This is a genomic window from Pedococcus sp. P3_C7 (genome assembly GCF_056402615.1).
This window is the reverse complement of sequence record NZ_JBFUHC010000007.1, coordinates 111,781-168,248: the sequence shown is the minus strand read 5'-3', so window position 1 is coordinate 168,248 and position 56,468 is coordinate 111,781. Positions and strand designations below refer to the sequence as shown.

The following is a 56,468-nucleotide window of genomic DNA, read 5'->3' as shown; positions in this document are numbered from 1 at the left end:
GGTCCTTCAGCCAGCCGCAGGGACCTTCCTCGCCGCCGTCGGCGGTCAGGGCCTCCCAGTACTGGTCGATCTCGGCCTGGTCCTTGCAGTCGATCGTGATCGAGACCGCCTCGTCGAAGGTGAACTGTGGCCCGCCGTTCAGCGCCACGTAGGGCACCCCGTCGAGCTCGAAGCCCACCGTCAGCACCTCACCGGCGCGATCACCACTCCCCTCCGGATAGCGGGCGATCGTGCCGATGGTCGAGTTGGGGAACACCGACGTGTAGAACTCCGCGGCGTCCTGGGCCTGTCGGTCGAACCACAGGCAGACGTACTGGCGTGGCATGACGTGCTCCTTCCGTGTGCCGGCGCGGGTGCCCGCGTCCTGCAGGTGTTGACCGCCGCCGACGTCCGAACTCATCGGCGGGTATGCCGTAGCGTCGCCACCGTGGCCCCGTCACCTCCGTCGCTGCTCAGCGCACCGCGCGCCGACGCGGACGTCCCGGCCTACTGGCGGGCCCTCGACGTGCCGGGTCTGGCCGACATCCACGTGCACTTCCTGCCCGAGCCGATGCTCGCCAAGGTGTGGGCCTACTTCGACGAGGCCGAGCGGAACTACGGCCAACCGTGGCCGATCCACTACCGCGATGACGAGGCGACCCGCCTCGAGACCCTCCGGGCCCTCGGTGTCCGGGCCATCCCGGCGCTCGCCTACCCGCACAAGCCCGGCATGGCGGCCTGGCTCAACGACTGGTGCGCCGACTTCGCCGCGCGGGTCGACGGGGCCGTCCACTGCGCCACGTTGTTCCCCGAGCCGGGGGTCGGCGAGCAGGTGGAGCGGTCCTTGGACTCGGGAGCACGGCTGTTCAAGATGCACGTCCAGGTGGGTGGCTACAGCCCGGACGACCCCTTGCTCGACCCGGCCTGGGACGCGCTGGAGCGGGCTGGTGCTCCGGTCGTGCTGCACGCCGGGTCGGCCCCCAAGGAAGGCGCCTACACGGGACCCAAGGCGGTCGCCGCAGTCCTGGACCGGCACCCCGAGCTGACCCTGGTCATCGCACACCTCGGGATGGACGAGTACGACGCCTTCGCCGACCTGGCCGAGACCTTCCCCCGTGTGCACCTCGACACGACGATGGCCGGCACCGACTTCAGCAACCAGTTCGCGCCGCTGACCCCCGCCTACGTTGAGCGCCTCGCCGCCCTCGGTGACCGCGTGGTGCTGGGCACGGACTTCCCCAACATCCCCTATCCCTACGCCCACCAGATCGAGGCGCTGCACCGTCTCGGTCTGGGGGATGAGTGGATGCGAAAGGTGTTGTGGCACAACGGAGCACGCTTGCTCGGACTGGAGGACCAGGTTGCCTGACGAGACTCCCGTGACCGACCGGCTCGCCACCGCCATGCAGAGCCTGTATGCCGCCGCGCCCGATGAGTTCATGGCGGCCAGGTCCGCCCTCGTCGCTGCGGCGAAGGCGGACGGCGACGCCCCGGCCGCGACCGAGATCGGCAAGCTCCGCAAGCCCAGCCTCGCGGCCTGGGCAGTCAACCTCGCGGCGCGCACGGTGCCGGAAGTCGTGTCGGCGCTGACCGACCTCGGCGCGACGATGCGGGGGGCGCAGTCGCGGATGGACACGGGGTCCCTCACCGCCATGCGCGGCGACCGTGATGCCGCGGTGGACGCGTTCGTCCGCGCGGCGTCCGACGCGGTCAGTGCATCTGGCCGCAGCCTCAGCGCGGCAGCCCAACAGGACGTCCGGGCGACGGCGATCGCCGCGCTCGCCGACGAGCGCGCGTCCGCCGCCGTGACGTCCGGTCAGCTCACGCGGGCGTTGTCCTACAGCGGTTTCGGCGAGGTCGACCTGGCCGAGGCCGTGGCGCGCACCGCCGGGGGAGCGATCCTGACCATCCTCCCGGGCGGTCGTGGCCGGGGACCGGGCGGGGGACCGGGCAGGGGATCGGGCGTCCGTGACGCCGACTCCACCGACAGCGCGGGACAGGACGGGCAGGACGACGAAGGCAGTGACGGCGACGAGCCGCCGTCTGCCGAGGACCTCGAAGAGGCGCTGGCCGTGGCCGAGCGCCAGCTGGCCGAAGCCCAGGCCGCCGTCGACGCGGCACGCGAACGGGCGGAGGAGACGAGGGAGCGGCTGGCCGTCGTCGAGCGCCAGCTCACCAAGGCCAGGGAGGCCGACGAACGCGCGCTGGAAGCGGTCACCGACGCGGTCCGGGCGCGCAAGCAGGCCGAGGCCACGCGGCATACCGCGGAGCTGGCGCTGGACGACGCGCGCGGCCGCGACTGAAGCCCAGCCGGCGAGCAGGCCCCTGGCGCCGCTCGGGTCACCACCCGTGCGTGCCGGGTCCGCCCTTGAAGGGGCCGACGACGCGGTCGGTGATCCACCCGCCGTAGAAGCCTCCGGCCTGGGGGCGGACCACCTCACCGCCCACGACGCACCGGTCCACCTGCCCGGGCATCACCGCCACGGCATCCGTGAGCACCTCGAAGCCCGGCGTCGGTCGCGGGTAGGACCACCCCGCGCGTGGGGCGACCACGCCGCCCGCGACCAGGTCGAGGTAGGACGCCTGACCCTTCCACTCGCACCACGACGATCCCCCGGTGGGACGCAGGGCCCCGTCGACGAAGGCGTCGCGCGGCAGGTAGTAGGTCGGGGGGTGGCTCGTCTCCAGGACGCGCCACGACGCCGTGGTCCACGCGATGCGGAGGCCACCGAGCCACACCTCGACGGTCTCCGCGCTGGGTTCGACCCGGGGCGGCCGTGGGTAGTCCCAGACCGACTCCTGCCCGGGTGAGCCGGGCGAGGTGGGTTCAGGCGTGGGTCGTGGCATGACCTCACGCTAGGGCCCCGCGCCTGGGAGCGGCGCTCGGCGCCGGCGGGTACGTTGGGCGGACGGCGGTGGCACACGGAGGTGGCAGATGGCAGGGAAGCAGACGGGCATCGACCCCGAGGTCCCCCCGAGCGGGGACGGTTGCGTGGAATGCGTTGCAGCACAAGGGTGGTGGGTGCACCTTCGGAGGTGCGCCCAGTGCGGCCACGTCGGCTGCTGCGACACCTCGCCGAGCCAGCACGCGTCGCACCACTACGAGGAGACGGGCCACCCGGTGATCCGTTCGTTCGAGCCCGGGGAGGACTGGTTCTGGCACTTCGGTGATGAACGCGCCTTCCGGGGTCCGGACCTGGCCGCCCCACTGCACCACCCGCTGGACCAGCCCACTCCCGGCCCTGCGGGCGCCGTGCCCGCCGACTGGCAGCAGCACGTCCACTAGGTGCGCCGACCGTCGTGGTGTCGTCCCGAGGGGGTCGATCGGCTCAGGGTTGACCCTGAGATGACTAGTCACGTTCAGGGGTTCATCTAGGTATGTTGCCGGATGTGGTGGGTGCCCCGTTCGCGGGACGGTTTCAGGTATGGCCCTCCACACCGAGCTGCTCCCGCCGACGGCGCTGACCGCACCACTGCGGCCGCTGACCGCGCGGGTTCGGGTCGCSCGCCGCCCGCCGGGGGGCGGTCGCGGCGGGAGGGGGGCCGCCAAGCTGCTCGTCTCCGGCGCCCTCGCCACCGGAATCGTGGCCCTCGCCCTGCCCAAGGTGGCGGGTGCCCAGTGGGTCGACATCGCCACCGTGCTCAAGAGCCTGTCGATCGGTCAGCTGGCCGTCCTCGCACTGGTGTGGCTCGCGGGGCTGTGGGTGCACACCCCGGCCCTGACCGCCGCGATGCCCGGGTTGTCGCACCGCCGGGCCCTCATGCTCAACCTCACCGGATCCTTCGTCTCCAACCTGCTCCCCCTGGGCGGCGCCGCCGGCACGGTGGCCAACTGGCGGATGGCTCGGTCGTGGGGCTTCGAGTCACCCGCCTTCGCCCGCTGGGCCGTGCTGACCAACCTCGTCGACACCCTGCTCAAGTTCATCCTGCCCGGTCTGGCGCTGTGCTGGCTCGGGGTGGCCGGCGTCGAGGTGTCCAGCAGCGTCAGCACTGCGGCCTACCTCGGCCTGGGTCTGCTCACCGGCAGCGTCGCCGCCGTGTGGCTGGTCGCGCGTGACGACCGGGCCGTGCGCTGGCTGGGCCGCCTCGCCGACCGCGTGGTCGCGCGGGTGCGGTTCCTCCCCGTCGCCGACGAGGGGTATGCCGAGCGTGCCGCGTCGTTCCGCCGCGAGAGTGCCGGGCTGGTGGCCGCCGGCTGGGGACGGATGGTCGGTGGCAAGCTCGCGTATGCCGCGCTGCAGGCCGTGCTCCTCTGGGCCTGTCTGCGCGTGGTCGGGGCCGACGTGCCCCCCGCCGTGGTCGGGGCAGCCTTCGCCGTCGAGCGCATCCTCACGATGGTGGCGATCACGCCCGGTGCGACCGGCATCGTCGAGCTCGGCATGACCGGGGTGCTGGTGGCCTTCCACGGCGAACCGGCCGTTGCCGCGGCGGGTGTGCTTCTCTACCGGGCGTTCATCTTCGGCATGGAGATCCCGGTGGGCGGGCTGTCGATGCTGGCCTGGTCGCTGCGCCGGCGCAGCCTGGCCCTCGCCGCCTGACTCACGCTCCGACCCCGCGAGTTTGAAGGATCCGACGGGTCCTGGTGCGTCGGATCCTTCAAACACTCGGCGCCAGGCCGCGGACCCCAGCGTCCGCCCCCTCGCCGCACGGTGTGGTTCGTCAGTCAGAGCGCTCGAGGAGGAAGGCGAGTACGGCGGCCTGGGTTCGCAGCCGCCCGGCATACTCCCCGAGCCCGCCAGCCTCCGACTCCTGGGCGGCGTGGACGCGCTCCTGGCGCTCGCCCTCGACGATCTCGCGCACCTCCTCGGGCGTCAGTTCGCGGCGAGGCGCCTCCGTGGCACCCACCCCGACCGCTGCTCCGGCGATCGGGCCCTCAGTGAGCGCAGAGGCGTCGTCGACGGGCACGGCTTCGGCATTCGCGATCGCGGCGAGCGCCGAGCGGACGACGTCGACGGTGTCCTTGTCGCCGACGCGCATCGCGGGCAGCAGCGAGGACTGCAAAAGGGCTCGCAGGTCGGCGCTCACGACTCGATCCTGCCACCTGCCCTCTCAAGCAAAGGTTGGTGCAGGGGGTTGCTCCGGGGGGTTGCTGCAGGGGCTGGCTGCAGGGCGGGGCGGGATGAGCACCGAGGTATGCCGCCTGGCCGGCTCAGGGTGCGGTGGCCTTGAAGCCGCGCAGGCGCAGGCTGTTGGTCACGACGAAAACCGAGGACAGTGCCATCGCGGCACCGGCGATCATCGGACTGAGCAGGCCCAGTGCGGCGAGCGGGATGGCGGCGACGTTGTAGGCGAAGGCCCAGAAGAGGTTGCCCTTGATGATGCCGAGCGTGCGCCGGGCCAACCGGATCGCGTCCGGGGCCGACCGGAGGTCCCCGCGGACCAGCGTGAGGTCGCTCGCCTCGATGGCCACGTCGCTCCCGGTGCCCATGGCCAGGCCGAGGTCGGCCTGGGCCAGAGCTGCCGCGTCGTTGACCCCGTCGCCGACCATCGCGACCGTCTTGCCTTGCGCCTGAAGGCGTTTCACGACGTCGACCTTCTCCTGGGGCAGCACGTCGGCGATGACGTCGTGGATGCCGACCTGGCCCGCGATCTCGCGTGCGGCGGCCGCGTTGTCACCGGTGAGGAGGATCGGGTGCAAGCCCAGCGCCTTCAGCTCGGCAACCGCCTCGGCCGAGCTCTCCTTGACGGTGTCGGCGACGACCAGCACCCCGCGGGCGACGCCGTCCCAGGCGACCACCACGGCAGTGGCGCCCCGCTGCTGGGCCGTGTTCACGGCATACGCGAGCTGGTCGGGGACGGGGACGGACCAGTCGGTGAGCAGGCGAGGCCGACCCACCACCACGGCGTGGCCGTCGACGGTGCCCCGGACCCCGAGGCCCTCGGCGCTCGCGAAGCCCTCCACGGCCGGGACCCTGCCGGCCTCGCGTGCGGCGGCTCCGATGGCGCGGGCGACGGGGTGCTCCGAGGCGTCTTCCAGCGCCCCCGCCAGGCGCAGCACCTCCACAGCGTCTTCGCCGTCGGCGGGCACGACCTCGGTCAGGGTCATCCGCCCCGTGGTGACGGTGCCGGTCTTGTCGAGCACGACCGTGTCGACGCGACGGGTCGACTCCAGGACCTCGGGGCCGCGGATGAGCAACCCGAGCTGGGCGCCGCGCCCGGTGCCGACCATGAGGGCCGTCGGGGTCGCGAGGCCCAGTGCGCACGGACAGGCGATGATCAGGACCGCGACAGCCGCGGTGAAGGCTGCGGTCCAGCCGCCGCCGGTGGCTACCCAGACGAGGAGGGTGCCGGCGGACAGGACGATGACGACGGGCACGAAGATCCCGGACACGCGGTCGGCCAGTCGCTGCACGTCGGCCTTGCCGTTCTGGGCGTCCTCGACGAGCCTGGCCATCTGGGCGAGCTGGGTGTCCCCGCCGACCCGGGTGGCTCGCACGACGAGTCGGCCGCCTGCGTTGACGGTGGCTCCGATGACGGCGTCGCCGGGCCCGACCTCTGCCGGCACCGACTCGCCGGTGACCATCGAGGCATCCACGGCCGAGGTGCCCTGCTCGATGGTGCCGTCGGTCGCGATCTTGTCCCCCGGCCGCACGACGAAGCGCATACCCACGGCCAGCTGGTCGACCGGAATGAGCTCCGCGCGGCTGGTGTCGCCTTCCTCGCGGAGGACGGCGACCTCCTTGGCGCCGAGCTCCAGCAACGCTCGCAGCGCTGCGCCCGAGGCTCGCTTTGCGCGCGCCTCGGCGTAGCGACCAGCCAGCAGGAAGGCGGTCACCCCTGCGGCGGCTTCGAGGTAGATGTTGTCGGCGCCGTCACCACGCTCGAGGGCGAACCGGAAGGCGTGGGTCATGCCGGGGGTGCCGGCAGTGCCGAAGAACAACGCGTAGACGGACCAGCCGAACGCGGCCAGGGTGCCGACCGAGATCAGGGTGTCCATGGTCGACTGGCCGTGCCGGAGGTTGGTCCAGGCCGCGCGGTGGAACTGCCAGCCACCCCAGAAGACGACCGGTGCCGCCAACGTGAGCGAAGCCCACTGCCAGTAGCGGAACTGCCACGCCGGGACCATCGCCATCAGCACGACCGGCAGGGCCAGGGCGACGGAGACGAACAGCCGGTGGCGCAGGGCCGCGGTCGGGTCTGGCTCCCTGCTCGCTGCCTGCTCGGGCTCGACGACGGGAAGGGTGGCGGTGTAGCCGGTCCGCTCGACGGTCTCCAGGAGGTCGTCGGTCGTGACGTTCTCGGGGAAGGTGACCTTGGCCTTCTCGGTGGCGTAGTTGACCGTCGCGGTCACGCCGTCGATCTTGTTGAGCTTCTTCTCGATCCGGGTCGCGCACGAGGCGCACGTCATGCCCCCGATGACGAGCTCGACGCTGCTGGGGGAGCTCACGGCACGAGGCTGTAGCTGCCCGCCTCGTCGAGGGCAGCCGCCACCTCGGCAGGGGTGAGCTCGCGCGTCGCGTCGACGGTGACGGCGGAGGTGCCGCCGGCCACGAGGTCGACCCGGACGTCGGTGACGCCGTCGAGCGCCGTGAGCTCCTCCGTCACGGCGCTCGCGCAGTGGCCGCAGGTCATGCCGTCGACGGCGAAGTTCTGGGTGCCCATGTGGTGCTCCTTGCTGATGTCGCGGTGGTGTCGCGGTGGTGGGGGTGCCGCCGAGATGGTCGTGCGGCGGGCTGTCGTGCCAGCGGGCTCAGGAACGGACCAGTCGGGCGATCGCGTCGGAGGCCTCGCGGACCTTCTCCTGCGCCTCGGGCCCACCCTTGCGGGCGGCGTCGACGACACAGTGTCCGAGGTGTTCCTCGAGCAGCTCGAGCGAGAAGGACTGCAGGGCCTTGGTCGCCGCGGACACCTGGGTGAGGATGTCGATGCAGTACTTGTCCTCCTCGACCATGCGCTGCAGCCCGCGAACCTGGCCCTCGATGCGGCGCAGTCGCTTGAGGTGGCTGTCCTTCTGGTCGTGGTACCCGGGCTGCGCTTCGCTCTCACTCATGCACACACCATACCCCCCTATGGTATCCAGTCAACCCCCCGCCCCCACCGCAGTAACCTTTGCCAGCAAAGGAAAATGAATGGCGGACAGGTTGCAACCTGTCCGCCATCACTCAACCTTTGTTAGCAAAGGTTGCTGCACGCTTCGGGGGAAGGGTGTCAGCGCATCGGGTCGAACGGCTTGAGCTGCTCGACCTGCTTGCCGGTGACCATGGTCTCGGCGAGGAGTCGACCGGTGACCGGGCCGAGGGTGATGCCCCACATGCCGTGACCACCCGCGGCGAAGACGCGCGGCGACTTGGTGGCGCCGATGAGCGGCAGGCCGTCGACGGTGCACGGGCGCGAGCCGACCCACTCGTCCTGGCGGTTGTCGAGGTCGGCGCCGCGCAGGAGCGGGCGGGCGGCCTCGGCGATGGCCTGGATGCGGCGCTGGTCGAGTGCGGCCTCGGGCTTGCGGAACTCCATCATCCCGGCGACGCGCAGCCGGTCACCGATCGGCGTGCAGGCGACGCGCTGGGCCGGGAAGTAGACCGGACCGTTGGGCACGTGGTCGATGGCGACGGAGAAGGAGTACCCGCGGCCGGCCTGCACGACGTTCTTCACGCCGAACTGACGAGCCAGCTTGCCGAGCCAGGCACCGGTCGCGAGGACCGCCGCGTCGAACTCCTCGACCGAACCCTCGGCCGTGGTGACAACGACGCCGGCGCCGGTGTCGCGGATGTCGGCGACCGTCGAGGCATCCATGATCTTGCCGCCGCGCGCCTTCACCGAGTCGGCCAGCGCGTGCACGTAGGTGCCGGGGTCGATGAACCGCTGGCCCTTGAGCAGGATGGCCGCGCCGATCTCGTCGGACAGGCTCGGCTCGATGGTGCGGGCCTGGTCACCCGTCAGGGCGTCGAACTCGATGTCCTGCCCGGCGGCGTGGATGTGCTCGATCTCCTCGAGCAGGGTCACGCGCTCGGCCTCGGTGCGGTAGGACGCGAGAAACGACTTGGCCTCACGGGTGTCGGCCTGGACACCACCGTCGCGCAGCAGGTCGAAGCTCTCGAGCGACAGGTCGTTGACCGGCACGAGCGAGCCCATGGCCTTCTTCCAGGCCTTCATCGTCGAGTTCTTGGTGAACCCGGTGACGAACTTGAGGAACTTGGGGTCGGCGCTCGGCGGCACGTAGACCGGCGAGGACGGCGACAGGACGGCGCGCAGGCCGTACTTGAGCACGGCCGGCTCCGGAAGCGGCGTCGCGATGCCCGGCGTGAGCCACCCGGCGTTGCCCCACGACGAACCCGCGGCGACACCCTCGCGGTCGAGGACGGTCACCTCGACACCGTGCTCCTGGAGGAACCAGGCGGTGGACAGACCGACCATGCCGGCGCCGACGACGGCGACGCGCTGGGGAACGGGAAGACCTGCTGCGGTGATGGGAGCCATGCATCGAGAGTGACAGGACGACGGGTATGCCGCCTTGTCCCAACAGCACGAATCAGATCCATTCGCTTGTGTTGAGGACACAACCCGCGCGATGCTGGGTGGGTGCTTGCCGTCACCGACCTCGTGGCCGCCCTCGGCGGCCTCCTTGCCCTGGGCGTCGAGCGTGACGGCGCCGAGGTCGACGACCTCACCATCGCCGAACCGGCTCAGGGCATCGTGGGCCAGCCGGGCGACCTGGTCCTGGGGGTGGGGGTGGAGTCGGCGGAGGCCGCTTCCGACCTCGTGCAACGCGCCGCGTCGGCCGGCGCCGGAGGGGTGGTGCTCCGGCGGAGCATAGCCCGGCGGCGCACGGTTCGCGACCGCGCCCGGCGCAGTGGGATCGCCCTGGTGGAGCTCGCGGAACAGGCGTCCTGGGCCCACCTCGTCTGGTTGCTGCGTGGCGTCATCGACAGGGCGGCGGTCGGACCGGGGCGGCGCGACGACGCACCGGTGCAGGACGACCTGTTCGCGCTCGCCGACGCGGCGGCCGCCCTGGTCGACGCCCCCGTCACGATCGAGGACGCCCAGTCGAGGGTGCTCGCCTACTCCTCACGCCAGGACCTCGCCGACCCCGCCCGCGTGTCGACGATCGTGGGTCGGCGCGTGCCCGACGAGGTGCTCGCGACCCTGCGCGCGCAAGGCGTGTTCCGACGGCTCGCCCGGTCGGCGGAGCCCGTCTACGTCCCGGCCTCGGGAGGCACCAAACCCCGGCTGGTCATCCCCGTGCGCGCCGGCGGTGAGTGGTTGGGCTCCATCTGGGCCGTGGTGGAGGAGCGCCCGCCCGCGGCCCTCGTCACCGAGCTGGTCCAGACCTCGTCCGTGGTTGCCCTTCACCTGCTGCGGTTGCGCGCCCAGGCCGACCTCTCACGCCGCGTCGCGGCCGACCGCCTGCGCGGTGTCCTGTCCGGCAACGTCGCGGGTGCGGAGGACTGGCTGCCCCCAGGTCCGTGGCGCGTCGTCGCGCTCGGCGGGGAGGGTGACCCCGTCCGCCTGCTCGACCTCTGGGAGTCAGTGTGCCGTCGGCACGCGTGGAACCAGCCGCTGCTCGCCGACCTCGACGGCCGCGGGTATGCCGTGGTGCGCGACTCCGAGGACGACTCACCGGGCACGTGGGGCTGGCTCAGCTCGGTGGTCGGCCAAGCGCGTGACGAGGCGGTGGCACTGACCGCGCGAGCCGGCCGTACGGCATACACGCCGGGGGAGCTGGAGCGCTCGCGAGGCGAGGCGCAGGAGACGGATCGCGTGGTGGGACAGGGCGGTTCGGTGGGACAGGGAAGTTCGGCGGGACAGGGAAGTTCGGCGGGACAGGGAAGTTCGGCGGGACAGGGACCCCCCGTCGTGTCGCACGAGGAGGTGTGGGCCGAGGTCACGGTCGCGCGGGCGGCCAGCACGCTGGTCGGCGACCCGCTCGGGCCCCTCGAGGTGCTGCTGGGCCACGACGCGGAGCACCACAGCGACTACCTGCTCACCCTCGCCGCCTGGCTGGACCACCCGGGGGCGCCCACCCGCGCTGCCCGGTCGATCCACGTGCACCCCAACACGATGCGCTACCGGATGGCCCGCATTGCCGACCTCGCCGGTCTCGACCTCGAGGACGCGACCGTGCGGCTCGCGGTCCGCCTCCAGATCGCGGCGGCCCAGTCCGGGCCCTAGTCGTCAGTCCACCCAGTAGTTGTCGTGGTAGCGCATGAACTCGTCACGCTCCTGCTCGGTCATCGTCTCGCCGGCGGCGACGCGGGCCAGTCCCTCGAAGTAGGCCTCCCGGGGTGCGCCAGGAGCAAAGTGCAGCAGCATCGAGGCGGCGCCCGACTCGTTCCGGAAGCCGTGCAGGCCGCCCGGCGGGACATGGGCGTAGTCACCCGCGCGGGTGACGTTCCAGCGGTTCCCGTCGAAGATGCTCACCTCGCCGGACAGGATGTAGAACGACTCGGCGATGGTCTTGTGGAAGTGCGAGTCCGGACCGCTGGGCGGGCCAGCGAACTCCCAGCGGTACAGGCCGAAGAGCCGGCCCGTCGAGTCGCCGGTCGACAGGTAGTGGACCCGGTTTCCGTTGGGGTAGATGACATCTGGCGCCGCGTCGCTGAGGCGGATGGTCGCGCTGACCTCGCCGGTGGTGCCGTCGTAGAGGGGCGGTGGATAGCTCATGCGAGCCATCCTGCCCGGGTCAGGCGGTGGCGCGTGCCGGAAGGCGCTGCGGCGTCGTCGACGAGTCCCCCTGCCGATCAGGGGTGGACCGTCCCGAGCAGTTCGGCGTAGCGCGTCAGCACTGTTGCGCCGCGCTCGTCTTCCGGTGGGTCGAGGGTCGCCTCGATCCGGACGTCCCACGACGGCGGCTCGTCGGCCGCACTGAGGACCCACGCGGCCTGCCGGGCGGCTCCCAGCCCGACGTACTCACCCGGCGCGGGGATGGCCACGGGCACGCCGAACAGGCTCGGAGCCACCGCGCGCACGGCTGCCGAGGCGGACGCACCACCGATGAGCAGCACCCGCTGGACCGGGATGCCGAGGTCGCGCAGGTCGTCCACCCCGGCGACGAGGTTGGCGAGCATCCCCTCGACCGCGGCGCGGGCGAGGTTCTCCGGTGTCGTGTTGGCGCGGGTCATCCCGCCGAGGGTGCCGGTGGCCTCGGGCAGGTTAGGCGTCCGCTCTCCGTCGAGGTAGGGCAGCAGGGTCAGGCCGCCGGCGCCGGGCTCGGCGCGCAGGGCCAACCGGTCCAGGCCGGGCAGGTCGGTGCCCAGCAGCTGGGCTGCCGCGGTCAGCACCCGGGCGGCGTTGAGCGTGCACATCAGGGGCAGGTGCCCGCCCGAGGCACTGGCGAACCCGGCCACGTCACCACGCAGGTCCTTGACCGGGGTGGGGCAGTCCGCGAACACGGCGCCACTCGTCCCCAGCGACACGACCACGTCTCCGGGCCGCAGCCCGAGACCCAGGGCCGCGCCGGCGTTGTCCCCGGTCCCCGGCCCGACGACCACCCCGGCATCGGTGGTGCCCGCTGCCTCGGACGGCCCGAGCACGCGCGGGGTGCCGAACTCGCGGCCGAAGGCGAGGAGCTGGAGGTCGGGCAGATAGCTCCCCTCCGCCGCCGAGAAGTAACCCGTGCCGGAGGCGTCGCCGCGATCGGTCACGTGAGAGTCGAAAGCGTTCCCCTGCTTGAGGATCTGGCCGGTCAGCCAGTCGTGGGGCAGGACGACCTGGGCGACGCGCGCGGCATTCTGTGGCTCGTGCTCGGCCAGCCACCGCACCTTCGTGACGGTGAAGCTCGGCACCGGCACCGAACCGGTGCGCTCCACCCAGGTCGCCGACCCCAGCTCCTCCACGAGGTCGCGCGAGGCCTGCGCGGAGCGGGTGTCGTTCCACAGCAGTGCGTCCCGGACCACCTCGCCGGACTCGTCCAACGCGCACATGCCGTGCTGCTGGCCTCCGACCGAGATCGCGGACACGCCCTCGAGGAGGTTGTCGGTCGTCGCCGCCCCGAAGGCCTCCCACCACCGGTCGGGGTGCACCTCCGTGCCGTCGGGGTGCGGTGCCCTGCCGGTCCGCACGATCTCGCCGGTCGCGGCGTCACAGACCACGACCTTGGTCGACTGCGTGGACGAGTCGACCCCTGCGACGAGGGTGCGTGGGGCGTCGGTCATGGATTCCTCCGGGTCGATGGTGCGGCGTCCGCTCGGCTGACCAGGGTCGAGGGGTTGAAGGTCGAGGCGTGAAGGGCGTGGGGTCAGCGCTGAGGGGTGATGACGGACTTGATCGCACCCGGGCTGTCCCGCGCCGCGGTCAGGGCAGCCGCCGTCTCGGCCAACGTGAACCTGCCGGTCACGAGCCGCTCCAGGTCGACCTGGCCCGAGGCCGCCAGGGCGATGGCGGTGGGCCAGGTGCCGGCATAGCGGAACGTGCCCGTGACGACGAGCTCTCGTTCCTGGACGACGGACAGGGGCAGGGGAAGCTCGTCGCCACCCATCCCGACCAGCACCGCCCGACCGGCCGGAGCAAGCGCGCGGATGCCGTCCCCGGTGGCGCCGGGGTGCCCCGAGCACTCGAGGAGCACGTCGGGAGCCCGCCGACCGGCATACCCGGCGGTGATGGTCTGGTCACCGGAGGCGATGGTGCGCGTCGCGCCGAGCTCGGTCGCCACGGCGAGCCGTTGTTCGTGGAGGTCGGCGACGACGATCTCGCTCGCGCCGCACGCCCGGGCCACCTGGACGCACACCAGGCCGATCGGTCCGGCGCCCGTGACCAGCACCCGCGACCCGGCGCCCACCCCACCCTTGCGGCAGGCCCAGACCCCGACCGAGAGGGGCTCGAGCAGCGCCGCGGCCTCGTCGCTCACGGAGTCGGGAACCGGATGGGCAAAGGCGTGGTGGATCGTCACGAGCTCGGCCAGCGACCCGTCGACCGGGGGTGTGGCGTGGAACCGCATGTCGGGACACAGGTTGTAGCGCCCGCCCAGGCACTGCTCGCACGCGCGGCACGGGACCCCCGGCTCGATCGACACGCGCTGGCCCACGCGGGCGCGGTCCACGTCGTCGCCCACCGCCTCGACGACTCCCGACGCCTCGTGGCCGAGGACCAGCGGCGACTCCACGACGAAGCGTCCGATCCGCCCGTGGTCGAAGTAGTGCGTGTCCGAGCCGCAGACTCCGACGGCGTGCACACGGACCAGGACCTCGTCGGCGGCAGGGGTGGGTGTGGGCCGCTCGACCACCTCGACGTCGCCGGGCCGGTTCAGCACTGCGACGCGCATCGGGTCACCCTTCTCCGGCGCCTGCCGTGGCGCTCCAGGCTTCCAGCGTCGCCCGTGCCCCCAGCGTGTGCAACCGGTCCAGGGCGTGGAGGTATGCCGCGGCGAAGCGCTCGTCGTCGGCCAGGTCCCCGAACAGGTCGCGGTCGCGAAGGAAGGCGAGCGGGTCGTCCTGGCGCCTGGCCGCCGCGGCCATCACCCGGTCCTTGAGCCGGTCGACCACCTCGATGGGCTTGCCCCGCTCGTCCACGCCCTCGGCGTAGCGGGCCCACGAGGCCACCACCAGCGCGGACAGCTCGATCTCGCCGCCACTGCGCAGGTTGGCGTTGATCACGGGGACCAGCCACTTGGGGATGCGGTCGCTGGACTCGGCGCACAACCGGGCGAGGGTGTCGCGCACCTCGGGGTTCGCGAACCGTTCGACGAGCTGGTGGCGGTAGGCGTCGAGGTCGACGCCCGGCACCTCCGGCAGGGTCGGGGTCCCTTCGCGCTCCATGTAGGACAACAGGAACGACGCGAAGAGCGGGTCCTGGCAGACCTCGTGCGCGTACCGGTAGCCCGCCAGGAAGCCGAGGTAGCACAGCGCCTGGTGACTGGCGTTGAGCAGCCGGAGCTTCATCAGCTCGTAGGGCACCACGTCGTCGACCATCTGGACGCCGGCCCGCTCGAACGGCGGACGCCCCTGCCCGAAGCGGTCCTCCAGCACCCACTGGGTGAACGGCTCGCACACCACGGGCCAGCCGTCGGCGACGCCGAAGTCCTCGGCCAGCCGCTCGGTGTCGTGCGCGGTCGTCACCGGTGTGATCCGGTCGACCATGCAGTTGGGGAAGGCCACCTCGGCCTCCATCCAGTCCGCGAGCCCGGGATCCTTGAGCCGCGCGAAGGCGCAGATCATCCGCTTCGCGACGTCGCCGTTGTCCGGCAGGTTGTCGCAGCTCATCACGGTAAACGGCGCACGTCCCTCGGTGCGCCGACGGTCCAGCCCCGCCGTGACGAACCCGAAAACCGTTGCGGGAGAGCCGCCTCCGGCGAAGTCAGCCGCGAGGTCGGCCCGGATCGACGGGTCCGACGCGTCGAACTCACCGGTCGTCTGGTTGACGAGGTAGCCGCCCTCGGTGATGGTCAACGAGACGATCCGCGTCTGGTCGTCGGCGAGCCGGTCGACGACGGCCTTGGGATTGTCGGGCGCGAACATCACCTCGATCACCGAACCGATCACCCGCGGTTCGCGGTGGCCGTCAGGGTGCTTGACGACGAGCGTGTAGAGCCCGTCCTGGGCCCGCAGGGTGTCGATGATCCTGCGGTCGTGCGGCAGCGCCCCGACGCCGCACAGCCCCCACTCCAGGGCCAGGCCCTCGTTCATCAGGGCGTCGAGGTACATCGCCTCGTGCGCGCGGTGGAAGCCGCCCACGCCGAAGTGCACGATGCTCGCGGTGACCTTCGAGCGGTCGTATGCCGGCCGGCGCACCTCCTGGCCCAGCTCACCGAGGGTGTTCTGGGACAAGGCGATCGGGGAGGGGGTGGCCGGAGACGTCTCCGTCACTTCACCGCGCCCATCGACAGGCCCTGCACCAGCTTGTCCTGGGCCGCGAACCCGGCGGCGAGGACTGGCAGCGACACCACGAAGGACGCGGCGCACACCTTGGCGAGGAACAGTCCCTGACTGGTCACGAACCCAGTCAAGAACACAGGAGCAGTTCCCGCCACCGTGCTGGTCAGCACCCGGGCCAGGAGCAGCTCGTTCCAGCTGAAGATGAAGCAGATCAGCGCTGCCGAGGCGATGCCCGGCATCACGACGGGCGCGACGATGTCCCTGAGGGTCCTGGTCAGGCTCGCGCCGTCGACCGAGGCGGCCTCGAGCATCTCGACCGGCACCTCCGCCAGGAACGAGCGGAGCATCCAGACAGCGATCGGGAGGTTCATCGAGGTGTACAGCAGGATCAGCCACCAGATGTTGTCGAGCAGGCCGACCTTCTGCGCGAACAGGTAGAGCGGCAGGATGCCGGCCACGATCGGCAGCATCTTGGTCGAGAGGAAGAAGAACAGGACGTCTGTCCACTTCTTCACGGGCCGGATCGACAGGGCGTAGGCGGCGGGGAAGGCCAGCAGCAGGACGAGGATGGTCGACAGGACGCTGGCGGTCAGCGAGTTGAGCAGTGGCGGCCAGGGTCCGGCGTCGAAGAAGGACCGGTACCCGTCGAGCGAGAGGGGCGCGAAGAAGTCTGGCGGGTTCTTGGCCGCGTCGTTCTCGTTGTGCAGGGAGGTCAGGACCATCCACAGCACGGGGAGGGCGAAGAGGATGCCCACGATCCACGCAGCGGCGGAGAGGAGCACGCCGCTGCGTGGAGGCTTCGCGTGGTTGATCTCCTGCGTCGTGATGGTCATGAGTCCTCCCGGAACAAGCTGAACGCGGTCCGCAACGCTGCGGTCGCGATGATGATCGTGCCGATGACCACGACGACGCCGGCAGCCGACGCCCGGCCGTAGTCCTGCGCCGTGTAGAAGGTCTGGTAGATGAAGTACGGCAGGTTGGCCGTGCCGAGACCGCCGGACGTGATCGTGAAGACGTGGTCGAAGTTCTGCACGACGTAGATCGCTCCGAGCAGACCCGACAGCTCGATGTACTGGCGCAGGTGCGGGAGCGTCATGGTGGTGAAGATCTGCCAGCTGCTGGCCCCGTCGATCCGTGCGGCCTCGACGACGTCCAGGGGTCGGCTCTGCAGCCCTGCCAGCAGGATCAGCATCATGAACGGCGTCCACTGCCAGACCAGCGCGGCGATGATGGCGGCCAGTGGGTTGTTGGTGATCCAGTCGGGCTGCGGCGCGTTGTCGCCGAAGAGAGTCTTGAGCAGTCCGTTGAAGAGGCCGTACTCAGGGTTGTAGAGCGCGTGCTTCCACAGCAGGGCCGCAGCCACGGGAACGATGAGGAACGGCGTGATCATCATCGTGCGCACCACGCCCTGCCCGCGGAACTTGCGGTCGAGCAGCAGCGCGATGCCCAAGCCCAGCACCAGGCAGATCAGGACGACCGAGACGGTCAGCAGGATCGTGACCCAGACGGCCTTGCGGGTGTTGGTGTCGGTGAAGACCCGGGCGAAGTTGTCGACGCCGGCGAAGCCGCGCTCGTCCGGGTAGTAGGCGTTCCAGTTCATGAACGAGATGACGATCGTGGCGACGAACGGAAGCTGCGTCATCAGGATCGTGAAGATGAGCGCAGGCAGCAGCGGCGCCCGCCGTGCCCAGTCGCCGGAGCGCTGGAGTGCCTTGCTCGGAACCGATGGCTCGGCAGCCGTCGTGCTTCTGCTGGCGGTCGTGGACGACATCACTGCCCCCTTGCCTGGTAGCGCTCGGCGACGTCCTCGGCGAGCTGCTGGCCCCGCTTCAACGCGTCGTCGACCGACGTCTTGCCGGCGATCGCCGAGCTGACGTCCTGACTGACCTGGGTCCCGAGATCGGGGAACTCGGGAATGTCGACGAACTGGATCCCGATGGCGGGCCGGGGTTGCACGCCGGGGTTCACCGGATCGGCGGCCTCGATGGCCGCCCTGGTCGGGTCGGCGAAGGCCGAGGCGACCTTGAGGTACTCGGGGTTCTCGTAGGTCGAGGCACGCTTGCCCGCGGGGACGCTGGTCCAGCCGATCTTGCTGCCCACGAGGTTCTCGTACTTCTTCCCGCTGGCCCAGGAGATGAACTTCCAGGCGTTGTCCTTCTTGGTGCTGGCCTGCTGGATGGACCAGGACCAGGCGTAGAGCCACCCGGAGGAGTCGGTCTTCACCACGGGAGCCGGGGCGTAGCCGAACTTGCCCTTGGTGGGGGAGTCGTCCGCCTCGAGGGATCCAGCGGCAGACGTGGCGTCGTACCACATGGCCACGTTGCCCTGAACGAGGTTGTTGAGGCACTCGGTGAAGCCCGCTTGCGGTGCGCCCTTCTCACCGTGGGCCCGCACGAGGTCGACGTAGAAGCTGACTGCCTCCTTGAACTCGGGGGAGTCGACACCGGGGGTCCAGTCCTTGGTGAACCAAGCCCCCCCGAACGTGTTGACCACGGTGGTCAGGGGGGCGAAGAGCTGACCCCAGCCGGGCTGGCCGCGCAGGCAGATCCCCCGCATGCCCGGCTCCGCGCCGTCGACCTTGGCCGCGATGTCTGCGACCTCCTGCCACGTGGGTTTGGCCGGCATCGTGATGCCCTTCGCCGCGAGGACGTCCTTGCGGTACATGAGGAAGGAGGACTCGCCGTAGAACGGCTCGCCGTAGACCTTGCCCTCGCTCGACAGCGAGGTGGTCATCGACTTGAGGATGTCTGCCTGGTCGAACTCGGTGTCCGACGCGAGGTAGGAGTCGAGCGGCGCGATCCACTTCGCCTTGGCGTAGATCGGGATCTCGAAGTTGCTCAACGACGCCACGTCGTACTGGCCGGCCTGGCTGGAGAACTCCTGGCTGATCTTGTCCCTGACGTCGTTCTCGGGCAGCACGGTGAAGTTGACCCGGATGCCGGTCTCCTTGGTGAAGTTGTCGGCCGTGAGCTTCTGGAGGTCGACCATCTGGGGGTTGTTGACCATGAGGACGTTGATGCTGTTCGCGCCACCGCCTCCCACGCCGCCTCCGCCCCACCCGGCACAGGCCGACAGGCTGAGCGCCAGGCCGGTCGCCCCCGCGACCAGCGTGGCCCTGGAGTTTCGACTTCGCACGCGTCCTCCTCCGTCGCCATTGACGGCGTCAGTTTGACTACTGCTCATATGAGCGCCATGATGCCCAAACGAGTAAGACGAGTAAATCCTCGCGACGCCAACCTGTCAACGGCAAGGATGTGCACGTGATCGACGACGGCCCCGCCGAGCTGGTGATGCTCGCTGCCGTCGCCCGCCGCCACTACCTGCAGAACCAGTCGAAGGTCGAGATCGCCGACGAGCTCGGCATCAGCCGGTTCAAGGTCGCCCGCATGCTGGAGGCGGCACGGGAGAGGGGGCTCGTCCGCATCGAGATCGTCCGGCAGGGGTCCCTCGACGTCGACGCCTCGGCGCGGCTCCAGGAGCGCTTCGGCCTGGCTCACGCCGTCGTGGTGGACACGGCCGACGCCGACACCGGCGCGGTCCGACACCTGCTGGGCCGCGCCGCCGCAGACCTGCTCTCGGAGGTCCTGGTGGACGGCGACGTCCTCGGGCTGCCGTGGTCGCGCAACGTGCATGCCGTGGTCGCCGCGCTGACGAGCCTCCCGCGGGTGGAGGTGGTCCAGCTGACCGGGGCGATCGCCCTGCCCGACTTCGACAGCAGTGCCGTGGACATCGTCCGGCGGGCCGCGCGGTTGTCCGGTGGCAAGGCACATGTCTTCTATGCCCCGTTTGTTCTCGACACCAAATCCAGCGCCGATGCGCTGCGTCGCCAACCCGCGGTGCTGGACGGCCTGGCGAGGGCGTCGCTCGTGACCAAGGCAGTCGTCGGCATCGGAGCCTGGGAGCGCGGACAGTCGACCATCCACGACCTCCTCGACGAGGCGGAGCAGCGGGACCTCGCCAGCCGGGGAGTCATCGGCGAGCTGGCCGGGATCTTCTTCGACAAGAACGGAAAAGCATTGCGGCCCAAGGTCGCTGCGCGTTTGATCACCGTGGATCCCGACGACCTCGCCGGGGTGCCCGAGGTGATCGCCGTGGTCGCCGGCGCCTCCAAGGCGAAGGCGGTCAGAGCCGCTCTCGACGGCGGTCTGGTCCAGGGCCTGGTCGTCGACGCCACCCTCGCGGACGTGCTGCTCGCGAGCTGAGCGGGAACCCGTCTGCGAGGGCTGGATCCGGTCAATTCGGGCCTGTGAGGACAAGCCTCGCGAGCCTCTCCTCTTGCGCTAATCGCCACGTGCTGGCATGGTCGAGAACAGATGTAAGCGCTTTCAACGATGAGAGGCAGACCTGTGGCGACCGGTTCGACACCGACCAGCGGGACGACGATCTACTCCGTCGCCGAGCGTGCCGGTGTCTCCATCGCCTCGGTCTCCCGGGTCCTCCAGGGGTCCACCGCCGTGTCCGAGAAGACCCGTCAGCGGGTCCTCGAGGCGGCCGACGAGCTCAAGTACGTGCCCCTCGCAGCCGCCCGCAGCCTCGCAGTGCGACACCACGAAGCCCACGGCCTGGTGCTCCCCGAACTCTCCGGCCCGTACTACTCCGAGCTCCTCATGGGCTTCGAGTCCCGCGCGGCCGAGCTCGGCCAGAGCGTCGTGCTCATGCTGGCCGAGGGCAAGGACGACCTCGTCCGCGCTGTCCGCAGGCTGGCAACCCGCGTCGACGGCCTGGCCATGCTGGGCTCGGCGGCCATTCCCGAGGACACCGTGACCGCGCTGCACGGCTCCAAGCCCGTCGTCCTCATCGCCGGAGACGCCCGCCCGGACATCGACAGCGTCACCTCGGAGAACACCGGGAGCGCCGCCGAGATCACCAGCCACGTGCTGGCCCACGGTCGCACCAGGATCCGCTTCATCGGTGACCCCGCCTCAGGTCCGGACGTCCGGGACCGCTATGCCGGCTTCGTGGCCGCCCACGAGTCGGCTGGCCTCGTCGCGGCAGAGCCGGTGCGCATCGCGCTGCGCGAGGTCGACGGCACCGCCCTCGCCGATCGGCTCCTGTCAGGAGACCTCTCGGCTGACGCGCTCGTCTGCGCGAACGACGAGCTCGCCCTGGCCGTGATGAAGCGACTGCGCGAAGGCGGCAAGGTCGTCCCTGACGACTTCGCGATCGTCGGCTGGGACGACGTCATGACGGCTCGCTACGTCCAGCCCGGCCTGACCACCGTGCGCCAGCCCGTCCGTGAGCTCGGCGCCCTGGCCGCCGACCGGCTCCACCAGCGCATCACCGGTGCGCCCGTCGGGGACGCCCCTCGGGTCATCCCGACCAGCGTGGTCATCCGATCCTCCTGCGGCTGCAAGCCCCGAGCCGCTCCCGGCTGACCCAGCCGGCTGGGCATACCCCATGCCTCCAGAAGCACAACTGCCGTTAGTCCTTTCCCCCGATGAAAGAGAGAAAACCGATGAGACGCACCTCCGCCATGGCGGTCGCGACGATTGCCGCCGCAGCGCTCACCCTGACGGCCTGCGGCCGTGGTGACGCAGGCTCGACCGCAAAAGAGACAGGCAAGGACGTCAGCTCAGGCAAGGCCACCGGCACCATCACCGTCTGGGCGATGGGTGCAGAGGGTGAGAAGCTCCCCGCCCTCGCCAAGGAGTTCGAAACCGCCAACCCCGGCGCCAAGGTGAACGTCACCGCGATCCCGTGGGACGCGGCGTACCAGAAGTTCACGACCGCGATCACGGCCGGCACCACCCCGGACGCGGCGATGGTCGGCACCACCTGGATGGGTGAGTTCGCCGGCAACGACGCGCTCGACCCCACTCCTCCGTCGATCGACAAGTCCGTGTTCTTCGACGGCGCCCAGAAGACGACCGAGGTCGGAGGCACGTCCTTCGGCGTCCCGTGGTACGTCGAGACCCGTCTCGTCTACTACCGCAAGGACCTCGCCAAGAAGGCCGGCTTCGACACCGCCCCCACGGACTGGGAGGGCCTGAAGTCGATGGCCAAGGCGATGCAGACCAAGGCCGGTGCAAAGTACGGCATGGGCTTCCAGGCCGGCGGTGTCGGCTCCTGGCAGTCGATCATGCCGTTCGGCTGGTCCAACGACGCCGACCTCACCAAGGACGGCGGCAAGGCCTACAACTTCGACAGCCCCGAGGTGCTCGAGGCCGTGAAGTACTACCAGAGCTACTTCACCGACGGGATCTCGGACAAGGCTGCTCCGGCCACCCCGACGACCGAGCCCGACTTCGCCAGCGGCAAGGTGCCGATGTTCATCTCGGGTCCGTGGATGATGTCCGCGGTCGAGAAGGTCGGCGGCGCCGGCTTCAAGGACAAGTACGACGTCATGCCGATCCCGGCCAAGACCAAGTCGTCGTCCTTCGTCGGTGGCTCGGACCTCGTGGTCTTCAAGAAGTCCAAGCAGCGCGACACTGCCTGGAAGTTCATCCAGTGGCTGAGCGACCCCAAGACCCAGGTCAAGTGGTACCAGTCCTCGACCGACCTCCCCGCGGTCAAGTCCGCTTGGCAGGACCCGGCCCTCACCGCTGACTCCAAGCTCGCCGTGTTCGGCAAGCAGCTCGAGACGGCCCAGGCTCCGCCGAGCTTCCCCACGTGGGAGCAGGTCGTCGCCAGCTTCGACACCGAGATGGAGAAGGTCACCAAGAAGGGCGCCGACCCCGCTGCAGCCCTCAAGACCGTGCAGCAGCAGGCTGACTCGATCGGCAGGGCGCGAGTCGCCCGYCCCCCCGCGGGGGTGGCGCCGCGAGGCGAGCTCTGCGTGAGGGGCCGGCAGCGTGGATACTGGCACTGCCGTTCTGCCTGCTCTTCCTCGTCTTCACCGCGTGGCCTGTCATCCAGTCGCTCTTCATGAGCTTCACCGACACCAAGTCACGCGACCTGCGCAGCCCGTTCTCGGTCAACGTCGTGGGCTTCGACAACTTCGCGAAGGCGTTCTCCGACCCCGTCTTCCGCAAGTCGGTCCTCAACACGGCCTACTTCGTCGTCATCGGGATGCCTCTGACCCTGGGCATCGCGCTCGCGGCGGCAGTCGCGCTCGACCGAGGGATCACCCGGTTCCGGTCGGCGTTCCGCCTGGGCTTCTACCTGCCGGTGATCACCTCGATCGTCGCTGTGGCCGTGGTCTGGCGGTTCCTCCTGCAGGAGGACTTCGGGCTCATCAACACCGCGCTGGGCTGGGTCGGCATCACCGGCCCGAACTGGCTCGGCGACCCGCACTGGTCGATGCCCGGCCTGATCCTGATGGCGGCGTGGCGCAACTTCGGCACCGCGATGATCATCTTCCTGGCCGGTCTGCAGGGCGTGCCGTGGGTGCTCCACGAGGCAGCCTCGATCGACGGAGCTAGTGCGTGGCAGCGGTTCCGCCACATCACCCTCCCGATGCTGCGGCCCACCCTGCTCTTCGTGTCCGTGGCCACCTCGATCGGCTACCTCCAGTTCTTCGAGGAGCCGTTCGTCATGACCAACGGTGGCCCGCTCAACAGCACCATCTCGATGTCCATGTACACCTACAAGCAGTTCGGCTTCGGCAACTACGGCTATGCCGCCGCGATGAGCTACATCATCTTCGTCGTCATCGCGATCGTGGCTGCCGTCCAGTTCCGCCTGCTGCGTGACAACACGTGAGGTCGTCATGACTGGAATGAGCTCGCGCGGCCGGTACGCGCTCTACGCACTCCTGTCCGTGCTCATGGTGATGGTCATCGCACCCTTCGTGTGGATGATCCTGGGCAGCTTCAAGACCCAGGGTGAGCTGCTCCAGAGCCCGCCGACCTGGTGGCCGCAGACGGCCACCCTGGACAACTACACGCAGCTCTTCTCCCGGCTGAACTTCAAGCAGTACTTCTTCAACTCCACGGTCGTGGCGGCCTGCGTCACGGCGGGCAACCTGCTGTTCTGCTCGATGCTCGGCTACGCCTTGGCGATGCTCGACTTCAAGGGCAAGAAGATCCTGTTCATGGTGGTGATGGGCACCCTGATGATCCCGGGCGTGGCGATGTTCGTCCCGCTGTTCGTCCTCGTGGCCAACCTCGGGCTCATCGACACCCTGCCCGGCCTGATCCTGCCGTTCCTGGCGACGCCGTTCGGTGTCTTCCTCATGCGGCAGTTCTTCCTCGGCCTCCCCCGCGACCTGCTCGACGCAGGCCGGGTGGACGGCGCGGGCGAGCTGCGGATCTTCCGGCAGATCTTCCTCCCGCTGGCCGGACCGGCCTTGGCAACCCTGGGCATCCTGACCTTCCTCGGCAGCTGGAACAACTTCCTCTGGCCGCTGGTCGTCGCCCAGCAGGAGAAGACCTACACGCTGCCGGTGGCGCTCGCGCTCTACTCCACCGGTCAGAACTCCACGCAGTACGGCCTGCTCCTGGCCGGAGCCACCGTCGTCGTCGTCCCGGTGCTGGCAGTCTTCCTGGTCTTCCAGCGACGCGTGATCGAAGGAATCGCCACCACCGGAATCAAGTAACCGCCGTCACCGGTGGGCCGCCCACCTGCACCAGCAGCACTCGACGGCACCTGGCAACACTAGGAACCAACCACTGATTGGAGCCTCACCCATGGCCAGCACCTCCTCCCTCATCCTGCCCAGGCCCTCACGGCGACAGCTGCTCGTCGGAGCCACCGCCGTCGCAGCCGCAGGTCTCACGGCCACGCGCGCCTCCGCGAGCGCCGCGGCGGCACCCGCGGCGCCGGCATACATCCCGTCCCGCACCTCGCTTGCCGCGGACCCCGTTCGCGTCCGGACGTGGGCGGCCGACACGTGGCACAGCCTCGTGGCGATGACCGACGAGAAGACCGGACTGCCAGCGGACAACATCCCGGAGTCGCTCGGTGCGAAGGACCGCTCGGGTTACACGTCGCCGACCAACATCGGTGGCTACCTCTGGTCCGCCGTGGTCGCGCGCGAGCTCGGCATCATCTCCAAGGCCGAGTGCACCAAGCGCCTCATCCAGACCCTGACCACGGTGCTGCGCCTGAAGCACCACACCCCGAGCGGCCAGTTCTACAACTGGTACGACGAGGCATCAGGCGACGTCATCACCACGTGGCCGACCAACGGGAACACTGTCTACCCGTTCTGCTCCTCGGTCGACAACGGCTGGCTGGGTGCCGCCCTCAAGGTCGTCATGTCAGCCGACAAGGGCGCCGCACCGCTGGCCCGACGCATCTTCGGGCGGATGCGCTGGGACATGTACTACGACACCAACGCCGCACGGAAGCCCGGGCTCATCTACGGCGGCTTCTACCCCGGCACGCCGCCCGACACCGACAACTTCGCCCTCGGCAACACCATCGGCGTCGGCCCGGACGTCTGGTACACGAAGAACCACCACTACGACACCACGGTGTCCGAGACGCGCATCACGAGCTACCTCGGCATCATGACCGGGCAGATCCCCCCATCGCAGTACTTCGCGATGTGGCGCACCTTCCCCGGTGACTGCGGCTGGAACTGGCAGGAGATGCAGCCTGTCGGGCAGACCCGCACCTACCTGGGTGTCGAGGTCTTCGAGGGCGCCTACACCTACCGTGGCATGCACGTCGTGCCCGGCTGGGGCGGCAGCATGTTCGAGGAGCTCATGCCGGACATGTTCGTGCCCGAGTCGAGCTGGGCGCCGCGGTCCTGGGGTCTCAACCACCCGCTCCACGTGCGGTCCCAGCGGGAGCACGGGCTCATCGAGGCGGACTACGGCTACTGGGGCTTCTCCCCGTCGAGCAACCCCGTCGGCGGCTACCGCGAGTACGGCGTGGACGTGCTCGGCCTCAAGCCCGACGGCTACTTCTCCGACCAGGAGAACACCGACGTCAAGCTCGCCTACGACGGCTGTCGCGACGCGCAGAACCCCAACCCGACGTTCGGTGACGGCGTCGTGACCCCCCACGCGTCGTTCCTCGCGATGATGCACGAGCCCGCCCAGGCCTACACGAACCTCGCGAAGATCCAGGACGAGCTCAAGGCCTACGGCGAGGGCGGCTTCTTCGACGCCGTCGCCGTGCGGTCGGGCACGATCGCTCGCCGCTACCTCGCCCTCGACCAGGCCATGGTCTTGGGTGCGATCGGAAATGTCTTGGCCCCCCTGGCATCCCCTGATAGGCCGGGGGCACACGGCGCCGGAGACGACCCCCACAGGCACGACAAACACGACTGAGAGGTCACCATGCACCCGGTCAGGAAGACCAGCCCCGAGGGCGTCGAGTACCGCGACCTCAACGGGAACGACCGCATGGATCCGTTCGAGGACCCACGTCTGACCGTGGAGGAGCGGGTCGAGGACCTGCTGCCCCGGCTCTCCCTCGAGGAGAAGGTCGGCCTGATGTTCCAGACCGTCATCGAGGCGGGCGCGGACGGCACGGTCAAGGAGGCGGCGGGTGCCATCAGCAAGTCGGGCACCTCGGACGTGGTGCTGCGCAAGCACCTCACCCACTTCAACGTGCACGCCCTCGACGACGCCCGCATGGCCGCCCGCTGGCACAACGCGCTCCAGGCCATCGCCGAGAAGGCGCCGCACGGCATACCTGTCACGATCTCCACGGATCCTCGGCACGCGTTCATCGAAAACGCCGGTGCCTCCTTCGCCGCCAAGGCGTTCTCGCAGTGGCCCGAGTCGCTCGGACTCGCGGCCCTGCGCGACGCGGCGCTGGTGCGCGAGTTCGGTGACATCGCGCGCCAGGAGTACTGCGCCGTCGGCATCCGCGCCGCACTGCACCCCACCCTCGACCTCGCCACCGAGCCGCGGTGGGCTCGCCAGTCGGGCACCTTCGGCCAGGACCCTGACCTGGTGACCGAGTTGGCCGTGGCCTATCTCCAGGGCTTCCAACAGGATTCGCTCGGACCTGGCAGCGTCGCGTGCACGAGCAAGCACTTCCCGGGCGGCGGTCCGCAGAAGGACGGCGAGGACGCGCACTTCCCCTACGGACGCGAGCAGGTCTACCCCGGCGACCGGTTCGCCGACCACCTCAAGCCGTTCCCGCCGATCATCGCGGCCGGGACCGCGGCGATCATGCCCTACTACGGGATGCCCATCGCGCTCGAGGTCCACGGCGAGAAGATCGAGGAGGTCGGCTTCGGCTTCAACAAGCAGATCGTCACCGGCCTCCTGCGCGGCACGCTCGGCTATGACGGAGTCGTCGTCACCGACTGGGAGCTCGTCAACGACAACCACGTCGGTGACCAGGTGCTGCCCGCGCGTGCCTGGGGGGTCGAGCACCTCGACCCGGCGGCCCGGATGGAGCTGATCATCGAGGCCGGGTCGGACCAGTTCGGCGGCGAGGAGTGCGTCGAGCTCCTGCTCGACCTGGTCGCCGAGGGTCGGGTGGCCGAGTCACGCATCGACGAGTCGGTGCGCCGGCTGCTGGCCGTGAAGTTCCGGCTCGGACTGTTCGACGACCCGTTCGTCGATGAGGACGCCGCGGCAGAAACGGTGGGGCGCAAGGACTTCCGCGATGCTGGGTATGCCGCGCAGGCACGGTCGGTGACCATCCTCCAGAACGGTACGGACCGGCATGCCCCTGTGCTGCCGCTGTCCCGGGGCCAGCGCGTCTATGCCGAGAACGTGTCGCCGGAGGCCGTCGCCGTGCTCGGCGAGCAGGTCGACCGGCCCGACGATGCCGACATCGCGCTGGTGCGGCTGATGGCGCCGTTCGACCCGAGGTCCGACCTCTTCCTGGAGTCGTGGTTCCACCAGGGCTCGCTCGACTTCCCGCCGGGGCTGGTCTCGCGCCTGGCCCGGATCGCAGCCCACTGCCCGTTGGTCGTCGACGTGGTGCTGGACCGACCCGCCGTCCTCACCCCGCTGCTGCCCCTGACCAGCGCACTCGTGGGCAGCTACGGCACGAGCGACGAGGCCCTGGTCGATGCGCTGACCGGCACGGTCGCGCCGGTGGGCCGCCTGCCCTTCGACCTGCCGCGCTCCATGGAGCAGGTCCGCCGGCACGGCGAGGACGTCCCCGGGTACGACGACCCGTTGTTCGCCTTCGGGCACGGTCTGGCGGTCATCCCTACCGTTTGACCGTCCCACCCTTTATGTTTAGGCCGTGAATCCATCCCAGGCGGCTCCCGGCTCGCAGGCGTCCCTGCGTGAAGCCAACCGGCTGCGTGTCCTCGAGGCGCTGCGGGACCAGGGCGCCATGACACAGGTGGAGATTGCCGGGTTCACCGGGCTCAGCCCGGCGACGGTCTCCAACATGGTCAAGGAGCTGGACACCTCCGGCGCGGTCGAGCTCGAGCCGAGCATCAGGAACGGCCGGCGGGCAGTCCTGGTGTCGCTGGCGACCGGCAGCGTACTCATCGCCGGCATCGCCTTCGGCGACCGCGACGTGCGGGTCGCGCTCGGCACCGGGCCGCGGAACATCATCGGGCGACAGCGGATGCCGCTACCCGCCGACCACGCAGCCGACGAGGGGATGGACCGGGCATCGCGCCTGCTGCTCGACCTGGTCGAGAAGGCCGGCAAGACGATGGCGGACGTCCGCGCGGTCGGTGTGGGCATCCCGGCACCCGTCGACTCCGTCTCTGGTCAGGTGGGGAGCGAGAGCATCCTGCCCGGCTGGCGCGGTGTGGCCGTCGCATCCGAGATGCAGGGGCGGATCCAGGCCCCCGTGACGGTTGACAACACGTCGAACCTGGCGGCGCTGGGGGAACTCAGATGCGGTGTGCTGCAAGGGGTTCAGCACGGTGTCTACATCAAGCTCTCGTACGGTGTCGGAGCCGGCCTGATCCTCGACGGTGACCTCTTCCGGGGCGCCGCCGGGACGGCCGGGGAGATTGGGCACCTCACGATCGACGAGAACGGCCCCGTCTGCCGCTGTGGCAACCGGGGATGCCTGGAGACCTACATCGGGGCGCGCGGGCTGCTCGACGCGTTGGCCTCCTCGCACGGTCCGTTGAGCCTGCGTGACGTGATCACGCGCGCGCTGGACGGAGACCCGGGCTGCAAGCGTGTGCTCGAGGATGCCGGTCGGCACCTCGGGGTCGCCGTCGCGGGCCTGGTCAACCTGCTCAACCCTGAGGTCATCGTGCTCGGGGGGCAGCTGTCCAGGGTCGGCTCGATCATCATCAGCCCGATGCGTGCGTCGCTCGAGCGCTGCGCCATCCCGAGTGCTGCCGCCTCGGTCGTGGTGCGCGAGAGCGAGCTCGACACGGATGCCGACGTGGTCGGCGCCCTGGTGTGCGCAGCGGCTCTGCTGCCGGCCAACGCAGGGGTCTTGGCGACCGCCGTACCCATTTCTTGAATTCAACCCTTGACCCCATTTCTTGAATTCAACTCTTGACGTCAACGGTCAGGCCGCGCTTAACTCAGTGCACGCCCGCACCAACGTGGTTGTCGGCGCCTGACCAAGGGAGTTCAGCTATGCCCACCCGTTCCATTCGTCTCGCCGGGGCCGCGCTAGTGGCTGGCCTCGGCCTCGCGTCGCTCGCCGCGTGTGGCGGCAGCGGTGACTCCGGCTCCGGCACCAGCTCATCATCGTCCGGTGGCGGTGCAAAGCAGACCATCGCCCTCCTCCTGCCCGAGTCCAAGACCACGCGCTACGAGACCTTCGACCGCCCGCTGTTCGAGGCTGCCGTCAAGAAGGGCTGCGCAGACTGCAAGATCATCTACAGCAACGCCGACCAGGACCCGGCCAAGCAGCAGCAGCAGGCCGAGGCCGCGCTGACCCAGGGCGCCAACGTCCTCGTCCTCGACCCGGTCGACGGCAAGGCTGCTGCCGCGGTGGTCGCCAGTGCCAAGGGCCAGGGCGTTCCCGTCGTCGCCTACGACCGGTTCATCGCCGGCGCGGACTACTACGTCTCCTTCGACAACGAGACCGTCGGCAAGATCCAGGCCCAGACCCTGGTCGACACGATCAAGGCCGGGGGCAAGACCTCGGGTGACATCGTGATGATCAACGGCGCGCCGACCGACCCCAACGCCGCCAGCTTCAAGAAGGGCGCCCACAGCGTCCTCGACGGCAGCGGCTTCAAGATCGCGGCCGAGTACGACACCCCGGACTGGAGCCCCGACAAGGCACAGGCCTGGATGGAGGGCCAGATCTCGGCCGTCAAGGGCAACCTCGTCGGCGTGTATGCCGCGAACGACGGCACCGGCGGTGGCGCGATCGCAGCGCTCAAGGCCGGTGGCGTGAACCCGCTCCCGCCCGTCACGGGTCAGGACTCCGAGCTCGCCGCGATCCAGCGGATCCTCGCCGGTGACCAGGCCATGACCATCTACAAGCCGGTCCCGCCGGAGGCCGAGGCCGCCGCCAAGGCTGCCATCGCGCTGGCGAACAAGCAGAAGCCCGAATCGACCGGCGACACCGACGGTGTCCCCTCGACCATCCTCGACCCGATCGCGGTCACCAAGGACAAGGTCAAGGACACCATCATCAAGGACAACGTCTACAAGATCACGGACCTCTGCTCCGGTGCTTTCGCGGCGGTCTGCGCCAAGGCAGGCTTGAGCTGACGCACCCGCACCAGCGGGTGGGAGCAGCGCCTCGGCGCCGTTCCCACCCGCCGGTGCACGCGGCATACCGACACGACGGACCCGTTCCGACGCAACGGCATTCGCACTCGCTCCGGCTCCACCGAACCACACGAAGGACTGACATGACCGCGACCCTCGCACCGCCGACGACAGCCGTCCTGGCGCTCACCGGCATCTCCAAGCACTTCGGCGCCGTCCAGGCACTCAAGGACATCGACTTCGACGTGAACTCGGGCGAGGTCGTGGCCCTGGTGGGCGACAACGGCGCGGGGAAGTCGACGCTCGTCAAGACGATCGCCGGCGTCTACGCCCCCGACGAGGGCCAGATGACGTTCGACGGCAAGGCCGCCAGCGTCGCCAGCCCGGCGGAGGCCCAACACCTCGGCATCGCGACGGTCTTCCAGGACCTGGCGCTCTGCGACAACCTGGACGTCGTCGCCAACCTCTTCCTCGGCCGGGAGCTCTATCGCGGCCGTGCCCTCGACGAGGTGACGATGGAGCAGGAGTCCTGGCGGCTGCTGCGCCAGCTCAGTGCCAAGATCCCCTCGGTGCGCATCCCGGTCGCCAGCCTCTCCGGTGGCCAGCGCCAGACCGTGGCCATCGCCCGGTCGCTGCTCGGGGCGCCCAAGGTGGTCATGCTCGACGAGCCGACCGCGGCTCTCGGCGTCGCCCAGACCGCCGAGGTGCTGAACCTCGTGGAACGCCTGCGGGAGAACGGACTCGGGGTCATCCTGATCAGCCACAACATGTCCGACGTGATGGCCGTCGCCGACCGCGTGAGCGTGCTGCGCCTCGGTCGCAACAACGGCACGTTCAACGTCAGCCAGACCACCAGCCAGGAGATCATCGCCGCGATCACGGGTGCGACGACGAACGCCGTCTCCCAGCGGGCCGCCCGCCGCGCGGTCACTCCCGAACCCGCAGACACGACTGGCGCAGAGACCACAGGCCCAGCGGCCACCGGTCCCGCTGCCACCTCGGAGGAGCAGTCATGAGCACCCCCACGCCCACCCCCGAGGCGCAGGCCCTGGACGCCACGGCCGCGCTGCCCGCCGACCTGCAGGACGAGCGGCTGATCGCGTCGCAGGGCATCGGCGGCTTCCTGCGCGCGTTCCTGTCGCGGCTGCGCAGTGGTGACCTCGGGTCGCTGCCCGTCGTCGTCGGCCTCATCGTCATCTGGGGCGTCTTCGCCCTGCGCAACGACGCCTTCCTGTCCAGCCGCAACCTCGTGAACCTCACCCAGCAGAGCGTTCCCACGGGGATCATCGCGCTCGGGATCGTGCTGGTGCTCCTGCTGGGCGAGATCGACCTGTCGGTCGGCTCGATCAGCGGGTTGTCGGCCGCCATCCTGGCCGTTGGCTTCGTCGGCCACGGGTGGTCGCTGCCCCTCGCGATCATCGCCTCCCTCGTTGCGGGTGCGGTCATCGGCGGGGTCTACGGCGTGCTCTACACGCGGTTCGGCGTGCCCAGCTTCGTCATCACCCTGGCTGGACTCCTCGGCTTCCTGGGCCTGCAGCTCAAGGTCCTCGGGAAGGAGGGGTCGATCAACATCCCCTTCGACTCCGCGATCGTGAAGTTCTCCGCCCTGAAGTTCCTTCCCGATGCGGTGGCCTACCTGATCGTCGTCGCTGCGGTGCTCATCTACGCGGCCCTGCGCCTGCGTTCCAACCAGCGTCGCGCTGCCGCGGGTCTGTCCACGACACCGGTCGTCACGGTGGCGCTGCGTTCCGTGGCGCTCCTGCTGCTCCTGGGCATCCCGGTCTACGTGCTCAACCGGGACCGTGGCGTGTCCTACATGTTCGTGCTCTTCCTCGCGCTCGTGGTCATCTTCGACTTCGTCATCCGGCGCACGTCGTGGGGTCGATCGGTGCTGGCGATCGGCGGCAACGTCGAGGCCGCCCGTCGCGCGGGCATCAACGTCAAGCGCATCTACGTCACCGTCTTCGTGTTCTGCTCGACCCTCGCGGCCCTCGGTGGCCTCCTCGCAGCCGGTCGCCTGGCGGCCGCCAACCAGAGCAGCGGCGGCGGCGACGTCAACCTGAACGCGATCGCGGCCGCTGTCATCGGTGGTACGTCGCTGTTCGGCGGGCGTGGCTCGGCCTACTCCGCCCTGCTCGGCATCCTCGTGATCCAGTCGATCTCGAACGGCCTGAGCCTGGTCAACCTCGGCTCGCCCGAGCGCTACATGATCACCGGCGGCGTCCTGCTGCTCGCCGTCATCGTCGACTCATGCCGGGTGGTTACCACCCGGCATACCCCTCCTCGCGCCCGTCCCACCTTTATCGGGTGACCCGATAAAGGGCGGCTTCACCCGGAAACGGTTTCCGGGTGAAGCCGCCCTTAGTCCCTCAACCCGATAAAGGTGTGATCAGGGGGTGGCGAGGTGGTCTGCGGCCTGGCGCTGGGACCAGGCCCGGTCGGCGGCATCGATGCTGGCGCGCGAGTGGAGATCTACACCGGCGCGCTTGGCCGCCGCCCTGGCGGCAGCCGTCGTCAGGTCGGGCGCGCGGAACTGCTCAGGCGTGATCGAGGCGTCGACGCCTGCGTAGCGACGCTGTTGGCTGGCGAGGCGGTCGGCCGACAGCTCGGCCTTGCGCAGGCTGACAGCGGTGACCATGAACGCGCTCCCCGTCAGGGGGGTGCTCACGAGCGGGGCGTAGCCGTCGCGGTGACCGGCGACGTTGGGGTGGTAGCTCTCACCGACCGGGTTCGACAGCCCGTTGAGCCATTCGACGTCGTCGCACACGGCGTGGCCCACGAAGCGGCTGGTGGGATTGGCGAAGCTGAAACCCTTGGCGCTCGCCTGGGTCGACGTCTTGCTGTTGAGCAGGTCGGCGGTCTGGTTGAGCCGGGACTCCTCGGCGGGGGAGAACCAGGTGAAGGCGTTGCAGTCCTCACCCTGGAAGATCCGGGGGTAGCCGACCACGACCACCTTGGCGTTCGGCGCCTTGGCCCTGATCGAGGCATAGAGGGTCGAGAGCCTCGCGGGAAGGGTGCTGTTGATGATGGACTGCGCGGCGTCGATCGCCCCGTTGCAGTCGCTCATCCAGCCCGGCTTGGCACACTCGGTGAGGACGTCCGCGAACCCCGCGTCGTTGCCACCGACCGAGATGGAGACCTGCGTGGTGGCGGCAGACAGTGCGCTCAGCTGGGTGTTGGTGACGTCGGCGACCTTGGCACCAGAGCAGGCCCGGAAGTTCAGGGTCAGCCCCTTGCTTGCCGAGATGAGCGACGGGTAGGCGTAGACCGAGCGCTGGCACGAGGTGCCGTCGTTGATGTACGTCCGGGTCCCGGTCCCGGATGAGTACGAGTCGCCCAGTGCCACATAGGAGTTCGCAGCCTGCGCCGGTGCTGCCGAGACAGTGAGGGCTGCCGCGGCACCCAGTGCCGCGATCACGCCGAATGCGCGGGTCATCGCCATTGACAGCTCCCTGCGGTCCAGTGGATCGGTGAATGCACAGTAGGGCTGCCAGGACCGTGGTGAGCGCCCAGCGCGAAGTCGGGACGAACCCTTGTCAACTTCATACCTGCCGCAGGGGGTTCGCGCTCACCTTCGTGGGGAGCTACCCGTCGGCCACCGAGCCAGTCGACGTGCCCACGCGGATCCGGTTGCCGTCGGGGTCGACCAGCTCGGTGTCGCGCGCCCACGGGTTGTCCTCGACGACCGTGCCGAACTCGGCCGCCACGGCGTCGACGTCGTCGACCCACAGGTAGGCCAACCCGCCCGGCCTGGCGTCGCCGAGGTGCTCGGACAGGTGGACGTGGACATCGCCACGACGGACGATCAGGTAGACCGGCATACCGGGCCCGAACCGGTGCGCGCTCACCTGCTCGAACCCGAGCCGCTCGTACCACGGCAGGGCCGCGAACGCGTCGGCCACCCGCAGGATCGGGCTGATGCTCTCGGTCAACGGGACCTCCTCGGACGGGCGCGGTGCTGGTGGGTGGCCGCCGAGATCATCTTCGCAGGGACTGCCCCCGACCGCCCGGTTCTCCGGTATGGCGAAAGGTGTGCGTGATCGGCCCCTGACCTGCGCAAACGCCAGGTTCTGAGTGGCGGCTCAGGGCTGCGTGGCATAGGAATGGGGAAGCGGCGTGACACGGCGTCGCTCGACGACAGGGAGAACCAGCCATGACCGAAACCCCCCTGAACGAAGCAAGCGACGACGAGGCCGGCATCGGACCGTCTGAAGGTGGTGCGGCCGGTATGCCGGGCAGCGCCGACGACGGTGGCGCGGACGGTGGAGCCGACGGCGGCGCGGGCGAGGGCCCGGCCGATGGTGGCGCGGACGCCGGTGGCCACGACGGTGGCGCGGACGGTGGAGCCGACGGCGGCGCGGACGGCGGAGCCGGGGAAGGTCCCGCGGATGGCGGCGCGAACCCCGACGGGCACGACGGTGGCGCCGACGGCGGTGCAGACGCCCAGGCGTAGCGATCCCGACCTTCCGTCGGTGACTCGGTGACGACCACGTCGCCGCACCGGGTGCCCGCCACCAGCGGTGGGCACCCGGTGCTGTCACGACTGCTGGCCGTCGCTCCGGCCGAGTTCGCGCAGCGCTACTGGTCGCGCGAACCCCTGCTCAGCCGAGCGGCCGACCTGCCGAGGTCCTTCGACGACCTCTTCTCCGCCGATGCCGTCGACGAGCTCGTCTCCGGTCGTGGGCTACGAACACCGTTCCTGCGCATGGCGCGTGAGGGGACCACGCTCGAGGACCGCAGCTTCACCCGCGGCGGAGGGATCGGCGCCGCCATCGGTGACCAGGCCAGCGACGACGCGGTCCTGCACCACTTCTCCGAGGGTGCGACGTTGGTCCTTCAGGGGCTGCACCGGACCTGGCGCCCGATCATCGACTTCTCCCAGGCCCTCGCGGCCGAGCTCGGTCACCCGGTGCAGGTGAACGCCTACGTCACCCCACCCGAGAACACCGGCTTCAGTGACCACTACGACGTGCACGACGTGTTCGTCCTGCAGGTTGCGGGCGAGAAGAGGTGGCGGATCCGCCCACCCGTGCACGAGCTGCCGCTGCGCGACGAGCCGTGGACGGACCGGCGAGCTGCCGTCGAGGAGGCTGCCCACGACCGCCCCCTCATCGAGGAGACCTTCGCCCCGGGTGACTGCCTCTACCTTCCCAGGGGATACCTCCACTCGGCCACGGCCCTGGGGGGTACGAGCATCCACCTCACCATCGGCGTCCATTCGTGGACCCGACGCCACGTGGCGGACGAGCTCGTTCGCGCCGCCGTGACCCGCGCCAGCCAGTCCCTCGAGCTGAGGTCGGCCCTGCCGGTGGGCACGGACCTGGTCGCGGCCGGTGCTGCCACCGACGACGTCGAAGCCGTCCGTGCCGCCCTGATCGAGGCGCTTGCGGAGGTCGACGCCGCCGACCTCCGCAACGGCCTGGCCGGTGCGGCCCGCGCCGCCCAGCGCCCGGCACCGTTGGCGCCGTTGGCCCAGGCCGAGGCGGCCCGTGCCCTCACCGAGTCGTCGCGGGTCGAGCTGCGCGCCCACGTGACGGCCGCCCTCGTGCCGGCCGCCGGAGGCCGTACGGTCCTGCGCAGCCGAACCGGAGCGCTTCCCGTCGAGCGAGCCGACCTGGCTGCCGTGGAGCAGCTCCTGGCCTCTGGCTCCGCGACTGTGGGGGAGCTCGGGCTGGACCTCGCCCGGACCCTGATGCGCTCCGGCGTCGTCGTCCCCGGATGACGACTCCCCGGTGCTCGACGTCTGCCCGGCGTCGGGGCGACCCGCTGGTGGGCACCGCGGCTCCGGCCGTGCGGTGGCTCCTCGTCGAGCACCCCGGCGGATGGGCACCAGCAGCGCTCGACAGCCCTGGCATCGACGCCGCGGTCGCGGATCGCCTGCATCGGACCGCCCTGGACGTCGGTGGCAGGGTCGTGCTGATCCGCCGACCCGGCCGGCCCGTCGTCCCGCGACCTCCGGAGCAGCGCCGCTGGACCGTTCTCGACCTCGACGGCCGACAGCAGTGGGGCACCTGGGGGCGGTCGGAGGACCTGCTCGCCGCCGGCTCGGCCCTGCTGCACGGACCCGCCGGCAGGGTCGGCGGCCACCCGCCCGACCCGCTCTTCCTGGTCTGCACGCATGGCAGGCACGACCTCTGCTGTGCGGTCAGGGGGCGTCCGGTCGCTCAGGCGCTCGCGGTCCGCTGGCCGCAACAGACCTGGGAGTGCACCCACATAGGCGGCGACCGGTTCGCCGCCAACCTGCTGGTCGTCCCCGACGGCACCGTCTATGGCGGCCTCGACGCGGCCAGCGCCGTCGACGTGTTGCAGGGCCACCTCTCAGGGTCTGTGGACGTCGAGCACCTGCGCGGGTTCTCGGCCCACCGACCCCCCGTGCAGGCCGCCCTCGCTGCGGTTCTGCGCGCCCACGGTCCGGCGGCGGCCGGTGACGTGCTGCCCGGCGAGGTGGTCACGGACGGCGAGGTGTGGCGCGTCGAGGTGCTGGGCCGAGGAGCCGTGCCGGCGCGGTCGGCGGTGACCGTCCGCCGCACCAGCCAGGCCGCCGCCCGGCTCACCTGCCGGGCCGAGGCCGACGCCACGGCCTACACGTGGACTGCCGTGGTCGCCGGCCCCGCCGGCTAGGACCGGCCGACCCGGAGGGGGCAGGAGGGCCAGGCTGGCAAGGAGGGGCCAGGAGGGCCCGCCCCGTCCCGGAGAGACGGGTTTCAGCGTGGCGTTGCGGTCACGCGTTCCCTGGTCTGCTCCACGGTGGGACCGCAGGTCCGGGTCGGCTTCGCGGCTCCGGGCGTCCCGGCGCCGGCGCCCTCGCCCTCGCCGGCCGGCGGTCCAGCTTCGGGTGCACGGTCCTCGATCCTCGACCCGTTGATCAGGGTCACGTCGTCGTAGGCGGGGCGTCCTTCGATGACGTTGCGGAACTGGTAGCGCGTGAGTGAGGCCAGTCGGCAGTCGGTGCCGAACGTCGCGATGTCGAACGCGGACGGCTGGCCGGTGAGCTCGCCGGCGTCGCCCTTGTCGCCGTTGCCGGCAGCACCTGTGTCCTCGCTCGCGATGAAGTGGCTGAACGGTCCACCGCCGGTGAAGGTGCCGACTCCGATCCGTGACCCCTCGAGCTGCGTGGCGTGCAGGTGGCCGTTGACCCGGATGCCTGCCCGGGCAACGTCCTTGGCCGCCGACGGCTCGTGGGAGACGACGATGTCCGGGGCGGCGAGGTCCGCCATGGCGGCGTTGAACCGCGCTGCCGCCGGCCTCTGCTTGGCGGCGTTGTTGGTGTTGTCGTCGCCGAACCACCGAGGGTCGTTGAACCCGGCGATCCGCAGGCCGTGGATGCTCTCGACCGTGTAGGTCTGAGCGTCGGGCTCGAGCAGCACGACGTTCCGGATGGAGGCGAGCCGGTCCAGCACCTCACGGTCGACGTCGGACCGTCCGTCGTGGTTGCCCTTGACGAAGAGGTACGGCACCCCCAGGGAGGCGATTCCCTTGAAGAGGTCGGCCGCATCCGCCTCCGTGGCGCTGCCGAAGTTCACCAGGTCACCGGAGTCGATGACCGCGTCGATCCGCTCCTGCTCGACGATGGTCTTCATGAGGGCGTACTGGTTGGCGCCGTGGATGTCCGACACGAGCAGGATCCGCGCGGCGACCGGCTGGCCGAGCACCTGCGGTGAGTACTTGTCCTGGAGCGCGGCCGAGAGCGCGAGCAGGTTCTTGAGGTAGGGCGTGACCTGCTCGGCCCTGGTCTCGACTCCCTCCAGCAGGTCGGCGTTGCGCTGGACCGTCCCGAGGATCCCTGTGGTGGTGAAGCTGTCGAGCCGTTCGGGCTGGTAGGTCACCCCGATCACCCCGAACGTCGCGACGCAGGAGGAGACCCACACGGAGGCGACCACCGCGCTCCACCGCACCCGCGGCGCGCGTCGCCGCCACGCGGCATACCCGCCGAGGCCGAGGAGGGCCACGACGAGGGCACCGGCGGCGAACCGCCAGCCCAGGGCGATCGCGCCACCGCGGGCGGCGCGCTCGAGCTCGAGGGGACCGGGCTGGAGGGACTGGACCGAGATGTTGGGACGCGCGAGGAGATCGGTGATGCGTTCCTTGACGTGCACCTGGGCGACCACGCCGGGTGCCGGCACCAGTCCCGCGAAGTCCATCCGGATGTCGCCGAAGATGGTCGGGCTCTGGATGGCGGAGACGTCGCCGGGGTTCAGCGACAGCCGCAGGTCGGCGCCGTAGTTGAGGGTGTCGGCGCTGCTCGGGAAGAGCGTCGTCGCGGCCACGCCGCCGCTGTTGCAGGCGACGAAGAGGACGATCAGGGCGCCGAGCCGCAGCAGCCACCGGGACACACGCCGCCACCGACGTGGGCTCTCGGGGGGCGTGCTCACCTCTCCACCGTAACGGGCGGCGCCGGTGGCCCCACGGTCACCAGCCCCGCCTCCTCCCGCCTCCTCCATGCCGCACCCTCGGGGCCTCCTAGGCTTGGGGTATGCCGCGCAGCCTGGGAACGCTCGAGGGCCGCACCTTCGCGGCGGTGTTGTTCGACATGGACGGGACGCTGATCGACTCGATTCCCGTGGTGGTCCGGTCCTGGCTGCGCTGGGCGCAGGAGGAGGGTGTCGACCCCGGCCGGCTGAACGGCTTCCACGGTGTGCCGGCGCGGGGCATCATCACGGCGTTGCTGCCGGTGGAGCGCGTCGACGCCGCCTTCGACCGGATCGAGGCGATCGAGATCGCGGACACCGAGGGCATCGCGATCCTTCCCGGCGCGCTCGACGCGCTCACCACCCTGCGCGCCGCGGGGGCCGACGGCCGCGACCTGGCGGCGATCGCCACCTCGTGCACGACCCCGCTGGCCACCGCGAGGATCGCCGCGACAGGGGTTCCGGCACCAGCTGTCGTCGTGACCGCGAGCGACGTGGCCCGGGGCAAGCCGCACCCCGACCCCTTCCTGCTCGCAGCCGCACGGCTGGGGGTCGACCCGGCCGACTGCCTCGTGGTGGAGGACGCGCCCGGCGGGCTCGAAGCAGCCCGGGCGGCTGGGTGTGCGACGCTCGCCGTCACGACCACGACGGCTCGCGCCGAGCTCGTCGCGGACGCGGTGGTCGACGACCTGGGCGACGTGCGGTTCGTCGTCGAGTCCGGTCGCGTTCGCCTCACGGACCGCCCCCGGGTGACCGACCCCGTGTGACCGATCCCTTGTGACCGAACCCGCGGTGACCGCCTGCGCCATAGGGTGCGGTCATGGACGCTGACGTCATCGTGGTCGGAGCCGGACTGTCCGGACTCGTCGCTGCTGCCGAGATCGCCGATGCCGGGCGCCGGGTCCTGGTCGTCGACCAGGAGAGTGCGGCGAACCTCGGCGGGCAGGCGCACTGGTCGTTCGGTGGGCTGTTCCTCGTGGACAGCCCCGAGCAGCGACGGATGGGCATCAAGGACACCGTCGACCTGGCCTGGCAGGACTGGCAGGGCTCGGCGGGTTTCGACCGGCTCGACGACGAGGACAAGTGGGGCGCCCAGTGGGCCCGCGCCTACGTCGACTTCGCGGCCGGGGAGAAGCGGTCCTGGCTGCACGAGCAGGGCATGCGGTTCTTCCCCGTCGTCGGCTGGGCCGAGCGCGGCGACGGGTCCGCGTCGGGGCACGGCAACTCGGTGCCGCGGTTCCACATCGTCTGGGGGACCGGGCCCGGGGTGCTGGCGCCGTTCCTGAGGCGCGTCGCCGAGCACGTCGCAGCGGGCCGCGTCGAGCTGCGGCACCGGCACCAGGTCGACGAGCTGATCACCTCCGACGGCACCGTCACCGGGGTCCGGGGCACGCTCCTGGCTGCCGACGATGCCTCACGGGGCCGGCCCACCAACCGGGACGCCATCGGCGAGTTCGACCTCACGGCGCAGGCGGTCGTGGTCACCAGCGGCGGCATCGGCGCCAACCACGACCTGGTCCGCGCCAACTGGCCCGAACGGCTGGGCTGCGCGCCCGAGCACATGCTCACGGGGGTCCCGGCGCACGTCGACGGCCGGATGCTGGCCATCACCGAGGCCGCGGGTGGGCGCCTGGTCAACCGTGACCGGATGTGGCACTACGTCGAGGGCATCGAGAACTGGGACCCCATCTGGCCGTCCCACGCCATCCGCATCCTGCCCGGGCCGAGCTCCCTGTGGTTCGACGGGAACGGCGATCGGCTGCCGGCCCCGCTCTTTCCCGGCTTCGACACGCTCGGCACGTTGTCGCACCTGCGCCGGACCGGGCACGACCACAGCTGGTTCATCCTCACGAAGAAGATCATCGGCAAGGAGTTCGCGCTCTCCGGTTCGGAGCAGAACCCCGACCTCACCGGCAAGTCGGTCAAGGACGTGCTCGGGCGTGCCCGGGCCGACATGCCCGGACCGGTGCGCGCGTTCCTCGACAAGGGCGCCGACTTCGTCTCGGCCGACACCCTCGGCGAGCTCGTCGCCAAGATGAACGCGCTCACCCCCGACGCCCCCCTCGACCTGGCCCACCTCGAACGCCAGATCGTCGACCGTGACCGGCAGATCGACAACGACTTCTGCAAGGACGCCCAGGTGACCGCCGTGCGTGGGGCGCGGAACTACCGTGGTGACAAGCTGATCCGCACGGCGTCACCACACCGCATCCTCGACCCCAAGGCCGGCCCGCTCATCGCGGTGCGCCTCAACATCCTCACCCGCAAGACCCTCGGCGGCCTCGAGACCGACCTCTCTTCGCGCGTCCTGTCCGCGTCGGGTGAGCCGGTGCCCGGCCTGTATGCCGCGGGCGAGGTTGCCGGGTTCGGCGGCGGTGGGGTGCACGGGTACCGCGCGCTCGAAGGCACCTTCCTCGGCGGCTGCATCTTCTCCGGGCGCACCGCAGGCAGGGCCGCCGCCGCCGCCGTCAGCTGACCGCGGGTCGCCGGTTCAGCGAGCGCGGCCCACCGGGCCGCCGCCGCTTTTCGTGACTTGTCCAGGCTGAGCCTCGTTGTCCGACCAAGAGCCGCACCTCTGGAGGATCACATGCACCGCATCAGCCCATCCGTTCGCGCCGTCCTGACCGGTATCGCGGGCGCCGCCATCCTGGTCCCGTCGACGGCAGGTTTCGCCTCCGCTCACGGAGACCACGGCAAGGACGCAGGGCGAGCGGCAGCAGCGCGTCAGGCCTACTCGGGTGGCACGAGCGTGCCCTTGGTGAACAGCCCCAACCTGCGCCTGGAGGCGAACTTCCCGGAAACGGCCGGCATCTCCGGCTGCTTCCTCAAGACGGCACCGCTGTTCGTCATGTCCTCGTTGGACTCGCTCAGCGTCTTCGACGTCAGTGACCCGGTCGCGCCCAAGCTGGTCGGCACGCTGCCCAACCTGGTCTTCGAGAACGAGGCGATCAACTGCGGCGAACGCAAGACCGCTGCCGGTACCGAACGCTTTGCGCTCATCGGTGTGGACACCTACGACGTGTCCGCAGACATCCAGCACACCGCCGCGGCGGCTGGTGGCAAGGAGCTCATCGTCGTCGATGTCACTGACGCGACCAAGCCCAGACTGCGCTCGAGCGCGACGGCCACGACGAGCACGCACACGGTGGCCTGCGTCGACGACCGCGACTGCCGCTACGCCTACTCCGCAGGTGGTCGCACGAACTTCTCGATGATCGACCTCGACAACCTCGACGCACCTCACGAGGTCGACGCGGACCCGGCGACGGTCGGGGTTCAGCCCTTCGCCTCGCCGAGCGGTGGGCACAAGTGGAACTTCGACAGGGCCGGATACGCGACGCACACCGGCTACAACGGCTCGTCGATCTTCGACGTGCGCGACCCGCTCCACCCCCGCGTGGTCACGACCACGGGACTCGCCGGCCGCGGGCTCGAGGCGGACGGCACCACCAAGAACGGGTACAACGACTTCATCCACCACAACTCGTTCCGGCCCAACGCCGAGGCCTTCGTCGCTGACGCAGCACCCAGCCTGGCCAACGGCAACATCCTCCTGGTCACCGAGGAGGACTACGAGCAGGTCGACTGCACCAAGTCCGGCTCGTTCCAGACCTGGTGGGTGAAGCGGCTCGACGGCACCCCGGACGCGATCGTCCCGCTCGACAAGGTCGAGCTGTCCGACCTGGGTTCGTTCCCGCTGCCCGTCGGCGCGTTCTGCTCGGCACACTGGTTCGACTTCCACCCGTCGGGAGTCGTCACCGTGGGCTTCTACGGCGGCGGGACCCAGCTGGTCGACGTCCGGGACCCCCACGACATCAAGCCCTATGGCCACGCCGTCTGGGGCGCCTCGGAGGTGTGGGACTCCTACTGGGTGCCGGACTACACCAAGCACGACGTCCGAACCGACCGCAAGACCAACGTCGTGTACTCGGTGGACCTGGTCCGGGGACTCGATGTCTACATCGCCGACCTGCCGGGTGCGCGGACCACGTCGGTGGCACCGTCGGCCATTCCCAGCGGCCTCCTGCCCTAGGGCCAGGCCGTCAGGGGAGGCGGTCGCGCACGACGGTGTCGAGCACGGCCAGCGGGACGCTGCCGCCGTCGAGCACCGCGTTGTGGAAGGCCTTGATGTCGAACCGGTCCCCTTGTCGCTCCTGTGCTTCCCGACGGATCCGCAGGACCTCGAGCCGCCCGATCATGTAGCCGCACGCCTGACCCGGCATCACGGCATACCTGTCGATCTCGGCCTTGACCCCACCGACGCTGAGCGGGCAGTTGGCGACCATGTAGTCGACGGCCTGCTGGCGGCTCCACCCCATCGCGTGCAGGCCGGTGTCGACGACGAGCCGGCAGGCGCGCATGGAGTCCATGGTGAGCATGCCGAGCCGCTCGAGGGGACTGGTGTAGAGGCCCATCTCGTCGGCGAGACGTTCGGTGTAGAGCCCCCAGCCCTCGGCGTAGGCGTTGAAGATCGTGAACTTGCGGTACTTCGGCACCTCGGTGAGCTCGCCGGCGATGGCCAGCTGGAGGTGGTGGCCGGGGATGCCCTCGTGGTACGACAGCGCCTCCAGCTCGAACCGTCCCCAGTGCGCCGGGTCGGCCGTGTTGATGTAGAACGTCCCGCCGCGGCTGCCGTCGTCCGCGGGTGGGAAGTAGTAGGCCGCGGCACCCACGTCGGTGGACTTCACCACGCAGTCCGCGACCGGCAACCGGTCGAACCACTCGGGCATGACCCCGCGCGCCTTGGCGAACGCCGTCTCGCAGGCGGCGACGATCTCGGTCGAGCTGGAGTGCCGCAGCGCGGGGTCGTCCCGAAGGGCCCGGTAGATCGACGGGAGGTCGTCGGTGCCGACCACCTCCGGTGCGAGAGAGCGGTACTCGTCCTCGAGCGAGGCGATCTGCTGCAGCCCGATCTCGTGGATCTGCTGTGCCGTGAGGGAGGTCGTCGTGTCGCGGGCCAGCAGGTGGGCATAGGTCTGGTCCCCGTCCGGGAGCCAGGACAGGCCGCACTGCTCGTCGGGTCGCATCACCGGCGTGACCTCGTCGCGCAGCACGTCACGGAAGGCCTCGAGGGCGGGACGGACGTCGGCGGCGATGACGTCGGCGAGGCGGCCGCGCCAGGCCTCGACGTCATGGCCGGCAGGCGGTTCGGTCGTGGACGTGAGGAGCACGTCCTCGTCGAGCGGAGTGGCCAGCCACTGCTCGACCTGCTCGATCGAGCGTTCCACGGCGAAGGCTGCGGGCGTGCGTCCCGAGGCAACGCCCTCGCGGTGCCGCTCGGCGAAGTCCTTGATGTTCTGGCCGATCCCGCGGTACTTGGACACCATGGCGTCGGCGACGTCCGCGGTCGGCAGCGACAACCCGGCGATGGTGACACCGAGGGCGACCTGGACCCCGAAGACCGGGTCGACGCCGAACTCGGCCAGGTGCGACTCGCCCACGTCGGCCGAGGTCGTCGCGTCGAAGGCAACGACATCGCGGGTCACCCGGTCCGGGCCGTCGAGGCCCTCGTCGGGGATGGCTTCGGCGCGCGCGGCGAACTCGCGCAGGGACGCGACCTCGGCGTCCTCAGCAGCCCGCGACCCGTCCTCGTACCGGTCGGCGAACCGGTAGTCACCCAGCATGTGCGCCCAGGTGGGCGAGGTCCGCATGCGGTAGTCGTGGAAGTCGTCCGCCAGCTGCTGCACCGAGTCCGTCATGACCCAGAACGTAGCGGGTGGTTGCCTGTCAGAGGTACTGGCCCGTCGGGCCGCTCTCACCGGGGTGTGGAGGTATGCCGTGTGCGCCGGCCATGCCCTCGGCGCCGGGTCCGCCCTCGGGCGCGTGACCGGGCGGAAGGGCACGCCGCATCTGCTGGAGCTGTTGCTGGGCCGCCATCTGCTGGGCGAACAGCGCCGTCTGGATGCCGTGGAACAGGCCCTCGAGCCAGCCCACGAGCTGGGCCTGGGCGATGCGGAGCTCGGCGTCCGTCGGTGGTTCGTTCTCGTTGAAGGGCAAGGCGATCCGCTCGAGCTCGTCGATCAGCTCGGGAGCCAGGCCGTCCTCGAGCTCCTTGATCGAACGGCGGTGGATCTCCGCCAGCCGGGCCCTGCCGGCCTCGTCGAGCGGGGCGTTGCGCACCTCTTCGAGCAGCTGCTTGATCATCGAGCCGATGCGCATGACCTTGGCCGGCTGCTCCACGAGGTCGGCGGGGTTCGTGGGTCCGTCCTCACCGTCACGGTGCGGGGCGACGCCCATGCCGTCCTGGGTCACCACCACGACGCGCTGCTGGTCGCCGTTGCCGGTCGGGTCGGTCTCGTGCTGGTCTGGCGTCTGGCTCATGCCACCCATCCTGCCCCACCCCGTCCACGGCCATCAGGGGTGTGGTCGCGGGAGGGCGGCACGCTAGTCGGCCCGGCGCGTCATGGCGGGAGCTCGTCTGATCGCCAAGGCGGAGAGCAGTCCTGCGAGCAGCGGCACCCCGAGCACGACGAGCAGCAGCGGTGTCCAGGGGATCGACAGGAAGGGTCCGCTCCACTGCTCCACGCCGGTGGCCGGGTCCGAGTTGTACTGCGTGGTGAGGGGATAGGTGATCGCGATGCCGGGGACCAGGCCGACGGCGATGCCGAGGATGGCGCCGATGAACCCGACCACCATGGCCTGGGAGGCGGCGAAGGCGCGCCGGGTGCGACGGGTGGCGCCGACCGCCGCGAGGGTGCCGGAGTCGGCCTGCTGCTCGGCCATCGACAGCGCCGTGGAGATGAGGGTCACGATGAGCAGCAGGAGCGCGGCGACGCCCATCATGATCCGCATGACCGTCTGGTCGTAGCGCTGGAAACCCCGCTCCACATAGACGCCGCCGCCGTCGCCGACGAGCTCGTCCAGGGCCTTCTGGGTATCGGAGCTGATGGCGCCCTCGGCGTCGCGCAGCAGGACCGACTCCTGCTGCAGCGGCCATCCCAGCCTGGTCGCGGTCTCGGTGGAGACGATGGCGCCCGACTGACCCGGCATCGAGCCGTCCGTGAGTCGGTCGGCGGGCACGCCCACGACCGGGACCGAGGTGGTCGTGCGCTCGGTGACCTGGGTCGCGGCATACGTCTGGTTGTCGAGCACGAAGGTGCCGGAGACCACGGTCAGCGCCGGCTTGGCCCCCAGGTCCTTCAGGGCCACGACCATCGCACCCTTCTGCACTGCCGTGCGCTGCGTCTCGGTGAGCCGGAACCGCCGGGCGATCTCGGAGGCCGGAAGCGCGCCGATCTGTCCCCGGTCGTAGGCCTGGCTACCGAGGCGGACGCAGTTCTGGTGCTCGCCCGTGCTGCTCGGGAGGGTGAACGTCGCCGTGCACCCCTCGGGCACCACGGACACGAACTCGACGGGCTTGCCCGGTGCCGCGGTGCCCGCGTTCATCATCGGGTCCTCCTTGGGGCGCGCCACCACGAAGGGCGTCTGGACCAGGGCGGGGAACTGCTTGAGTGCGGCCGCGGCGGACAACCGCATCTCCGGGTCAGCGGTGTAGACGACTCCTTCACCGCGCAACGCCTGTGGCTGGTAGGTCGCCATCTGCTGCTTGGTGTCGCTGGCCAGCCCGATGCTGAAGGCGGTCAGCGCGACGACACCGGCCAGGATCGCCGCGACGGTCGGGGTGGAGCGGCTGCGGTGTCGCGCGGCGTCGCGAATCGCGATCCGTGGTGCCACCGGGAGCCGTGCGGCGAGCCTGCCGAAGGCGACCAGGATCGCGGGGACAAGGAGCAGGGTGCCGAGCACCAGGCCGACGGCGCCGATGGCCACACGGAAGTCGCCACCGCCCCGGAGCTGCGCCGCGGACAGGACGACCGCGCCCCCGATGACGGCGAGAACCAGGCCGACGACGGGAACCACCTTGTTGAGCCTCGGCGACACGCTCTGGCCGCGCATCACGCCGATGATGTCGAGGCGACCCAGGCGCATCGAAGGCAGCAGCGCCGCGATGATCGCGCTGAGGACGGCGCACGGCACGAGGATCGCGAACGCTGCCCAGGGGAGGTCGAGGCGGATCGCTGCGAACGAGCTCTCGGGGTGCGCTCGGACCCACCACCACAGGCCGACGGTCACTGCGGCAATCCCCAGGAGGACGCCGCCCAGTGCCGAGATCACACCGAGGACCAGTGCCTGCGCGAGCACGGTGCGGCGCAGCTGTCGTGTCTCAGCGCCGTTGGTCGCCGCCAGGGCGAGGGTCCGCCGCTGTCGGGCGGCGCTCACCGCGAAGGCCGGGCCGACGAGGAGCGTGGTGAGGATGAAGAGCATCACCCCGCCGATCACGGCGATCATCCGACTGGTGTCCTGGGTGAAGTCGTTCTGGGAGCGCAGCTCGACGGGCAACGAGCTCTCCGGCGGGGGGTTCTCGAGCACCGCACGGCTGTACACGGTCAGGCCGTAGGCGTTGAGCCGCTGGACCTCCTCCCAGCTCACCGGTCCACCGCCCACCAGCACCCAGGACCCTGCTGCCCCCATTCCACTCGCGTCGGCGGCGGCACCGTCCGGCATCGAGGGCACCACGAAGTCGGGCATACCGCCCCACTCGAGCAGGGCCGTGGCGGTGCCGACGACCTTCACCGATCGTTCGGTTCCGCCGGCTGACAGCGTCACCGTGCCGGAGCGCGGCAGTCCCTTGCGCTCGCCGGCGGGGGTGATGACGATCTCGTCCGGATCGGCCCCCCACGAACCGGAGGCGAGCCGCGCCTTGTCGCCGAGGTCCGCCACCCGCGGGTCGGCGACCAGCCCCGGTGACACGCACCCGGCGGTCTCCGACGACGAGTCGCATCTGCGTCTCCCCCACGGCGACGGCAGTCGCGCCACCCGCGAGCCGACCGATCGCGGCCGCGTTGTCGGTCGACGACCCGCTCGCCACGAAACCGGGGATCGTGGTGGCCGGGTTGTCGCCGCCCCATGCGCTGCCACCGCGGTTCGGGTCGGGGGCCTGCTGGATCTTCCCGATCTGGGGGCCTTGGACGAGCGCCTGGCCCGTACCCATCCGCGCCGTCACTAGATCGGCTCCGTCGGCCTGCTCCGTGGCGCCCAGGGTCGCGCCGCCGGCCAGCAACCCCACGGGGATGGCGACCATGAGGAAGACGAGGATCGACCGACCCTTGTGGCGACGCAGGTCGCGCCTGGCCATGCGCAGGGCGATCCGCCACGAGGCACGCCACCGGGCGGCGCGCGAGCCCGAACCGTCGGCACGGCCGGAACCACCCGGCATACCCACGGGTGCCTCCTGCTCCAGGAGTGTCGTCATGGCCGGCCTCAGGCGGTGGGCTCGAGGAGCGTCTCGGCCGTCTCTGGCGATCCGGTGCTGTCGACGACCACGCCGTCACGCAGGAACACGACCCGGTCGGCCCACGCCGCGTGCCGCGCCTCGTGGGTGACGAGGAGTCCGGCCGCACCGGCGTCGCAGCGTTCGCGCAGGACGCGCAGCACGCCCTCGCCGGTGTGCGAGTCGAGGGCGCCGGTGGGTTCGTCGGCGAGCACCAGGCGACGGTCACCGACCAGTGCCCGGGCGATCGCCACCCGCTGCTGCTGGCCGCCGGACATCTTGTCCGGATAACGGTCCGCGAGCTCCTGCACCCCCACCATCGTCAGCGCGTCGACAGCCCTGCGGCGCGCCCTGCCGACGCGCTGGCCGTCGAGCTCGAGGGGGAGGGCGACGTTCTCGACCGCGGTGAGGGACGGGATCAGGTTGAAGTCCTGGAAGACGAACCCGACCCGTCGGCGCCGCAGCCGTGCGAGGGCGTCGGCCTTGAGGCTCCCGATGCTCTGGCCCTCGATGATCACCTGTCCGCTCGTGGCCGCGTCGAGTCCGCCCGCGAGGTTGAGCAGCGTGGACTTGCCGGAGCCGCTCGGGCCCATGACGGCGACGAGCTCTCCGGCGCGGACGTCGAGGCTGACGCCGGCCAGGGCGCGGACCGCCGTGCTGTCGGTGCCGTGGACGCGGGTGACGTTGTCCAGGCGCAGGATCACGTCGGTGCTCGGTGGCGAGCTGGGTGCGCTTCTCATCGTTGTTCCCCCCTGAGTGCTGAGCTGATGGTGTGACCGGCGGTGTCCGTGGTGCTGCTACCGGTGCTGCTGTCCGTGCTGGTGGCTGTGGTGTCGGTGCCGTGGTGACGCCCCTCCTCCACTGCTCCGGGTATGCCGCGCGCGGGCGTCCGCGGGCGGGTCGCCTCGCGCACCAGCCGGGCCTCGACGTGGTCGAGCCAGCGGACCTCGGCCTCGCCGGCGTAGATGAGGTTCTCCAGGACGAGGAGCCAGGCGAGGTCGACCTGGCCGTCGCCGTCCGCCGCCGACTCGTGGTGTGTGGTGGCCCGCTGCTTCAGGCGGGTCAGGTCCTGGAGGTGGCGCAGGGTGGCGGTCCGCTGGGTCTGCACCACCCGGTTGACGTCGACGCCGTCGACCGTGACGGCCAGGGCCAGCTTGATGACCAGCTCGTCGCGGGGGGTGGTCTCCCGGCTCACGGGGGACGTCCACCACCTGGCCACCTCGGCCCGCCCGGTGCGGGTGAGGCGGTAGGAGATCCGCCCCTCGGCGTCCTCCCCGATCGCCTCGACGAGCCCGTCGCGCTCGAGCCGCGCCAGCGTCGTGTAGACCTGCCCGACGTTGAGCGGCCAGGTCCCCCCGGTCCTCGCCTCGAACTCGGCACGCAGCTGCGCGCCATACATCGGCTCGGTCGCCAGCAGGGCCAGGAGCCCTTGTTTGACCGACATCCGCCCCACCGTCCCCGTTCTGGTGTCCCCTACCTACCCAGTATCACGCCTGTAGGGGAGATGTATACCGAGTATGTAGGGGGATCGTCAAGCATCCTGAGCCCGCCGCGGGGGCTTGCGTCAGTGGGCCAGCAGGACGGCGGCCAGGGCGAGGGCGCCGGGGACCGCCTGGACGAACAGGATCCTGCGACTGGCCGTGGCCGCGCCGTAGGCGCCGGCGACGATCACGCACAGCAGGAAGAAGACCTGGAACGCGAAGCGCAGGTGGTCGGGGCCGACGATGCCCCAGACCAGCCCAGCAGCCAGGAAGCCGTTGTAGAGCCCCTGGTTCCCGGCGAGGACCTTGGTCTGCTCGGCGAACTCCGGCGTCAGGCCGAAGGCGGCCCGGCCCCGAGGAGTCGTCCAGAGCGCCATTTCGAGCACGACGATGTAGACGTGGATCAGGGCGACGAGGGCGACCAGCACCGTGGCGACTGCGTTCATGGCCTCAGGGTGGCAGACGCGGGCGGGGCACGTGCCCGACTCGGTGGGTCACGTGGTTCGAGAGCTGGCCTCAGGCGGTCAGCAGGATCTTCCCGATGTGCCCGCTGGCCTCGAGCTCGCGATGCGCGTCGGCTGCCTCCGTGAGGGGGTAGCGGCTGTGGATGACGGGTTTGACGCGACCGGCCGCCACGAGTGGCCAGACGTGCTCGCGCACCGCCGCGACGATGGTGGCCTTCTCGTCGGCCGGACGGGCACGCAGGGAGGTGGCGATGACGGCGGCTCGCTTGCGCAGCAGCAGCCCGAGGTCGAGCTCCGCCTTCGCGCCACCCTGCAGGCCGATCACGACCAGGCGTCCGTTGGGGGCCAGCGCGTCGACGTTGCGGGCGAGGTACTTCGCTCCCATGTTGTCGAGGATGACGTCGGCCCCGGCCCCGGCGGTCGCGGCGCGCAGCTCTTCGACGAAGTCCTGCTCTCGGTAGTTGACGAGGATGTCGGCGCCCAGCTGGCGACACACCTCGAGCTTGTCCGCCGACCCGGCCGTGACGGCGACGCGCGCTCCCACCTCACGGGCCAGCTGGATCGCCATCGTCCCGATGCCCGACGATCCACCATGAACCAGAAAGGTCTGTCCCGGAAGGAGATTCGCCGTCATGAACACGTTGGACCACACCGTGCTGACCACCTCGGGCAGGGCTGCCGCGTCCACGAGCGAGACGCCCGTCGGGACCGGCAGGAGTTGTTCGGCGGCCACGCACACCAGCTCGGCATAGCCACCACCCGACAGCAGCGCACAGACCTCGTCGCCGACGTGCCAGCCGTCGACCCCGTCGCCGACCTCGTCCACCGTGCCGCTGACCTCGAGACCGGGGTAGTCCGGCGCCCCGGGTGGGGGTGGGTAGAAGCCCATCCGCTGCATGACGTCGGCCCGGTTGACTCCGGCCGCCACCACGCGGACCCGGACCTCGCCGGGAGCGGGGTGCGGGTCGGGGACCTCGGTCTGCACGAGCGCCGAGGCGTCGCCGGGCTGCGGGATGGTGATCGCCTTCACGGGTCGAGCCTATGGCGCGCCGACTCGAGGTCAGCGGTGGTGTCGACGTCCAGTGCCGCACCCTCAGGAAGGGTCACCACGAGGGTGCGCAGCGCGTCGAGCAACCGCATCATCGGTGTGCCCGCGGGCGAGTCCGGCAGCGCGTCGCGCAGCGCAGCCGTCCGGTATGCCGCGAGCAGCGGTTGCAGTCGGCCGTCACCGTCCCTGCCGAGGACCGCTTCGACGTCGGGGGACGCCGCGAGGCGGGAGGCGAGGCTGGGAGCCGGGCCCGCGGCATACGGCATGTCACCGCCGAGGACGACGACGAGGGGCCGCTCGACGTGGGCCAGGCCAGCCGCGATCGCGGCGACCGGGCCACCCCCTGGAGGGGACTCGCGGCACCAGGCCGCCGGTCGTCGGGTGGGGCGCGGTTCGCCGACGCAGATGACCGCCCAGTCGGACGGCAGGCCGTCGAGGACGTGGTCGAGCACCGGGCTCCCGGCCAGGTCGGCGCGGGTCTTGTCGCCCCCGAAGCGCCGCCCCTCGCCCCCGCAGAGCACGACCGCCGTCACGAGGGCACCCACCGGAGCGGTGGGGACGAAGGCCGAGGTCACAGGCCCATTGTGGGGGATCCTGGAGGGCGCTGTGGGGGTTCCGATGCGCGCGGGTCCGGTCTAGGTTGGCGAGATTCGACGATCTCGAAGGGAAGAGGATCATGACGCTCGAAAGACGCACATTTCTGAAGGGGAGCGCTGCGGTCGCGGGAGGGGCGGCGTTGGCCGGCCCGTTCGCCGGTCTGGTCGCGGGTCCCGCATCGGCCATCGGTGCGGCGCCTTTCCGTGGCCTGCGTGCCACGCCTGACCTGCGTGACGGCAAGGTGCGGTTGCACCTCCCGGAGGGGTTCAGCTACCGCTCCTTCCACGACACCCAAGCGGTGCCGCCGCCCCTCGTGGACGGCAAGCCCATGCCGGGACGCCACGACGGCATGGGTGCCTTCGAGGGCCCCGACGGCGCCGTCACCCTCATTCGCAACCACGAGGTCGCGGGCACCGGAACGCCTTTCGGCGCCGTGGGCTCGTGGACCTACGACACCGGCGCCCGAGGCGGGTGCATCCACGTCGACGTGACCGGCGAGGGTGAGGTCCTGGGGGAGTTCACCGCCATCAACGGGACCGCGAACAACTGCTCCGGTGGGCAGATGCCGTGGGGTGCCTGGGTGACCTGCGAGGAGACCGTCAACGGCCCCGACGTCGGGCCGGACTTCACCGGGGCGTCCAATGTCCCGTTCACCAAGAAGCACGGCTACGTCTTCGAGGTCCCCGTCACGGGCCGCTCGGCGGCGATGCCGATCACGAGGGCAGGTCGGTTCTCCCACGAGGCGGTGTCCTTCGATCCGCGCGAGGGACGGCTCTACCTCACCGAGGACAACTTCGCCTTCCCGTCCGGCTTCTACCGGTACACCCCGGGAACCAACCCGATGGAGAGCGGCCACCTCGACAACGACGGCCACCTGCAGATGCTCGCCGTCAATGGTCAGCCGAACGCCCACCTCGAGGCACACCAGGACAAGGGAGCGGTCTACGACGTCGAGTGGGTGGACATCGCCGACCCCGACCCGACCTTCCCCTACACGCCGGGCCAGCCGGCGCCGACGAAGAACGACGACGCACTGGTCCACGTCAGCAACCAGGGTCGAGCGCTCGGCGCGGCAGGCTTCTCCCGGCTCGAGGGCCAGATCTACGACAACGGAGTCGTCTACTTCACCTCGACGCAGGGCGGTGGCGACGCCGAGACCGGGCCCGAGCTCATCGCCGGGTACGGCAACGGCTTCGGCCAGGTGTGGGCCTACGACACCCGCTCCGAGAAGCTGCGGCTCGTCTACCAGTCGCCCGGCAAGGAGACGTTCGACTTCCCGGACAACATCACCGTGAGCAACCGCGGCACGCTCGTCGTGTGCGAGGACCACGACGTGGACAACTACATCCGTGGACTGAACAAGGGCGGCCAGCTCTGGGACATCGCACTCAACCGAGCAGCCAACGCCAACGGCACGCCGAGGTTCGACGACGAGTTCGCGGGGTCGACGTTCAGCCCAGACAAGTCGACCTTGTTCGTCAACATCCAGGCCAGCGCCGGACTGAGCTTCGCGATCTGGGGGCCCTGGCACACGATCGGCGTCTGACCCGCCCCCCGTCAGCCGGCTGCGGTCGGCTGGCGGGGCGGGCACGTCGAGGTGGCGAGGTACTCGAAGTGCCACCACTCGTTGTCATAGGTGCGACAGATGCCGTATGCCGCGCCATGCGTCTGGAGCCACGTCGCCGCCGCTTGCGGGTGCACGTCGACCGCATAACCCTTGACGTGCGCCGACTTCGCCGGGGCGAGCACCCACTTGGCAGCCTCCCCGCGTGAGCCGTATTTCGTCACGGCGCGGTCGAACAGGATCTGCTGCCACTCGGCGCTGCGCCAGGCCGACCTGATCTCGGGGGCCAGCCCGTCAGCGCGCGCGTCGGCGAAGGCACGGGTGAAGGCGGCTGCGGCTGCGGCCTGCATGTTCGTGGTGCCCGGGATCGGAGCGGACAGTGCCAGGCTCGTCGTCGGCGCGGGGATCCGGTCGGTGACGACTGGCGCAAAGCCTTTGCCACCAGCGGTTTTCGGTTTCCCCGGTTTCCCCGTCTTCGGCTTCGCCTTCGACGCGGCGAGCGCCGCGCCCCGGTCGGCCCCGCTGGTGGCTGACGCCTGCGGCCCCGCGGCAGCCGAGGAGTCGTCGTGCCACGCGGCATACCCGGCTGCTCCGCCGAGCCCGACCAGGACGGCCGTCACGACCAGGGTGCGGCGCAGCCGTTGGCGCCGTCGCCGACCAGCCGACACGTGCGTCGTCGTCATGGACTCACCCCCTCTGCTGCGGCCCTCTGGAGTCTGGCAGGCCGGGGGTGGATGTCAGCGGACGCCGCCGATTCGCGCGGACAGCGTGGCGGCGGCGCGGGACACGGCGGCGACCAGCCGACTGCGTTCCGTGTCGTCGACCCCGTCGCGGGGGAAGGTCAGCGCGACGCCGGCGACCGGGTGCCCGGTGTGGTCGAGGACCGCCTGCGCCACCGACGAGAGCCCCACGCTGACCGAGTCGTCCTCGAGCGCGTAGCCGCGGGTGCGGACCTCGGTCAGCTCACGCCGCAGCTCGCTGACCGTGGTGGGGCCGTGGCCGTCGCGCTGCACCAGGGTGTCGCGGTGTGGGAACAGGGCCCGCACCTGGGCCGCCGGCAGCTGGGCGAGCATCGCGAGGCCGCTGGCGGTGAGCGTCGCGGGCAGCCGCACCCCGACGTCGGTGACGAGAAGGGGACGGCCGGGGGCGCGTTCCTCGATGACGTAGAGGACGTCGCGGCCGTGCAGCACCGCGAGGTGGGCGTTGTGCGTCGTGGTGTCGACGAGGCGGCCGAGCAACGGCCGGGCGATCCGCTGCAGGGGCGCCTGTCGCTGGTACGCAGAGCCCAGCTCGAACGCCGCGACACCCAGGCCGTAGCGCCGCTCCTCCTCCAGGTGGGTGACGAAACCGTGGTCGCGCAGCACTGCGAGCAGGTGGTACGTCGTCGAGCGCGGCAACCCCAGCTCGCGCGCGATCGACCCCGCCGGAAGCGGTTCGGTGTGCCGCGCGAGGAGGGTCAGCAGCTGGAGCGTGTGCGCGGCTGCGGGTGCGTTGGCCACGCCACCAGTGTCTCAGGTGTCAGACAACCTGGGACGCGACGCGCGAACCACGACCGGGTGTGCCGCGAGCGCAGGGCGCGCACGCGGCATACCCGAGGTGGTGGTCGTGAGGGGTGAAACGCGCGGTCAGGCGCGGGTGACGAGGACGCCGTCCTCGTCGGCGAAGAGTCGCTGGCCCGGGGCGAAGTCGACCCCGCCGAAGCTGACGACCACGTCGCGTTCGCCGACCCCGTCCTTGGCGCTCTTGCGCGGGTTCGACCCCAGGGCGAGGACGCCGAGCGGGAGCTCGCGCAGCGCCACCACGTCGCGGACCGCGCCGTGGATGACCACGCCCGCCCAACCGTTGGCGACCGCGCTCGCAGCGATGAGGTCTCCCATCAGCGCCGACTCCAGCGAACCGCCACCGTCGACCACGAGCACCCGGCCGGAGCCGTCCTCGGTGAGCGTGGACTTCACGATCGCGTTGTCGCGGTGACATCGGATCGTCGTGATGACGCCCTCGAAGGAGGAGTGGGCACCGTAGTGACGGAACTGCACCGAGCAGGACTGCAGGTCGTCACCGTGCTCGTCGTAGAGGTCGGCGGTGGACACCGAGGCCATCAGTCCCTGGCCGCCTTGACTGCCAGGACCGGCGCCTCCGCCTCGAGCAGCACGGTCTGGGCGGCACTGCCCATGATGAGCTTGCCGACCGGTGACCGGCGCCGAAGCCCGATGACGATGAGCTCGGCGTTCGTCTCCTCCGCGACACGCAGCAGCTGGTCGGCCGGGTCCCGGGCCTCGACGGACTGGGCAACCTCGTGCTCCACCCCGGACTCCTCGAGCTGGGCCTTCACGGCGTCCCAGTCCGAGGACGACGCGAACCTCGAGTCGACCAGGGCGTCTCCCCGGCTGACGTTGAGGACGACCAGCCGGGCACCGCGCAGCCTGGCTTCCTCGATCGCTCGGTCGAGGGCTGCGTGACCCTCCGGACGGGGGACGAAACCCACGACGATGGCCATGACTACTGCCCTTCCTGGTTGGCGTGCTGGTGGCCGGGCGGCGACCCGTCCTGGATGCCGCTGTCGCCGTCGCCGCCACCGCGCCGCGACCGCACGCGATCGATGACCACGGGGACCACGAGCAGGAGGACGACGATGACGTAGACGACCTTGGAGAAGGGCGTGTTGACCAGACCGGACAGCTCGCCGTCGCTGATCTGCAGTGCCCGTCGCAGCTGCTCCTCAGCCACCGGGCCGAGGATGATCGCGATGATGGCCGGGACGACCGGCAGGCCGAAGCGGCGCATGAAGAACCCGAGACCGCCGATGATGAGCAGCAGCCACAGGTCGAAGGTCGAGGTGTTGGCGGCGTAGGCCCCGATGCTGGCGAAGAAGAGGATGCCGGCGTAGAGGTAGGGGCGCGGGATGTTGAGCAGCCGCGCCCAGATGGTCGCGAGGGGCAGGTTCAGGGCCAGCAGGATCACGTTGCCGATGAACAGCGAGGCGATCAGGCCCCACACCAGCTCCGACTGGTCGTCGAGCAGGCGCGGTCCGGGCTGGATGCCATAGGACTGGAACGCACCGAGCATCACCGCCGCGGTCGCGGTGGTGGGGATGCCGAGGGTCAGTAGTGGCACCAGGCCACCGGCCGCCGAGGCGTTGTTGGTGGCCTCGGGCCCGGCCACGCCCTCGATGGCTCCGTGACCGAACTCCTCGGGGTGCTTGGTGAGCTTCTTCTCCATCGCGTACGACAGGAAGGTCGGGATCTCAGCTCCACCCGCGGGGATGGCACCGAAGGGAAAGCCGATCACGGTGCCGCGCAGCCAGGGCTTCCACGAGCGCCGCCAGTCCTCGCGGTTCATCCGGGCGCCGTCGACGTGGATGATCTCGGCGGGGTTGCGGCGCAGGTGCGCGGCGATCCAGAGCGCCTCGCCGACCGCGAAGAGGCCGACCGCGACCACGACGACGTCGATGCCGTCGGCG

The 56,468-nt window shown here is 70.4% G+C and carries 53 protein-coding genes (2 of these 53 only partly in view); 23 read left to right on the top strand and 30 right to left on the bottom strand.

Features of this window, described 5'->3' with window-relative positions; genetic code table 11:
* On the bottom strand, positions 1-325 hold the 5' portion of the coding sequence (locus tag AC1DS4_RS11405) for a VOC family protein (protein WP_477624550.1). It extends 146 nt beyond the left edge of the window; the window shows 325 of its 471 coding nt (coding positions 1-325); the start codon lies at positions 323-325; its stop codon lies beyond the left edge, outside the window.
* Positions 326-427: 102 nt separating this feature from the next.
* Here AC1DS4_RS11405 and AC1DS4_RS11400 point away from each other — a divergent pair, with 102 nt between their 5' ends.
* Both AC1DS4_RS11400 and AC1DS4_RS11395 read left to right on the top strand, forming a co-directional pair.
* Positions 428-1,348 (top strand): amidohydrolase family protein, encoded by a 921-nt coding sequence (locus tag AC1DS4_RS11400; RefSeq protein WP_477624549.1) that lies wholly within the window; start codon positions 428-430, stop codon positions 1,346-1,348.
* A gap of 10 nt (positions 1,349-1,358) precedes the next feature.
* On the top strand, positions 1,359-2,282 hold the full coding sequence (locus tag AC1DS4_RS11395; RefSeq protein WP_477624548.1) for a hypothetical protein: 924 nt from the start codon (positions 1,359-1,361) through the stop codon (positions 2,280-2,282).
* Positions 2,283-2,319: 37 nt separating this feature from the next.
* Here the strand turns inward: AC1DS4_RS11395 and AC1DS4_RS11390 are convergent, their stop codons facing one another.
* Positions 2,320-2,826, bottom strand: coding sequence for a DUF427 domain-containing protein (locus tag AC1DS4_RS11390; protein ID WP_477624547.1), 507 nt, complete (start codon positions 2,824-2,826; stop codon positions 2,320-2,322).
* Positions 2,827-2,914: 88 nt separating this feature from the next.
* Here AC1DS4_RS11390 and AC1DS4_RS11385 point away from each other — a divergent pair, with 88 nt between their 5' ends.
* Complete coding sequence (locus AC1DS4_RS11385) at positions 2,915-3,265, top strand: UBP-type zinc finger domain-containing protein (RefSeq protein ID WP_477632842.1); 351 nt, start codon at positions 2,915-2,917, stop codon at positions 3,263-3,265.
* A gap of 139 nt (positions 3,266-3,404) precedes the next feature.
* On the top strand, positions 3,405-4,517 hold the full coding sequence (locus AC1DS4_RS11380) for a lysylphosphatidylglycerol synthase transmembrane domain-containing protein (protein WP_477614168.1): 1,113 nt from the start codon (positions 3,405-3,407) through the stop codon (positions 4,515-4,517).
* A gap of 121 nt (positions 4,518-4,638) precedes the next feature.
* Here AC1DS4_RS11380 and AC1DS4_RS11375 read toward each other — a convergent pair whose 3' ends face one another.
* The 5 genes from AC1DS4_RS11375 to AC1DS4_RS11355 all read right to left on the bottom strand — a co-directional run bounded on the left by AC1DS4_RS11375 (position 4,639) and on the right by AC1DS4_RS11355 (position 9,396).
* Positions 4,639-5,004, bottom strand: coding sequence for a hypothetical protein (locus AC1DS4_RS11375; RefSeq protein ID WP_477624545.1), 366 nt, complete (start codon positions 5,002-5,004; stop codon positions 4,639-4,641).
* A 124-nt stretch (positions 5,005-5,128) separates the two neighbouring features.
* Positions 5,129-7,327 (bottom strand): heavy metal translocating P-type ATPase, encoded by a 2,199-nt coding sequence (locus AC1DS4_RS11370; protein WP_477632968.1) that lies wholly within the window; start codon positions 7,325-7,327, stop codon positions 5,129-5,131.
* Between the two features lie 35 nt (positions 7,328-7,362).
* Entirely contained in the window at positions 7,363-7,581 is a 219-nt protein-coding gene (locus AC1DS4_RS11365; RefSeq protein ID WP_477624544.1) for a heavy-metal-associated domain-containing protein, read from the bottom strand.
* 88 nt (positions 7,582-7,669) lie between these two features.
* Entirely contained in the window at positions 7,670-7,969 is a 300-nt protein-coding gene (locus AC1DS4_RS11360; RefSeq protein ID WP_477632841.1) for a metal-sensitive transcriptional regulator, read from the bottom strand.
* A gap of 158 nt (positions 7,970-8,127) precedes the next feature.
* Positions 8,128-9,396 (bottom strand): NAD(P)/FAD-dependent oxidoreductase, encoded by a 1,269-nt coding sequence (locus AC1DS4_RS11355; RefSeq protein WP_477624543.1) that lies wholly within the window; start codon positions 9,394-9,396, stop codon positions 8,128-8,130.
* Positions 9,397-9,498: 102 nt separating this feature from the next.
* On the opposite strand from AC1DS4_RS11355, the gene AC1DS4_RS11350 reads away from it, so the two are divergent.
* Positions 9,499-11,088, top strand: a complete 1,590-nt coding sequence (locus AC1DS4_RS11350) for a PucR family transcriptional regulator (RefSeq protein ID WP_477624542.1) — start codon at positions 9,499-9,501, stop codon at positions 11,086-11,088.
* 3 nt (positions 11,089-11,091) lie between these two features.
* On the opposite strand, the gene AC1DS4_RS11345 is transcribed toward AC1DS4_RS11350, so the two are convergent.
* The 7 genes from AC1DS4_RS11345 to AC1DS4_RS11315 form a co-directional block, all read right to left on the bottom strand.
* Positions 11,092-11,580: a cupin domain-containing protein gene (locus AC1DS4_RS11345; protein WP_477614162.1), complete on the bottom strand. Its 489-nt coding sequence runs from the start codon at positions 11,578-11,580 to the stop codon at positions 11,092-11,094.
* Positions 11,581-11,657: 77 nt separating this feature from the next.
* A complete protein-coding gene (locus AC1DS4_RS11340; RefSeq protein WP_477624541.1) occupies positions 11,658-13,070 on the bottom strand; it encodes a xylulokinase in 1,413 nt (470 codons plus the stop codon).
* Between the two features lie 83 nt (positions 13,071-13,153).
* Positions 13,154-14,176, bottom strand: coding sequence for an NAD(P)-dependent alcohol dehydrogenase (locus AC1DS4_RS11335; protein ID WP_477632840.1), 1,023 nt, complete (start codon positions 14,174-14,176; stop codon positions 13,154-13,156).
* Between the two features lie 4 nt (positions 14,177-14,180).
* Complete coding sequence (locus tag AC1DS4_RS11330) at positions 14,181-15,716, bottom strand: mannitol dehydrogenase family protein (RefSeq protein ID WP_477624539.1); 1,536 nt, start codon at positions 15,714-15,716, stop codon at positions 14,181-14,183.
* Positions 15,713-16,558, bottom strand: a complete 846-nt coding sequence (locus tag AC1DS4_RS11325) for a carbohydrate ABC transporter permease (RefSeq protein WP_477614158.1) — start codon at positions 16,556-16,558, stop codon at positions 15,713-15,715. The genes AC1DS4_RS11330 and AC1DS4_RS11325 overlap by 4 nt, the downstream gene beginning before the upstream one ends.
* Positions 16,555-17,496, bottom strand: a complete 942-nt coding sequence (locus AC1DS4_RS11320; RefSeq protein WP_477624538.1) for a carbohydrate ABC transporter permease — start codon at positions 17,494-17,496, stop codon at positions 16,555-16,557. The genes AC1DS4_RS11325 and AC1DS4_RS11320 overlap by 4 nt, the downstream gene beginning before the upstream one ends.
* Complete coding sequence (locus AC1DS4_RS11315; protein ID WP_477614156.1) at positions 17,496-18,860, bottom strand: ABC transporter substrate-binding protein; 1,365 nt, start codon at positions 18,858-18,860, stop codon at positions 17,496-17,498. Before AC1DS4_RS11315 ends, AC1DS4_RS11320 begins: the two co-directional genes overlap by 1 nt.
* 125 nt (positions 18,861-18,985) lie before the next feature.
* On the opposite strand from AC1DS4_RS11315, the gene AC1DS4_RS11310 reads away from it, so the two are divergent.
* The 11 genes from AC1DS4_RS11310 (at position 18,986) to AC1DS4_RS11260 (ending at position 32,489) form a co-directional block, all read left to right on the top strand.
* Positions 18,986-19,927, top strand: coding sequence for a sugar-binding transcriptional regulator (locus AC1DS4_RS11310; RefSeq protein ID WP_477614155.1), 942 nt, complete (start codon positions 18,986-18,988; stop codon positions 19,925-19,927).
* Positions 19,928-20,071: 144 nt separating this feature from the next.
* Positions 20,072-21,100, top strand: coding sequence for a LacI family DNA-binding transcriptional regulator (locus tag AC1DS4_RS11305; protein WP_477614154.1), 1,029 nt, complete (start codon positions 20,072-20,074; stop codon positions 21,098-21,100).
* 80 nt (positions 21,101-21,180) lie between these two features.
* Entirely contained in the window at positions 21,181-22,593 is a 1,413-nt protein-coding gene (locus tag AC1DS4_RS11300; RefSeq protein WP_477646039.1) for a sugar ABC transporter substrate-binding protein, read from the top strand.
* Positions 22,497-23,366, top strand: a complete 870-nt coding sequence (locus AC1DS4_RS11295; protein ID WP_477646042.1) for a carbohydrate ABC transporter permease — start codon at positions 22,497-22,499, stop codon at positions 23,364-23,366. Before AC1DS4_RS11300 ends, AC1DS4_RS11295 begins: the two co-directional genes overlap by 97 nt.
* A gap of 16 nt (positions 23,367-23,382) precedes the next feature.
* A complete protein-coding gene (locus tag AC1DS4_RS11290) occupies positions 23,383-24,201 on the top strand; it encodes a carbohydrate ABC transporter permease (RefSeq protein ID WP_477614609.1) in 819 nt (272 codons plus the stop codon).
* A 91-nt stretch (positions 24,202-24,292) separates the two neighbouring features.
* Positions 24,293-25,885, top strand: a complete 1,593-nt coding sequence (locus tag AC1DS4_RS11285) for a glucoamylase family protein (RefSeq protein ID WP_477646038.1) — start codon at positions 24,293-24,295, stop codon at positions 25,883-25,885.
* A gap of 9 nt (positions 25,886-25,894) precedes the next feature.
* Complete coding sequence (locus AC1DS4_RS11280) at positions 25,895-27,745, top strand: glycoside hydrolase family 3 protein (protein WP_477624536.1); 1,851 nt, start codon at positions 25,895-25,897, stop codon at positions 27,743-27,745.
* 25 nt (positions 27,746-27,770) lie between these two features.
* A complete protein-coding gene (locus AC1DS4_RS11275; protein WP_477624535.1) occupies positions 27,771-28,967 on the top strand; it encodes an ROK family transcriptional regulator in 1,197 nt (398 codons plus the stop codon).
* Positions 28,968-29,086: 119 nt separating this feature from the next.
* A complete protein-coding gene (locus AC1DS4_RS11270) occupies positions 29,087-30,178 on the top strand; it encodes an ABC transporter substrate-binding protein (protein WP_477632839.1) in 1,092 nt (363 codons plus the stop codon).
* A gap of 143 nt (positions 30,179-30,321) precedes the next feature.
* On the top strand, positions 30,322-31,194 hold the full coding sequence (locus AC1DS4_RS11265) for an ATP-binding cassette domain-containing protein (protein ID WP_477632838.1): 873 nt from the start codon (positions 30,322-30,324) through the stop codon (positions 31,192-31,194).
* The gene (locus AC1DS4_RS11260) at positions 31,191-32,489 is read left to right on the top strand and encodes a sugar ABC transporter permease (RefSeq protein WP_477646037.1); all 1,299 of its coding nucleotides are present in this window, start codon (positions 31,191-31,193) and stop codon (positions 32,487-32,489) included. The genes AC1DS4_RS11265 and AC1DS4_RS11260 overlap by 4 nt, the downstream gene beginning before the upstream one ends.
* Before the next feature lie 78 nt (positions 32,490-32,567).
* On the opposite strand, the gene AC1DS4_RS11255 is transcribed toward AC1DS4_RS11260, so the two are convergent.
* Together AC1DS4_RS11255 and AC1DS4_RS11250 are read right to left on the bottom strand one after the other, a co-directional pair.
* A complete protein-coding gene (locus tag AC1DS4_RS11255; RefSeq protein WP_477632837.1) occupies positions 32,568-33,620 on the bottom strand; it encodes an SGNH/GDSL hydrolase family protein in 1,053 nt (350 codons plus the stop codon).
* Between the two features lie 142 nt (positions 33,621-33,762).
* Complete coding sequence (locus AC1DS4_RS11250) at positions 33,763-34,110, bottom strand: glyoxalase superfamily protein (RefSeq protein ID WP_477614144.1); 348 nt, start codon at positions 34,108-34,110, stop codon at positions 33,763-33,765.
* Between the two features lie 221 nt (positions 34,111-34,331).
* Between AC1DS4_RS11250 and AC1DS4_RS11245 the strand changes: the two genes are divergently transcribed.
* Genes AC1DS4_RS11245 through AC1DS4_RS11235 form a run of 3 tightly spaced genes read left to right on the top strand, consistent with a single transcriptional unit; the run spans position 34,332 to position 36,799 of the window.
* Positions 34,332-34,631: a hypothetical protein gene (locus AC1DS4_RS11245; RefSeq protein WP_477632836.1), complete on the top strand. Its 300-nt coding sequence runs from the start codon at positions 34,332-34,334 to the stop codon at positions 34,629-34,631.
* 27 nt (positions 34,632-34,658) lie between these two features.
* Entirely contained in the window at positions 34,659-35,900 is a 1,242-nt protein-coding gene (locus AC1DS4_RS11240; protein ID WP_477632835.1) for a cupin domain-containing protein, read from the top strand.
* Positions 35,897-36,799, top strand: coding sequence for a sucrase ferredoxin (locus AC1DS4_RS11235; protein ID WP_477632834.1), 903 nt, complete (start codon positions 35,897-35,899; stop codon positions 36,797-36,799). Before AC1DS4_RS11240 ends, AC1DS4_RS11235 begins: the two co-directional genes overlap by 4 nt.
* Before the next feature lie 83 nt (positions 36,800-36,882).
* On the opposite strand, the gene AC1DS4_RS11230 is transcribed toward AC1DS4_RS11235, so the two are convergent.
* Positions 36,883-38,550 (bottom strand): metallophosphoesterase family protein, encoded by a 1,668-nt coding sequence (locus tag AC1DS4_RS11230; protein ID WP_477632833.1) that lies wholly within the window; start codon positions 38,548-38,550, stop codon positions 36,883-36,885.
* A gap of 101 nt (positions 38,551-38,651) precedes the next feature.
* Between AC1DS4_RS11230 and AC1DS4_RS11225 the strand changes: the two genes are divergently transcribed.
* The 3 genes from AC1DS4_RS11225 (at position 38,652) to AC1DS4_RS11215 (ending at position 42,619) form a co-directional block, all read left to right on the top strand.
* On the top strand, positions 38,652-39,353 hold the full coding sequence (locus AC1DS4_RS11225) for an HAD-IA family hydrolase (RefSeq protein ID WP_477632832.1): 702 nt from the start codon (positions 38,652-38,654) through the stop codon (positions 39,351-39,353).
* Positions 39,354-39,406: 53 nt separating this feature from the next.
* Entirely contained in the window at positions 39,407-41,062 is a 1,656-nt protein-coding gene (locus AC1DS4_RS11220; protein WP_477632831.1) for an FAD-binding dehydrogenase, read from the top strand.
* A 111-nt stretch (positions 41,063-41,173) separates the two neighbouring features.
* Positions 41,174-42,619: an LVIVD repeat-containing protein gene (locus AC1DS4_RS11215; protein ID WP_477632830.1), complete on the top strand. Its 1,446-nt coding sequence runs from the start codon at positions 41,174-41,176 to the stop codon at positions 42,617-42,619.
* A gap of 10 nt (positions 42,620-42,629) precedes the next feature.
* Here the strand turns inward: AC1DS4_RS11215 and AC1DS4_RS11210 are convergent, their stop codons facing one another.
* The 8 genes from AC1DS4_RS11210 to mobA form a co-directional block, all read right to left on the bottom strand.
* Positions 42,630-44,285: a DUF885 domain-containing protein gene (locus tag AC1DS4_RS11210; protein ID WP_477632829.1), complete on the bottom strand. Its 1,656-nt coding sequence runs from the start codon at positions 44,283-44,285 to the stop codon at positions 42,630-42,632.
* Between the two features lie 28 nt (positions 44,286-44,313).
* Positions 44,314-44,907 carry a bacterial proteasome activator family protein gene (locus AC1DS4_RS11205; RefSeq protein WP_477624522.1) on the bottom strand — a complete coding sequence of 198 codons (594 nt, stop codon included), beginning with the start codon at positions 44,905-44,907 and terminating at the stop codon, positions 44,314-44,316.
* A 63-nt stretch (positions 44,908-44,970) separates the two neighbouring features.
* On the bottom strand, positions 44,971-47,334 hold the full coding sequence (locus tag AC1DS4_RS11200; protein WP_477632828.1) for an FtsX-like permease family protein: 2,364 nt from the start codon (positions 47,332-47,334) through the stop codon (positions 44,971-44,973).
* A gap of 510 nt (positions 47,335-47,844) precedes the next feature.
* Positions 47,845-48,594 carry an ABC transporter ATP-binding protein gene (locus AC1DS4_RS11195; protein ID WP_477632827.1) on the bottom strand — a complete coding sequence of 250 codons (750 nt, stop codon included), beginning with the start codon at positions 48,592-48,594 and terminating at the stop codon, positions 47,845-47,847.
* Positions 48,591-49,298 carry a PadR family transcriptional regulator gene (locus tag AC1DS4_RS11190; protein WP_477632826.1) on the bottom strand — a complete coding sequence of 236 codons (708 nt, stop codon included), beginning with the start codon at positions 49,296-49,298 and terminating at the stop codon, positions 48,591-48,593. Before AC1DS4_RS11190 ends, AC1DS4_RS11195 begins: the two co-directional genes overlap by 4 nt.
* 120 nt (positions 49,299-49,418) lie before the next feature.
* A complete protein-coding gene (locus AC1DS4_RS11185) occupies positions 49,419-49,781 on the bottom strand; it encodes a DUF1304 domain-containing protein (protein ID WP_477624519.1) in 363 nt (120 codons plus the stop codon).
* 70 nt (positions 49,782-49,851) lie between these two features.
* The gene (locus tag AC1DS4_RS11180; protein WP_477632825.1) at positions 49,852-50,829 is read right to left on the bottom strand and encodes an NAD(P)H-quinone oxidoreductase; all 978 of its coding nucleotides are present in this window, start codon (positions 50,827-50,829) and stop codon (positions 49,852-49,854) included.
* Positions 50,826-51,422 carry a molybdenum cofactor guanylyltransferase gene (gene mobA, locus AC1DS4_RS11175; protein ID WP_477632824.1) on the bottom strand — a complete coding sequence of 199 codons (597 nt, stop codon included), beginning with the start codon at positions 51,420-51,422 and terminating at the stop codon, positions 50,826-50,828. Before mobA ends, AC1DS4_RS11180 begins: the two co-directional genes overlap by 4 nt.
* 101 nt (positions 51,423-51,523) lie before the next feature.
* Here mobA and AC1DS4_RS11170 point away from each other — a divergent pair, with 101 nt between their 5' ends.
* Complete coding sequence (locus AC1DS4_RS11170) at positions 51,524-52,990, top strand: PhoX family protein (RefSeq protein ID WP_477632823.1); 1,467 nt, start codon at positions 51,524-51,526, stop codon at positions 52,988-52,990.
* Positions 52,991-53,001: 11 nt separating this feature from the next.
* On the opposite strand, the gene AC1DS4_RS11165 is transcribed toward AC1DS4_RS11170, so the two are convergent.
* The 5 genes from AC1DS4_RS11165 to AC1DS4_RS11145 form a co-directional block, all read right to left on the bottom strand.
* Complete coding sequence (locus AC1DS4_RS11165; protein ID WP_477632822.1) at positions 53,002-53,691, bottom strand: D-alanyl-D-alanine carboxypeptidase family protein; 690 nt, start codon at positions 53,689-53,691, stop codon at positions 53,002-53,004.
* A gap of 54 nt (positions 53,692-53,745) precedes the next feature.
* Positions 53,746-54,507: an IclR family transcriptional regulator gene (locus tag AC1DS4_RS11160; RefSeq protein ID WP_477624514.1), complete on the bottom strand. Its 762-nt coding sequence runs from the start codon at positions 54,505-54,507 to the stop codon at positions 53,746-53,748.
* A gap of 126 nt (positions 54,508-54,633) precedes the next feature.
* Positions 54,634-55,107 (bottom strand): ribonuclease E activity regulator RraA, encoded by a 474-nt coding sequence (gene rraA, locus AC1DS4_RS11155; protein ID WP_477632821.1) that lies wholly within the window; start codon positions 55,105-55,107, stop codon positions 54,634-54,636.
* A complete protein-coding gene (locus AC1DS4_RS11150; RefSeq protein ID WP_477624512.1) occupies positions 55,107-55,505 on the bottom strand; it encodes a universal stress protein in 399 nt (132 codons plus the stop codon). Before AC1DS4_RS11150 ends, rraA begins: the two co-directional genes overlap by 1 nt.
* Before the next feature lie 2 nt (positions 55,506-55,507).
* Positions 55,508-56,468: the 3' portion of a tripartite tricarboxylate transporter permease gene (locus tag AC1DS4_RS11145; protein ID WP_477632820.1), read on the bottom strand. The gene runs 599 nt beyond the window's last position; 961 of the gene's 1,560 nt are visible here — the last part of the coding sequence; the start codon falls outside the window, past its right edge — the gene reads right to left on this strand; its stop codon occupies positions 55,508-55,510.

Bases quoted from the DNA above. Each gene is read 5' to 3' on its own strand.
- AC1DS4_RS11370 (WP_477632968.1), bottom strand. From the start codon at position 7,327: ATGACGTGCGCCTCGTGCGCGACCCGGATCGAGAAGAAGCTCAACAAG.
- AC1DS4_RS11320 (WP_477624538.1), bottom strand. From the start codon at position 17,496: ATGTCGTCCACGACCGCCAGCAGAAGCACGACGGCTGCCGAGCCATCG.
- AC1DS4_RS11255 (WP_477632837.1), bottom strand. From the start codon at position 33,620: ATGGCGATGACCCGCGCATTCGGCGTGATCGCGGCACTGGGTGCCGCG.
- rraA (WP_477632821.1), bottom strand. From the start codon at position 55,107: ATGGCCTCGGTGTCCACCGCCGACCTCTACGACGAGCACGGTGACGAC.
- AC1DS4_RS11225 (WP_477632832.1), top strand. From the start codon at position 38,652: ATGCCGCGCAGCCTGGGAACGCTCGAGGGCCGCACCTTCGCGGCGGTG.
- AC1DS4_RS11345 (WP_477614162.1), bottom strand. From the start codon at position 11,580: ATGAGCTATCCACCGCCCCTCTACGACGGCACCACCGGCGAGGTCAGC.
- AC1DS4_RS11340 (WP_477624541.1), bottom strand. From the start codon at position 13,070: ATGACCGACGCCCCACGCACCCTCGTCGCAGGGGTCGACTCGTCCACG.
- AC1DS4_RS11285 (WP_477646038.1), top strand. From the start codon at position 24,293: ATGGCCAGCACCTCCTCCCTCATCCTGCCCAGGCCCTCACGGCGACAG.
- AC1DS4_RS11335 (WP_477632840.1), bottom strand. From the start codon at position 14,176: ATGCGCGTCGCAGTGCTGAACCGGCCCGGCGACGTCGAGGTGGTCGAG.
- AC1DS4_RS11385 (WP_477632842.1), top strand. From the start codon at position 2,915: ATGGCAGGGAAGCAGACGGGCATCGACCCCGAGGTCCCCCCGAGCGGG.
- AC1DS4_RS11150 (WP_477624512.1), bottom strand. From the start codon at position 55,505: ATGGCCATCGTCGTGGGTTTCGTCCCCCGTCCGGAGGGTCACGCAGCC.
- AC1DS4_RS11260 (WP_477646037.1), top strand. From the start codon at position 31,191: ATGAGCACCCCCACGCCCACCCCCGAGGCGCAGGCCCTGGACGCCACG.
- AC1DS4_RS11365 (WP_477624544.1), bottom strand. From the start codon at position 7,581: ATGGGCACCCAGAACTTCGCCGTCGACGGCATGACCTGCGGCCACTGC.
- AC1DS4_RS11360 (WP_477632841.1), bottom strand. From the start codon at position 7,969: ATGAGTGAGAGCGAAGCGCAGCCCGGGTACCACGACCAGAAGGACAGC.
- AC1DS4_RS11170 (WP_477632823.1), top strand. From the start codon at position 51,524: ATGACGCTCGAAAGACGCACATTTCTGAAGGGGAGCGCTGCGGTCGCG.
- AC1DS4_RS11290 (WP_477614609.1), top strand. From the start codon at position 23,383: ATGAGCTCGCGCGGCCGGTACGCGCTCTACGCACTCCTGTCCGTGCTC.
- AC1DS4_RS11325 (WP_477614158.1), bottom strand. From the start codon at position 16,558: ATGACCATCACGACGCAGGAGATCAACCACGCGAAGCCTCCACGCAGC.
- AC1DS4_RS11210 (WP_477632829.1), bottom strand. From the start codon at position 44,285: ATGACGGACTCGGTGCAGCAGCTGGCGGACGACTTCCACGACTACCGC.
- AC1DS4_RS11215 (WP_477632830.1), top strand. From the start codon at position 41,174: ATGCACCGCATCAGCCCATCCGTTCGCGCCGTCCTGACCGGTATCGCG.
- AC1DS4_RS11220 (WP_477632831.1), top strand. From the start codon at position 39,407: ATGGACGCTGACGTCATCGTGGTCGGAGCCGGACTGTCCGGACTCGTC.
- AC1DS4_RS11235 (WP_477632834.1), top strand. From the start codon at position 35,897: ATGACGACTCCCCGGTGCTCGACGTCTGCCCGGCGTCGGGGCGACCCG.
- AC1DS4_RS11265 (WP_477632838.1), top strand. From the start codon at position 30,322: ATGACCGCGACCCTCGCACCGCCGACGACAGCCGTCCTGGCGCTCACC.
- AC1DS4_RS11390 (WP_477624547.1), bottom strand. From the start codon at position 2,826: ATGCCACGACCCACGCCTGAACCCACCTCGCCCGGCTCACCCGGGCAG.
- AC1DS4_RS11205 (WP_477624522.1), bottom strand. From the start codon at position 44,907: ATGAGCCAGACGCCAGACCAGCACGAGACCGACCCGACCGGCAACGGC.
- AC1DS4_RS11190 (WP_477632826.1), bottom strand. From the start codon at position 49,298: ATGTCGGTCAAACAAGGGCTCCTGGCCCTGCTGGCGACCGAGCCGATG.
- AC1DS4_RS11165 (WP_477632822.1), bottom strand. From the start codon at position 53,691: ATGACGACGACGCACGTGTCGGCTGGTCGGCGACGGCGCCAACGGCTG.
- AC1DS4_RS11270 (WP_477632839.1), top strand. From the start codon at position 29,087: ATGCCCACCCGTTCCATTCGTCTCGCCGGGGCCGCGCTAGTGGCTGGC.
- AC1DS4_RS11245 (WP_477632836.1), top strand. From the start codon at position 34,332: ATGACCGAAACCCCCCTGAACGAAGCAAGCGACGACGAGGCCGGCATC.
- AC1DS4_RS11280 (WP_477624536.1), top strand. From the start codon at position 25,895: ATGCACCCGGTCAGGAAGACCAGCCCCGAGGGCGTCGAGTACCGCGAC.
- AC1DS4_RS11355 (WP_477624543.1), bottom strand. From the start codon at position 9,396: ATGGCTCCCATCACCGCAGCAGGTCTTCCCGTTCCCCAGCGCGTCGCC.
- AC1DS4_RS11185 (WP_477624519.1), bottom strand. From the start codon at position 49,781: ATGAACGCAGTCGCCACGGTGCTGGTCGCCCTCGTCGCCCTGATCCAC.
- AC1DS4_RS11195 (WP_477632827.1), bottom strand. From the start codon at position 48,594: ATGAGAAGCGCACCCAGCTCGCCACCGAGCACCGACGTGATCCTGCGC.